The 57671-nt window shown below is 70.4% G+C and carries 53 protein-coding genes, 2 tRNA genes and 1 other RNA gene (2 of these 56 only partly in view); 2 read left to right on the top strand and 54 right to left on the bottom strand.

The window, feature by feature from the left end:
- From QN163_03395 to QN163_03280, 24 genes are all read right to left on the bottom strand, one after another.
- Positions 1-2183, bottom strand: partial view of an adenosylcobalamin-dependent ribonucleoside-diphosphate reductase gene (locus QN163_03395; GenBank protein ID MDR5683056.1) — the 5' portion only. Its footprint begins 211 nt before the window's first position; the window shows 2183 of its 2394 coding nt (coding positions 1-2183); the start codon lies at positions 2181-2183; its stop codon lies beyond the left edge, outside the window.
- 25 nt (positions 2184-2208) lie between these two features.
- Positions 2209-2742 carry a transcriptional regulator NrdR gene (gene nrdR / locus QN163_03390; GenBank protein MDR5683055.1) on the bottom strand — a complete coding sequence of 178 codons (534 nt, stop codon included), beginning with the start codon at positions 2740-2742 and terminating at the stop codon, positions 2209-2211.
- A 208-nt stretch (positions 2743-2950) separates the two neighbouring features.
- The gene (locus QN163_03385; GenBank protein ID MDR5683054.1) at positions 2951-4159 is read right to left on the bottom strand and encodes an ABC transporter permease subunit; all 1209 of its coding nucleotides are present in this window, start codon (positions 4157-4159) and stop codon (positions 2951-2953) included.
- On the bottom strand, positions 4146-4880 hold the full coding sequence (locus QN163_03380; GenBank protein ID MDR5683053.1) for an ABC transporter ATP-binding protein: 735 nt from the start codon (positions 4878-4880) through the stop codon (positions 4146-4148). The genes QN163_03385 and QN163_03380 overlap by 14 nt, the downstream gene beginning before the upstream one ends.
- A 32-nt stretch (positions 4881-4912) precedes the next feature.
- A complete protein-coding gene (locus tag QN163_03375) occupies positions 4913-6064 on the bottom strand; it encodes a site-2 protease family protein (protein MDR5683052.1) in 1152 nt (383 codons plus the stop codon).
- Between the two features lie 58 nt (positions 6065-6122).
- Positions 6123-7214: a cell division protein FtsZ gene (gene ftsZ, locus QN163_03370; GenBank protein ID MDR5683051.1), complete on the bottom strand. Its 1092-nt coding sequence runs from the start codon at positions 7212-7214 to the stop codon at positions 6123-6125.
- A 14-nt stretch (positions 7215-7228) separates the two neighbouring features.
- Positions 7229-8473 carry a cell division protein FtsA gene (gene ftsA, locus QN163_03365; protein ID MDR5683050.1) on the bottom strand — a complete coding sequence of 415 codons (1245 nt, stop codon included), beginning with the start codon at positions 8471-8473 and terminating at the stop codon, positions 7229-7231.
- Between the two features lie 227 nt (positions 8474-8700).
- Positions 8701-9480, bottom strand: a complete 780-nt coding sequence (locus QN163_03360) for an FtsQ-type POTRA domain-containing protein (protein ID MDR5683049.1) — start codon at positions 9478-9480, stop codon at positions 8701-8703.
- Between the two features lies 1 nt (position 9481).
- Positions 9482-10390 carry a UDP-N-acetylmuramate dehydrogenase gene (gene murB / locus QN163_03355; GenBank protein MDR5683048.1) on the bottom strand — a complete coding sequence of 303 codons (909 nt, stop codon included), beginning with the start codon at positions 10388-10390 and terminating at the stop codon, positions 9482-9484.
- A 14-nt stretch (positions 10391-10404) separates the two neighbouring features.
- Positions 10405-11805 (bottom strand): UDP-N-acetylmuramate--L-alanine ligase, encoded by a 1401-nt coding sequence (murC, locus tag QN163_03350; GenBank protein MDR5683047.1) that lies wholly within the window; start codon positions 11803-11805, stop codon positions 10405-10407.
- Position 11806: 1 nt separating this feature from the next.
- Positions 11807-12973 carry an undecaprenyldiphospho-muramoylpentapeptide beta-N-acetylglucosaminyltransferase gene (gene murG / locus QN163_03345; protein ID MDR5683046.1) on the bottom strand — a complete coding sequence of 389 codons (1167 nt, stop codon included), beginning with the start codon at positions 12971-12973 and terminating at the stop codon, positions 11807-11809.
- Entirely contained in the window at positions 12970-14163 is a 1194-nt protein-coding gene (ftsW, locus tag QN163_03340) for a putative lipid II flippase FtsW (GenBank protein MDR5683045.1), read from the bottom strand. Before ftsW ends, murG begins: the two co-directional genes overlap by 4 nt.
- A complete protein-coding gene (gene murD / locus QN163_03335) occupies positions 14160-15635 on the bottom strand; it encodes a UDP-N-acetylmuramoyl-L-alanine--D-glutamate ligase (protein ID MDR5683044.1) in 1476 nt (491 codons plus the stop codon). The genes ftsW and murD overlap by 4 nt, the downstream gene beginning before the upstream one ends.
- Before the next feature lie 13 nt (positions 15636-15648).
- Positions 15649-16605, bottom strand: coding sequence for a phospho-N-acetylmuramoyl-pentapeptide-transferase (gene mraY, locus QN163_03330; protein MDR5683043.1), 957 nt, complete (start codon positions 16603-16605; stop codon positions 15649-15651).
- Positions 16602-18011: a UDP-N-acetylmuramoyl-tripeptide--D-alanyl-D-alanine ligase gene (murF, locus tag QN163_03325; protein MDR5683042.1), complete on the bottom strand. Its 1410-nt coding sequence runs from the start codon at positions 18009-18011 to the stop codon at positions 16602-16604. The genes mraY and murF overlap by 4 nt, the downstream gene beginning before the upstream one ends.
- Positions 18004-19491 carry a UDP-N-acetylmuramoyl-L-alanyl-D-glutamate--2,6-diaminopimelate ligase gene (locus QN163_03320; protein ID MDR5683041.1) on the bottom strand — a complete coding sequence of 496 codons (1488 nt, stop codon included), beginning with the start codon at positions 19489-19491 and terminating at the stop codon, positions 18004-18006. Before QN163_03320 ends, murF begins: the two co-directional genes overlap by 8 nt.
- Before the next feature lie 49 nt (positions 19492-19540).
- Complete coding sequence (locus QN163_03315; GenBank protein MDR5683040.1) at positions 19541-21325, bottom strand: penicillin-binding transpeptidase domain-containing protein; 1785 nt, start codon at positions 21323-21325, stop codon at positions 19541-19543.
- A 64-nt stretch (positions 21326-21389) separates the two neighbouring features.
- The gene (locus QN163_03310; GenBank protein MDR5683039.1) at positions 21390-21761 is read right to left on the bottom strand and encodes a septum formation initiator family protein; all 372 of its coding nucleotides are present in this window, start codon (positions 21759-21761) and stop codon (positions 21390-21392) included.
- A 95-nt stretch (positions 21762-21856) separates the two neighbouring features.
- Entirely contained in the window at positions 21857-22771 is a 915-nt protein-coding gene (gene rsmH, locus QN163_03305) for a 16S rRNA (cytosine(1402)-N(4))-methyltransferase RsmH (protein ID MDR5683038.1), read from the bottom strand.
- A gap of 198 nt (positions 22772-22969) precedes the next feature.
- A complete protein-coding gene (gene mraZ / locus QN163_03300; protein ID MDR5683037.1) occupies positions 22970-23392 on the bottom strand; it encodes a division/cell wall cluster transcriptional repressor MraZ in 423 nt (140 codons plus the stop codon).
- Positions 23393-23684: 292 nt separating this feature from the next.
- Positions 23685-23912, bottom strand: coding sequence for a hypothetical protein (locus QN163_03295; GenBank protein MDR5683036.1), 228 nt, complete (start codon positions 23910-23912; stop codon positions 23685-23687).
- Positions 23913-23986: 74 nt separating this feature from the next.
- An RNA gene (rnpB, locus tag QN163_03290) (RNase P RNA component class A) lies at positions 23987-24349 on the bottom strand.
- 67 nt (positions 24350-24416) lie between these two features.
- Entirely contained in the window at positions 24417-24968 is a 552-nt protein-coding gene (locus QN163_03285) for a ribonuclease HI family protein (GenBank protein MDR5683035.1), read from the bottom strand.
- Positions 24965-25672 carry a hypothetical protein gene (locus tag QN163_03280; GenBank protein MDR5683034.1) on the bottom strand — a complete coding sequence of 236 codons (708 nt, stop codon included), beginning with the start codon at positions 25670-25672 and terminating at the stop codon, positions 24965-24967. Before QN163_03280 ends, QN163_03285 begins: the two co-directional genes overlap by 4 nt.
- Positions 25673-25778: 106 nt before the next feature.
- On the opposite strand from QN163_03280, the gene QN163_03275 reads away from it, so the two are divergent.
- Positions 25779-26486, top strand: a complete 708-nt coding sequence (locus QN163_03275) for a hypothetical protein (protein ID MDR5683033.1) — start codon at positions 25779-25781, stop codon at positions 26484-26486.
- A gap of 159 nt (positions 26487-26645) precedes the next feature.
- On the opposite strand, the gene QN163_03270 is transcribed toward QN163_03275, so the two are convergent.
- The 21 genes from QN163_03270 to QN163_03170 form a co-directional block, all read right to left on the bottom strand.
- Positions 26646-26749, bottom strand: a tRNA-Val gene (locus tag QN163_03270).
- Between the two features lie 73 nt (positions 26750-26822).
- Positions 26823-26900: transfer RNA gene (locus QN163_03265), tRNA-Pro, on the bottom strand.
- A gap of 94 nt (positions 26901-26994) precedes the next feature.
- Positions 26995-28299 carry a S1 RNA-binding domain-containing protein gene (locus QN163_03260; GenBank protein ID MDR5683032.1) on the bottom strand — a complete coding sequence of 435 codons (1305 nt, stop codon included), beginning with the start codon at positions 28297-28299 and terminating at the stop codon, positions 26995-26997.
- 123 nt (positions 28300-28422) lie between these two features.
- Positions 28423-29454, bottom strand: a complete 1032-nt coding sequence (locus tag QN163_03255; GenBank protein MDR5683031.1) for a histone deacetylase — start codon at positions 29452-29454, stop codon at positions 28423-28425.
- Between the two features lie 19 nt (positions 29455-29473).
- Positions 29474-30163, bottom strand: coding sequence for a ribulose-phosphate 3-epimerase (gene rpe, locus QN163_03250; GenBank protein MDR5683030.1), 690 nt, complete (start codon positions 30161-30163; stop codon positions 29474-29476).
- Positions 30160-32112: a protein kinase gene (locus tag QN163_03245; protein ID MDR5683029.1), complete on the bottom strand. Its 1953-nt coding sequence runs from the start codon at positions 32110-32112 to the stop codon at positions 30160-30162. Before QN163_03245 ends, rpe begins: the two co-directional genes overlap by 4 nt.
- A 15-nt stretch (positions 32113-32127) precedes the next feature.
- The gene (locus tag QN163_03240) at positions 32128-33528 is read right to left on the bottom strand and encodes a penicillin-binding transpeptidase domain-containing protein (protein ID MDR5683028.1); all 1401 of its coding nucleotides are present in this window, start codon (positions 33526-33528) and stop codon (positions 32128-32130) included.
- The gene (locus QN163_03235; GenBank protein ID MDR5683027.1) at positions 33509-34795 is read right to left on the bottom strand and encodes an FtsW/RodA/SpoVE family cell cycle protein; all 1287 of its coding nucleotides are present in this window, start codon (positions 34793-34795) and stop codon (positions 33509-33511) included. The genes QN163_03240 and QN163_03235 overlap by 20 nt, the downstream gene beginning before the upstream one ends.
- Before the next feature lie 5 nt (positions 34796-34800).
- Complete coding sequence (locus tag QN163_03230; protein MDR5683026.1) at positions 34801-35811, bottom strand: protein phosphatase 2C domain-containing protein; 1011 nt, start codon at positions 35809-35811, stop codon at positions 34801-34803.
- Positions 35812-35883: 72 nt separating this feature from the next.
- Complete coding sequence (locus tag QN163_03225; GenBank protein MDR5683025.1) at positions 35884-36315, bottom strand: FHA domain-containing protein; 432 nt, start codon at positions 36313-36315, stop codon at positions 35884-35886.
- Complete coding sequence (locus QN163_03220) at positions 36312-37043, bottom strand: DUF3662 and FHA domain-containing protein (GenBank protein MDR5683024.1); 732 nt, start codon at positions 37041-37043, stop codon at positions 36312-36314. The genes QN163_03225 and QN163_03220 overlap by 4 nt, the downstream gene beginning before the upstream one ends.
- Positions 37040-38173 carry a 23S rRNA (adenine(2503)-C(2))-methyltransferase RlmN gene (gene rlmN, locus QN163_03215; GenBank protein MDR5683023.1) on the bottom strand — a complete coding sequence of 378 codons (1134 nt, stop codon included), beginning with the start codon at positions 38171-38173 and terminating at the stop codon, positions 37040-37042. The genes QN163_03220 and rlmN overlap by 4 nt, the downstream gene beginning before the upstream one ends.
- Positions 38170-39522 (bottom strand): 16S rRNA (cytosine(967)-C(5))-methyltransferase RsmB, encoded by a 1353-nt coding sequence (rsmB, locus tag QN163_03210; protein ID MDR5683022.1) that lies wholly within the window; start codon positions 39520-39522, stop codon positions 38170-38172. The genes rlmN and rsmB overlap by 4 nt, the downstream gene beginning before the upstream one ends.
- A gap of 6 nt (positions 39523-39528) precedes the next feature.
- On the bottom strand, positions 39529-40221 hold the full coding sequence (locus QN163_03205; GenBank protein ID MDR5683021.1) for a zinc metallopeptidase: 693 nt from the start codon (positions 40219-40221) through the stop codon (positions 39529-39531).
- A gap of 39 nt (positions 40222-40260) precedes the next feature.
- Positions 40261-41175 carry a methionyl-tRNA formyltransferase gene (fmt, locus tag QN163_03200; protein MDR5683020.1) on the bottom strand — a complete coding sequence of 305 codons (915 nt, stop codon included), beginning with the start codon at positions 41173-41175 and terminating at the stop codon, positions 40261-40263.
- 13 nt (positions 41176-41188) lie between these two features.
- Positions 41189-41692, bottom strand: coding sequence for a peptide deformylase (gene def, locus QN163_03195; protein MDR5683019.1), 504 nt, complete (start codon positions 41690-41692; stop codon positions 41189-41191).
- Between the two features lie 68 nt (positions 41693-41760).
- On the bottom strand, positions 41761-44151 hold the full coding sequence (gene priA, locus QN163_03190) for a primosomal protein N' (protein ID MDR5683018.1): 2391 nt from the start codon (positions 44149-44151) through the stop codon (positions 41761-41763).
- Between the two features lie 62 nt (positions 44152-44213).
- Positions 44214-44801 (bottom strand): flavoprotein, encoded by a 588-nt coding sequence (locus QN163_03185; protein MDR5683017.1) that lies wholly within the window; start codon positions 44799-44801, stop codon positions 44214-44216.
- A 9-nt stretch (positions 44802-44810) separates the two neighbouring features.
- A complete protein-coding gene (locus QN163_03180; protein MDR5683016.1) occupies positions 44811-45341 on the bottom strand; it encodes an AAA family ATPase in 531 nt (176 codons plus the stop codon).
- Positions 45342-45389: 48 nt separating this feature from the next.
- Positions 45390-45662, bottom strand: a complete 273-nt coding sequence (locus tag QN163_03175) for a DUF370 domain-containing protein (protein MDR5683015.1) — start codon at positions 45660-45662, stop codon at positions 45390-45392.
- A 48-nt stretch (positions 45663-45710) separates the two neighbouring features.
- Complete coding sequence (locus QN163_03170; protein ID MDR5683014.1) at positions 45711-46598, bottom strand: YicC/YloC family endoribonuclease; 888 nt, start codon at positions 46596-46598, stop codon at positions 45711-45713.
- Between the two features lie 51 nt (positions 46599-46649).
- Here QN163_03170 and QN163_03165 point away from each other — a divergent pair, with 51 nt between their 5' ends.
- The gene (locus QN163_03165; protein MDR5683013.1) at positions 46650-48341 is read left to right on the top strand and encodes an NFACT family protein; all 1692 of its coding nucleotides are present in this window, start codon (positions 46650-46652) and stop codon (positions 48339-48341) included.
- A gap of 34 nt (positions 48342-48375) precedes the next feature.
- On the opposite strand, the gene pyrR is transcribed toward QN163_03165, so the two are convergent.
- The 9 genes from pyrR to QN163_03120 form a co-directional block, all read right to left on the bottom strand.
- Positions 48376-48912 carry a bifunctional pyr operon transcriptional regulator/uracil phosphoribosyltransferase PyrR gene (pyrR, locus tag QN163_03160; GenBank protein ID MDR5683012.1) on the bottom strand — a complete coding sequence of 179 codons (537 nt, stop codon included), beginning with the start codon at positions 48910-48912 and terminating at the stop codon, positions 48376-48378.
- 37 nt (positions 48913-48949) lie between these two features.
- The gene (locus QN163_03155) at positions 48950-49942 is read right to left on the bottom strand and encodes an RluA family pseudouridine synthase (protein ID MDR5683011.1); all 993 of its coding nucleotides are present in this window, start codon (positions 49940-49942) and stop codon (positions 48950-48952) included.
- Entirely contained in the window at positions 49911-50708 is a 798-nt protein-coding gene (locus QN163_03150) for a prolipoprotein diacylglyceryl transferase (GenBank protein MDR5683010.1), read from the bottom strand. The genes QN163_03155 and QN163_03150 overlap by 32 nt, the downstream gene beginning before the upstream one ends.
- Positions 50709-50753: 45 nt before the next feature.
- Positions 50754-51254 carry a signal peptidase II gene (gene lspA / locus QN163_03145; protein ID MDR5683009.1) on the bottom strand — a complete coding sequence of 167 codons (501 nt, stop codon included), beginning with the start codon at positions 51252-51254 and terminating at the stop codon, positions 50754-50756.
- 24 nt (positions 51255-51278) lie between these two features.
- Positions 51279-52010 (bottom strand): TraR/DksA C4-type zinc finger protein, encoded by a 732-nt coding sequence (locus QN163_03140; protein ID MDR5683008.1) that lies wholly within the window; start codon positions 52008-52010, stop codon positions 51279-51281.
- A 53-nt stretch (positions 52011-52063) separates the two neighbouring features.
- Entirely contained in the window at positions 52064-52780 is a 717-nt protein-coding gene (locus QN163_03135) for an amino acid racemase (GenBank protein ID MDR5683007.1), read from the bottom strand.
- 115 nt (positions 52781-52895) lie between these two features.
- Positions 52896-56183, bottom strand: a complete 3288-nt coding sequence (locus QN163_03130) for a class I tRNA ligase family protein (GenBank protein MDR5683006.1) — start codon at positions 56181-56183, stop codon at positions 52896-52898.
- A 368-nt stretch (positions 56184-56551) separates the two neighbouring features.
- The gene (locus QN163_03125) at positions 56552-57421 is read right to left on the bottom strand and encodes an ABC transporter permease (protein ID MDR5683005.1); all 870 of its coding nucleotides are present in this window, start codon (positions 57419-57421) and stop codon (positions 56552-56554) included.
- Positions 57418-57671, bottom strand: partial view of an ABC transporter permease gene (locus QN163_03120; GenBank protein MDR5683004.1) — the final stretch only. The gene runs 718 nt beyond the window's last position; the window shows 254 of its 972 coding nt (coding positions 719-972); its start codon lies beyond the right edge, outside the window — the gene reads right to left on this strand; the stop codon is at positions 57418-57420. Before QN163_03120 ends, QN163_03125 begins: the two co-directional genes overlap by 4 nt.

The raw sequence follows: 57671 nt of genomic DNA, 5'->3' as shown, positions 1-57671 counted from the left end.
GGGAACTCCTTGTCCGGCCGGAAGGCGTCCCCATACAGGGCTCGACCCAGAGCCAGCGCCACGGCCTGGGCGATGGTGCTCACGCGCACAACCGTACCGTCGGCGGTGCGGTCCAGCGCCACCTCGCGCGATGACACCCGCCACAGCTGCTCGATGACCTCGCGGGGGTCTACGCCGCTGCGCAGGCACACCGAGGTCAGACGCCCGATGGCCTCCGCCTCGACGTCGAGCGACTCTACGAACACCTCGCACGGGCCGTACTCGTCCTCGTTGACCGTGACGTAGGCACGGCCGCGGGGGGTCTCGATCCGCTCCGTCCGACCCTGCGTGACCTTGGGGCGTGGGCGCGTGGTCAGCCCACCACGCGCCGGCTCGGCGGCGGGCACAGAGATCGCACCCTGCGACTGCTGCTGCGTCTTCGCTTCGGTGATCAAGACCCCCTCGCGACTCCCCTCGCGGTACACGGTGATTCCCTTCAACCCCAGCTTCCACGCCAAAAAGTAGATCTGCTCGACGTCCTCCAGCGTCGCGTGCTCCGGCAGGTTCACGGTGCTGCTGATGCTGTGGTCGATGTGCTTTTGGATCGCCGCCTGCATGCGGACGCGCATCTCCGGACGGATGCGGTGGGCGGTGACGAACGTCTCGGGCAGTTCGGTGTCGTCTTGGAGCCCGAACCGCTCCATGTACTCCCGCACCAGCGGATGCCACACCCGGAACTCCCCCTGCGACAGCGACTCCGACCGACGCGTGTAGCTGAGGTCGAAGATGGGCTCGATGCCGCTCGTCGTCCCCGCCAGGGCCGCTCCGCTGCCCACCGGCGGGACGGTGAGCAGCGCCACGTTGCGCAATCCGCACTCCCGGATCCGGGCCAGCACTTTGGGGTGCAGCGTCTGCAGGAACGCACCCTCCAGGTGCCGGTCGCGGTCGAAGGCCGGAAACGTGCCCTTCTCCACCGCCAGGTTGACCGATTCGTCGTACACGATGTTCTTGATGCGCTCGAACATCGTGTCGGCGAACTCGATCGCCGCCGTCGTGTCGTAGCGCAGCCCGAGTTTGACGAGCATATCGCCCAATCCGGTGAAGCCGACACCGATGCGCCGGCTCCGCAGGCTGGCCTCACGCTGCTCGGGAAGCGGGTGCTTGTCGGCGTTGTAGTCGAGGACGTTGTCCAGAAAGCGCACCGTGTAGCGCAGCGCACGCTCCAGGTCCTGCCAGTCCACGCGTGCACGGTCGGTGAACGCGTCCAGCACGAACCGCGCCAGGTTGACGTTGGACAGGTTGCAGTTCCCGTACGGCTCCAGCGGGATTTCCGAGCACGGATTCGTCGTGATGACGCCCATGCCGTTGTACTCGGAGGTTGACCAGCGCTTGATCGTGTCCCAGAAGATCACGCCCGGTTCGGCATGGTCGCGGGCCCCGGCGATCAGCTCCTTCCAGAGGTCGCGGGCCCGGATGGTCCGGCGCAGGCGGACCTTGTCGGTCTCGTACCGCAGCTCGTAGTCGCCGTCGCGCTCGACCGCCCGCATGAACTCGTCGAAGACCCGCACGCTGATGTTCGCGTACCGCACCTTGTCCAGGTTGCGCTTGACGCGGGTGAACTCCAGCACGTCGGGGTGGTCGTTGGCGATCGTAATCATCAGCGCACCGCGACGGCCCGCCTGTCCGATCGTGCCCGTGGTCGTACTCATCAGCTCCATGAACGAAACCGCGCCGGTGCTGGTGATCGCCGCGTTGTTGACGGGCGTACCCCGGGGTCGCAGCACACTGATGTCCCCGCCGACGCCGCCGCCGAAGGAGTACGTGCGGGCGGCCTGCTTGCACCACTCGAAGATGTCCTCCAGCGAGTCGCCGTGGATGGGGATGACGTAGCAGTTCGCCGCGGTCACGCGCCGTGGGTTGCCCGCCGCGAACAGGATGCGCCCGCCGGGGATCATCCGGAAGTCGCTGAGCAGCCAGTAGAAACGCTCCTCCCACTCCGCGCGCGCGGCGTCGGTGGGCTCGACCGAAGCGATCTCTCGGGCGACGCGGGCCCACATCTCTGGGGGAGTGCGTTCGACCACGTTCCCGTCAAGATCGCGCAACGCGTACTTGTCACAAAACACACGCGCGCGCAGCTCGTCGCCATCGAAGTAGCGGAGGGTCTGCTCGAACAGCGTCGGTTTGTCCTGCGTGGTCGGCTGCATCCTAAGACCTCCGTGGCGAGAATCGCTAGTGGCGCCCGTTGATCTTGGCCTTCGCCTCAGCCAGCGGCAGCAGCGGCACCTGGCGCCGCAGCCGCTCCTCGCGTTCCCTGCGCGCACGCAACCGCTCGACCTCCTCGACGATGCTGTCGGCGTCTGCGAAGCGCCGGTACTCCGAGGCGAACCGCACGAAGGCGACGTCGTCGACCAGCCGCAGTCTGTCCATCACCAGCTCGCCGATCAGCGCCGACGACACTTCGGCCTCCCCCCGGTGGCGGATCGTGCGCTCCACCTCGGCCGCCAGTTCCTCCAGCGTCTCGGTGGCGATGGGGCGTTTGCCCCGTGCCCGCATCAGGCCGGCCAGGATCTTGTTGCGGTCGAAGGGTTCGCGACGACCGTCCCGCTTGAGAACCGCGAGGGGCGCCACGTCCACGCGCTCGTAGGTCGTAAACCGCCTGGCGCACGACACACACTCACGGCGGCGGCGGATCGAGCTGCCGCCTTCGACCGGCCGGGAGTCCAGGACCCGGCTGTCCTCACTTCCGCAGTACGGGCAGCGCATCCGCTGGATTCCTTTCGGGCTCTCCGACGGCCGTTGGCGCTGGCCTTCTCTCTTTCTAGATCTGGTTGCAGACTCCTGCCGACAGCACAACATATTGTGGGCGGGTCTCAGCGGCGGGTCAATCCGCCCCGGCCGTGCTGAGCCCCGGTGGAGAGGCGGGCGGGCCAGCGGAGGCGGCGGCGCTCGTGTTTTCGGCCCCGTTCGCGGCTCAGCTGCGCAGGACCACCGACTCGCGCGAAACCAGCCAGGCGGCCACGGCGACCCCGAGCGCGGCGCAGGCGGCCAGGCTGGCCGAGGTCAGCGCCAGCGCGCCCAGGTCGTAGCGGCCCGCCAGAGCCGCCCGCAGGACCAGCACCGCGTTCACCACGGGCACGGCGTAAGCGGCTGCGGTGGTGCGCGCCCAGTCCTCCAGGGCGGGGGTGGCGAAGGCGGAGAGCATCACGAGCAGCATCAGGGGCATCGCGTACTGGTTGGCCTCCCGCATGGAGCGGGCAAACAGGCTGACGCACAGCAGCACCGCCGCGAAGGCCACCGCGAGCAACCCACCCACGCCCGCCAGCACGGCCAACAGCGGCGCGGTCAAGGAGGGACGGCCGAACAGGTCGGCGACGGACGCCGGGCCGAAGGCCAAGACTAGGTACTGCGACGTCGCCGCGACGGCGACGCTCACCCACGCCATCGCGGTCGCTGCGGCCACCTTGCCCGCTGCCAGCGCCCAACGGTCCACGGGTGCGACGAGCAACCCTTCGAGCGTGCCCCTTTCCTTCTCCCCGGCGCCGAGATCCGCAGCGACATGCAGGCCACCTCCGAACGCCCACAGCGCGACGATCAGGGGCAGGAGGATGGCCACAAACAGGTTGCCCCGTTGCTGCGCCGCAACCAACTCCTCGCGGACCTCGATCGGGGTGAGCAGGCGGCGGTCCAGGCCCCGCTCGCGCAGCCGCTGATCGATGATGTCCACCGAGTGTCTGGCGACCGCTTGCAGGACCTTGGCCCGTGCCTCTTCGCCGGCCTGCTCGGCGGCGTTGTAGCGCAGCACGACGTACGCCTGCCCGGCCCGAAGCCGCCGTGCGAAGTCGGTGGGGATTTCCAGGATGGCGGCGACCTGCCCCTGTTGCAGCGCCAGGTCGGGATCGGCGACGGGGACGACGCGGACGAGACCGGCCGAGCGGGCGGTCTCGATCAGCTCAGGGGCACGCTCGGCTCCGACGACGGCTACGGCCGCAGGCTCGGCAGCACGCCGCGCGGTCAGTATCGGCAGGACCAGGGAGATCGCCGGCACCACCAGGGCCGGCAGCACGACTCCCAGGATCAGTGCGCGCCGGTCCCTGACGACGTCGGTGACCTCCTTGGCCGCAACGGTCCGTGCCGCGTGCAATCCACGCTGGCGAGGACGCGCCGCACTAGGGGTCCGCATGCCGATGTCCCTCCGGGGACCGCTGCGTGAGCCGCAAGAAGACGTCCTCCAGACCCGTGTCCGCAGCCGACTGCAGATCGTCGAGGGTGCCCACGGCGCGGATACGGCCCTCTTGGACGATCGCGACGCGATCGCACAGCCTCTCGGCCTCGACCATCAGGTGCGTGCTCACGACCACGCAGCGGCCCTCGGCGGCCAGGCGGCGGATCGCATCCCGAACCGCGCGGGCGGCCGTGACGTCCAGGCCGGCGGTGGGCTCGTCCAGGATCAGCACGTCCGGGTCGTGGACCAGCGCGCGCGCCAGGCACACCCTCTGTCTCATCCCCTTGGAGAACGACTCCGTGCGGCGGTCGATGAACCCTGCGAGATCGAGCAGTTCGACCAGGCGGTCCACACGGTCACGCAGCGTCCGATCCGGCAGGCCGTACAGCGCGCCGTGGTAGCGGAGGACCTCGCGCGCCGTCAGACGGCCGTACAGCCCGGCATTCTCCGGCAGCAGTCCGATCGCGCTGCGCACCCTGTGCGGGTCGCGCACCACGTCGTAGCCGCACACCTCCGCCCGCCCGGCCGTAGGCCGCAGCAAGGTCGCGAGGATGCGCATGGTGGTCGTCTTGCCCGCGCCGTTGGGCCCCAGCAGCCCGAGGACCTCTCCGGGCAGCGCCTCGAACGACAGCCCCCGTAGGGCCGCGAGGGTACCGAAGCGCTTGTGCAGATCGCGCACGCGCACCGCGGCCGGGTGAGGTGGGTCCGGCGTCAAGGCCAAAGCAGCCCCAGCAGCAACCGGGGGAGCAAGAAGAGGTTGTCCAGCGGCAGCGCGGCCACGAAGACGACCAAGAGCAGCAGACCGATCAGCGCCCGCGACCGCGACGGCGGGGAGACGTCGTTGGCTGGCCCGGGATGCGGGCGCGACAGCAAAACGAGCAGCAGTAGGGCCATCGGCAGCAACCCCATCAGCGCCAGCAGTACGACCGCGGCGTACGACGTGGCGCGGTGCCAGCGCGGGCTGAGCAGCGCTCGGACGACGTGCCCGCCGTCGAGCATGCTGGCCGGCAGCAGGTTGATCCCGGTCACGAACAATCCGATCATCGCCGCGTCGGTCAGCGGATCCGTGTAGAAGACCACGTCGGGCGCATCACCGAACCGCAACGCGAGCAGCCGGCTCACCGACCACGGGAAGAAGAACGTCGGCAGCCCGGCCAGATACGGCCGCAGCGCCTCCAGGTCCAGCACGACCGTCCGGCCCACCCCGATGAGCAGCAACGGGATCGCGACGACCAGCCCCGCCAGGGGCCCGGACGCACCCAGGTCGAACAGCCCGTCGCGGTCGGGTGCCGGCTCTTTCGTGAGGATCACCGCGCCCATCGTGCCGATGGACAGCGCCCCCAACACCACCGGGGGGAATGGGATGAAGTACGGCCAGCTGGCGTCGATCCCGTGGGCGCGTGCGGCGGCCTTGTGGCCCAGCTCGTGAACGAGGAGGATGCCGAGCAGCCCCAAGCTGAAGGCGATCCCATCGACGAGGGGGTTGGGCCAGTAGCCGGCGCGGATCACCGCATCGGGGACCTGCTGGAGGACCGACAGGAAGCGCTGCGACCCGATGTAGCCGGTCAGGAACGTGGTGACGACCGTAGCGGCGAACAGCGCGACGTTCACCCACCCGTTGCCGCGGATCCGCCCGGCGCGCGGAACCACCGACAGCAGCAGTCGATCGCCCGAACGGCGCAGCAACGGCAGCGCGCCCAGGGGCAACAGATCCTGTCGCAGCGCCGCAAAGCGCACGTCGAGGTCGAGTTCTGCGGCTACGGCGAACACCGGCACGCCGTCTTCTACCCAGGCCTGCTGGACGCCGAAGTGTCGGCGGACGAGCGCTTCGAGGTGGTGGAAGGCGGCGGGTCCCGGTTCCATGGGCAAGCATCGGGCCCCCGGTCCTCCCGGAGGCCCTGCACCATTGTAGCCGCCTGCGCTACCGCTTGCGCAAGAACGCGGGGATGTCCAAGTCGTCGATCAACATGCGCGGCTGGTCATCGGCCGGTCCCGGAGCGGGGGGGACGCGCGTCGGCGCGACGGCGGCCGCCTCTCCATCGACCACCTTCCCGGCCCGGGCGGCTTCGAAGCCGGTCGCGATGACGGTGATGCGCACGTCGTCGGACATGCCGTCGTCGATCACCGCACCGAAGATGATGTTCGCGTCGGGGTCGGCGGCTTCGGCGATGATCCTGGCCGCGTCGTTGACTTCCATGAGACCCAGGTCCACGCCCCCGGTGACGTTGAGGAGCACGCCGCGTGCACCCTCCATGGACGTCTCCAGCAGCGGGCTGCTGATCGCGGTGCGCGCGGCCCGAACCGCGCGGTCCTCGCCGGAGGCCACCCCGATGCCGATCAGCGCCGAGCCTGCCTCCGCCATCACCGCGCGCACGTCGGCGAAGTCCAAGTTGATCAGCCCCGGGACCGTGATGAGGTCGGCGATGCCCTGCACACCCTGGCGCAGGACGTCGTCGGCGACGCGAAACGCCTCGATCATGCTCACCTTCGCGTCGATGATGTTCAGCAGCCGATCGTTGGGGATGGTGATCAGCGTGTTGACCTGCTCCTTGAGTTCGCGGATGCCGTCCTCGGCGGTCGCGGCCCGGCGCCGCCCCTCGAACGCAAACGGCTTGGTGACCACGCCGATCACCAGCGCGCCGAGTTCTCGGGCGATCCGCGCCACGACCGGCGCTCCGCCCGTACCGGTCCCGCCCCCCATGCCCGCAGTGACGAAGACCATGTCGGCGCCCTCGAGCGTGTCGGCCAGCTCGTCGCGGGTCTCCTCGGCAGCCTGGCGTCCGATCTGGGGATCACCGCCGGCGCCCAGCCCGCGCGTAAGCTTAGCGCCGATGTGGATCTTCCGTTCGGCCTGCGACAGGGCGAGCGCCTGGATGTCGGTGTTGATGGCGATGAACTCCACCCCGCGCAGCCCCGCGCTGATCATCCGGTTGACGGCGTTGCTGCCGCCCCCACCGACCCCGACGACCTTGATGGAGGCGAACCGGCGCAGGTCGCGGTCGAGATTGGCCATGGCAGACCTCCTCATCACTCTCCTTGGAGCGCGCTGCGGACCCACGATCGCAGCCGCGCCCAGACTCCGTCCATCGAACCGTTGCGCTCGCGCACCCTCCGGCTGTGGCCCGACCCGCTGGCCGCGTGGACGACCAGCCCGACCGCGGTCGCAAACGCGGGGCTGTTGACCGTGTCGGTCAATCCCGCGATGTTCACCGGGTAGCCGACGCGCGCCGGCAGCCCCAGCCGTTCGCCCGCGACCTCCGCGATGCCGCGCAGCAACGCCGTCCCGCCGGTCAGCACCACCCCCGCGGGGATGCGGCGTGCGAACTCCGGCCGGCCGACGTGGAGTTGGACCATCGCCAAAATCTCCTCCACGCGGGGTTGGACGATCTCGCATAGGTGACGCCGGGGCAGCACCTTCGGCTCCTGCCCGCCCACCATCAGAACTTCGATCAGTTCGCCCTCGGCCGCCATGTACGAGGCAGCCGCACCGTAGCGCACCTTGAGCTTTTCCGCCTCGCCGACCGCGGTCCGCAACCCGAAGGCGATGTCGTGGGTGATGTGGTTGCCCCCCAGCGGCAGCACAACGGTATGTACCAGGCCGCCGCCGGAGAAGACGCCGATGCTCGTCGTTCCGCCGCCGATGTCGCACAGCACGACGCCCAGGTCCCGCTCGGCAGCCGACAGCACGGCTTCGGCCGAGGCCAGGGGCTCCAGGACCATCTCTTCGACTTCAAGCCCGGCGCGGTGCACGCACTTCACCAGGTTGGCCAGCAGCGTGCTGGCGCCGGTGACGATGTGCGCCTCCACCTCCAGGCGCGTCCCGTACATGCCCACTGGGTTGCGCACACCACCCTGCCCGTCGACGACGAAGTCGCGCGGCAGCATGTGGATGATCTCGCGGTCGGACGCGGGGATCGCGGCGATGCGCGCAGCCTCGATGACTCGTTCGACGTCGGCTGGGGCGATCTCGCGGTCCGAGCGGGACACCGCGACGACACCGCGGCTGTTCTGGGAGGCGATGTGCTCACCGGAGACGGCGACGTACGCCGACCGCGCCTGGTAGCCCGACATGCGCTCGGCGCGCTCGACCGCCTCTTCGATCGCACGCGTCGTCGCGTCCAGGTCGGTGACCACACCGCGGCGTAGACCCAAAGAGGGAACCGTGCCCACCCCGGCGATGTGCACCTCGCCGTCGGAGTCGGCCTCAGCGACGATCGCACAGACCTTCGTGGTGCCGATGTCCAACCCCACCAGGGCGTTCCGTTTGGTCAAAGCGCGTCCTCCCGGCTACACCCGCGCCCTGCACGGGACGACCCCCCGGTCCCGGCGGTGCCGGTCACCGAGCCGGTCGGCTCACACCTGCAGGAGACCGCCTCCCGGATCGAGAGGTTCGTGCAACGAAATGGGCATTTGCTTCCACGAACTATTCCACGGCACCGCGGCGACTCCTGCTTGAGTACGTCTGGGGGCACGGGCAGCTGAGCCGTGCCCTCTGGCCGTTACGGTTCCGGTCGGACCACCACCTTCTCGCCGAACCGCAGGTCCAGTTCGCGGGCCACGATCCCGCGGTCGGCCAGCGCGCGAAGGATCTCCTCGGCCAACCGCATCCTGCCGCCCAGCTCGGCGGGTTCGCCCACCCGCAAGGTGACCCCCGATGCCGTCTGAACGACCAGGTCGCCGTGCACGTCGATCTGCATCGACGAGATCCGCGAACGCTGTGCGGCATCGAGGGAAGCGAACGCGGCGGCCACCTCCCGGACGCCGCGATGAGGCACGGGCTCACCGAGCCGGACCCACGGAAGCGGCAGGCCAACCGTCAACGGCACCAGTCCGTCCGGGTGGGCCTGCCGTCGGAACGGCACGCCGCCTTCGTCCAGCACCAGCACGCCCCCCGACCCGCTCAGGGCAAGCAGGGGTGACCTCTCCGTGACCGTGACGACCGCGCGGTGCGGCCAGGCGATGTGGACCGCGGCACTGCGGACCTGCGGGATCGACCGCACCGCCGCGGCCGCCCGCTCTGCGTCCGCAGCCCGCAGAGGCCGGCCGGGCCGCAGCCCGCTGCGCCGGATCACCTCGGCCTCGGACAGCGTCCGGTTGCCGGCCACCGTGACCTCCCGCAGCGTGAAGGCACCGGAGGCCGGCAACGAAAACACCGCCGCTACAAAACACATCGCGACGGCAAACCGCAGCGTGCGGAACGTCCGCGGGGCACGCAGCGCGGACAGTCGGGCGTCGCGGCGGGCGTCGGACGGATCGAAAGCGCTTGCGCTGCGTCGCATGCTAGTCTCCGAAGTCGCCCACCAACTTGACCTCCAGCTCCAGTTCGACGCCGAACTGCGATCTCACCCTCTCCCGGACCCGGCCCACCAGGCGCAGGACGTCCTCCGCACGCCCCCCGCCCGCATTGACCATGTAGTTGGCGTGCACCTCAGACACGCGCACGCCACCCGAGGCCATGCCCTTGGCGCCGGCCAGATCGATCAGGCGGCCGGCGGCGTCGCCGGGCGGGTTGCGGAAGATGCAACCGGAAGACGGCGGGCCGATCGGCTGCGTCGCGGCGCGCTGCCGCAACCACGCCTCCATGCGCGACCGGACCGAGGCAGCATCGTCCGGCCGGAGTTCCAGTTCGACCTCGAGCGCAACCGCACGGTCACGCTGCAGCCGGCTGGTCCGATAGGCGAACTCCATCTCGGCGGACGTCCAGGTGCGTTCTCCGTTCGGTCCGAAGACGCGGACCGAACGGATCACCTCTTCCATGCTGTGCCCGTGGGCGCCGGCGTTCATCGCTGCAGCCCCACCGACGGACGCGGGGATGCCGGCGGCGAACTCCAATCCGGCGAGCCCGCGGTCGGCCGCACGGAGCGCCAGGCGCGGCAGGCCGGTGCCGGCTTCGGCAACCACGCGCACCCCGTCCCAGCGCACGCGGTCCACTCCGTGTCCGACCTTCACCACGACGCCGCGCACACCGCGGTCGGAGACCAGCACGTTGGATCCCCGGCCGAGGACCACGAAGGGCTCCTGCGTCGCGTACAGCACGCGTAGGACGGTGCGGAGTTCGTCCAGGGACCGGGGCACGACGAGCACGTCGGCCGGACCCCCGATCCGGAAGGAGACGTGCCGTGCCAGCACCTCCCCGAGCCGCACGTCGCGGCAGGCCTCGCGCAGCGCTCGGACGGACGCCTCCGCCACCGACCCCCCCGTGGCTAACCCCGTGAGCGGAGCCCGCTCGCGATCCACTCGGCCACCTTCCAGATGTCGCCCGCACCCATGGTTGCCACGACGTCGCCCGGACGCAGCGTGGGGAGGATCGCCGCCGGGACGTCTTCGATTTCGGGGATCCACCGTACGGGGCGGTGCGGCGCCACGGCGTCGACGATCAGGCGGCCGCTCACGCCCGGCAACGGAGCCTCGTCGGCCGGGTAGATCTCGGTGACGATGAGCTCGTCGGCGTCATCGAAGGCCCGCGCGTACTGCGCGTGGGTCGTCCGGGTACGGGAATAGCGGTGCGGCTGGAACACGGCGACGATGCGGGCCTCCGGCCAGCCCTCGCGCAGGCCCCGCAAAAACGACCGCACCTTGACGGGGTTGTGCGCGTAGTCGTCGACCACCAGGGGTGCTTCGCAGTGGACATCGAACCGGCGGCGCACGCCCCGAAAGCACCCGAGGGCTTGGGCCATCGGAGCGAAGCCCGCGCCGATGTGCAGCCCGGCGGCCAGGGCCGCCACCGCATTGGTGATGTTGTGCCGTCCGGGCAGGCGCAGGCGCACCTCTCCCAGCTCGCGGCCTCCGGCCAGGAAGGCGAACCGCGACCGGACGCCCGTCCGTTCGATCACGCGCGCGCTGAACTCCCCCCGGTCCAGCCCGTACGTCATCGCCCGGCACGGCACGGCCTCGCGCAGCCGCAGCACGTTGGGATGGTCTGCGCACAACAGAGCGAAGCCGCCGGGGTCCAGGCCAGCGAGGAATCGGCGGAACGTGGACAGCAGCGCTCCCACGTCTCCATAGTGGTCGGCGTGGTCGGTCAGATCGAGGCTCGTCAGGATGGTCGAGTGGACGCGCACGAAGACCAGCGATCCGTCGCTCTCGTCGACCTCCGCCACCGCCGGACCGGAGCCCACGCGCGCGTGGCTGCCGAACTCGCGGACCTCGGCACCCACCAGCGCGGTCGGGTCGTGACCCGCGCCGGTGAGCGCGGCGGACAGCAAGGCGGCGGTGGTCGTCTTGCCGTGCGTGCCGACGACGCCTACCGACAGACGTTCCCCCGCGAGGATCTCAGCGAGCATCTGGGCGCGGTGCCAGACCGGCAGCCCCGCCTCGCGCGCGGCGGCGATCTCCGCGGTGTCCGGGGAGACGGCGCGGGAGGCAATGACCCCCGCGCAGCCTTCCAGGTGGTCGCGGTCGTGGCCCACCCACACGCGCGCACCCAGATCCCGCAGCCGTTGCAGCACACCCGAGTCGCGGACGTCGCACCCGCTGACGGCCCTACCCCGGCGCAGCAGCACCTCGGCAAGGGCGCACATGCCCGCGCCGCCCATCCCGACGAAGTGCAGGTGGCCGGCGGCCGCTGTGGGGGTCTTGGCACTCCGCGTCAGGTCAGCTTCCACTTCAGCCTCCGGAGTTGCCGCGCTGGGCCACCGCCCGGATTGCGTCCCAAATCCGGAATGCGGCATCCGGCCGGCCCGACGCACGGCTCGCCTCCCGCATGCGCGCCAGCCTGCCGTCGTCGGCCAGCAGCTCCGAGATCACACCGGCCAGTCGCTCGCCCGTCAGTTGGGGGTCTGGGAGCACGACCGCCGCACCGGCGTCTTCCAATGCCCGCGCGTTGTGGACCTGGTGCCCGGCGGAGTGGGGCAGGGGGACCAGCACCGCCGCCAGCCCGAGGGCGGTGAGCTCCGCGCAGGTCACGGCGCCCGCGCGCGCGACGACCAGATCGGCCAGGGCGTACGCGTCAGCGATCGGGTCCAGGTATTCGACCTGGCGGTACAGCAGGCCACGGTCGCTGGACGCCGGCCGGCGTTCGGACACCTGCAGCGGCGCTGCGCTCTGCTCCGCGAGACCGGCCCGCGCGGTGCCCGTCTGGTGGAGGATCTGCAGATCGCCCCGCTCCCAAAGGATCTCAACCGCCCGACGCGTCGCGCGGTTGACCGAAGCGGCACCCTGGCTGCCGCCGATGACCAGCACCGTACGGCGGCCCGCCTCCAGGCCGTAGAACTGCCTGGCGCGCTGCGCGTCACCCGACCTCAGCGACGCGCGCACCGGGGCGCCTGTCCACAGCGCGTTGTCGGGAAACGCCGATGCGGTGTGCGCGAAGGCCACGCACACGCGCTGCGCACGGCGTCCCAACGCTCGGTTCGCCAGCCCCGGGACGGCATTGGGCTCGATCAGGACCAGCGGCACACCCGCATAGCCCGCAGCGCGCGCGGTCGGATACCCCGCGTAGCCCCCCGTCGAGACCACGACCTGCGCGCCGAAGCGCCGCAACAGCCCGATCGCCTTCCACACGCCGACGGCCGTGCGCAGCAAGGATGCGGCCGCGCGGTCCGGACGCCTGCCCACCACTGCACCCACCGGGACCGCTTCGAACCGGATGCCCGTAGGGGGCACCAGATGTGCCTCCATCGCCCCTCCGCCGACGAACAAGAACTCCGCCGCACCTGTCGCAGCCTCTGCCACGGCGACCAACGGATAGATGTGGCCGCCGGTTCCCCCGCCGGCCAGCACCACCCGCAACGGCCCGGCCCGCGCCCTGGGCCGTGCCTGCGGCCGGATCACCCCGCCCCCACCGGCCGCGCGCGGCCGGGCCGGTGTACACCGCCAGCCGCAGCGGCCTGCCCACTCGCCGACGGTCTGGCATACTGCGACAGGTTCAGGCAGATCCCCACGGCGGCCATCAGGACGATTAGCGAGGATCCCCCGAAGCTTACGAACGGCAAGGGCACGCCGGTCACCGGGAGGGCGCCGGATACGACGCCGATGTTGATCGCCGCCTGCCCGACCACCCACGAAGCGATCCCAGCGCCCAGCAGCGCGCCGTAGCGGTCGGGTGCCCGCACGGCCGTGCGAAAGGCGCGCAGCGCGAACAGCGCGAACAGCCCGATCAGCACCGCCGCTCCCACCAGGCCCAGTTCCTCCGCCAATATCGCGAAGACGAAGTCGGTGTGCCGCTCGGGCAGGTAGAAGAACTTCTGCCGGCTCTGGCCCAGCCCGACGCCGAACAGGCCGCCCGAACCGATGGCCAGCAGTGACTGGATGATCTGGAAGCCGGTTCCCTGCGCATCCTGCCAGGGATTCAGAAACGCAAGCAACCGCTCCCGCCGGTACTCCTCGCGCAGCGCCATCAGCGCCGCCAACGGAGCGACAAGCAGCGCCACCCCCGCGAGGTGGGGGATCCGCGCTCCGGCGGCGAACAGCACGACGAACGTGACCAGCACCAAGATCACCGCGCTGCCCATGTCGGGCTGGCGCATCACCAGGGCGGCCATCAACCCGCAGAAGAACAGGGGCGGCAGGATTCCTCTTCCGAAACGGCGCACGCCGTCCTGCCGGTTCGCCAGGAAGTTGGCCAAGTACAGCACCAGCGCCAGCTTGGCCGCCTCCACCGGCTGGAAGCTCAACGGTCCGAGCGCGATCCACCGCCGCGCGCCCCCCGCCGCCGTACCGATGCTCGAAAACAGTACCGCGCCCAGGGCCCCCAGCGCCAGCAGCAACGCCGGACCCGTCAGCCGCCGCCACGTCGTGTAGTGGATGTGAAAGGTGAACCACATCGCCGCCAGCCCCAGGACCATCCACAGCAGCTGGCGCTTGAGGAAGTATGCGCTGTCGCCGAAACGCTCGAACGCGAACACCGAGCTCGCGCTGTACACCATCACCAGTCCCAGTGTGCACAGGGCCACCACGCTGCCGAACAGCAGCACGTCGGGCGCGTGCCGGCGGATCTCGTGCGAGGGGTGGGTGTGGGTCATCGTGCGGTTTGGGATCGCTCGGGTTCCGGATGACGTTGGGCTGTCGCCGCACGCACGAGGCCGTCGAAGACGTCCCCCCGCTCCCGATAGTCGGCGAACTGGTCGAACGACTCGCAGCCCGGAGACAGCAAGACGACCTCCCCCGGCCGCGCCAGGTTCGTGGCCCGGCGGAACGCCTGCGGCAGGGTGCCGACGTCCACGACCTCCGCCCCCAGACCGCCGAAGGCCTCGGCCATCGCCCGCGCACAACGACCGATCAGGTAGACGGCCCGCACCGGGCTGGCGCGCAGCGCGTGCGCCATCGGCGCGAAGTCCTCGGCGGTCGCGTTGTGCCGCACGCCGCCGGCGATCAAAACGAACGGGGACCGCATCGCGCGGATCGCCGCAGCCGCCGCGCTGGGGTTCGTCGCCAGCGAGTCGTTGACGTAGCGCACGCCACGGTGTTCGGCCACCACCTGCATGCGGTAGGGAAGCCCTTCGAACCGCCGTAGGACGTCGGCCATCGTCTGGGGGGGCACGTCCATCATCGAGCAGGCGGCGCACGCGGCGAGGGCGTTTTCGAGCACGTGGTCGCCGGTCGACAGCAGCGCATCCACGGCGACGACCGGCGTGCCGCGCTCTGTCAGGATCCATCCCTCGGCGAGCCACGCGCCCGCCCCGAGACCCGGGCCCCCCGCGCGGCGGAACGGGACGAGGCGCGCGCGGATCTGCGGGATCAGCGAGGCCGACGCCGGGTCATCGAGGTTGACGACCGCGAAGTCCTCCGCCCGCTGGTGACGGAAGATCCCGGCCTTGCAGCGCACGTACGCTTCGAAGGTGCCGTGGTCGTCGAGGTGGTGCGGCTGGATGTTCGTGAGCACTGCGACCTGCGGGCTGCTGCGCAGCCCGAGCAGCTGCCGGTTGCTGATCTCCAGCACCAACCGGTCCGTGGGGAGCACCTCGGCCATCCGGTACAGGATCGGCACGTGCGTGCGATCGTTGCCGCTGATGTGCGCGCGCAGCCCGGCGGCGGTCAGCATGCGGTGGATCAACGTGGCGACCGTGAACTTCCCGTTGGTGCCGGTGACGCCCACGATGGGGCAGGGGCAGAGGTCGAAGACCAACTGCGTCATGCTATGTGCCCTGACCCCGGCCTGGAGGCGCTCCCGTACGGGCGCGTTCTCCGGATGGCGGAACCATGCCTGCGGCAGGAAGATCACCTCTGCGCGCTCGATCCCTTCCAGGTAGCGATCCCTCCAGCGCACCGGCACCGGTTCGGACAGCCACCAGCGGATGATGCGTTCGCGCTCGTCGCGCGCCATCCAGGCGTGCGTCCGCGCGAAGACTTCGGGGAAGGTCTGCAGTGCGGTCAGGTCGTGGCAGGTCGACTCGATCCCTTGCGCGAGCAAGAACCGCGCGACCGCACAACCCTCCGTACCGCTGATCCCCAGCACGTGGATGCGCTTTCCGCGCAGGCCTTCCAGAGCTTCCATCCCCCAGTTCCCTTCACAGGACGACCGTCAGCCCAGCGAGCGCCCCCAGCGAGCCCACCAACCAGAACCGGGTCACGATCTGGGTCTCTGCCCAGCCGGCGAGCTCGAAGTGGTGGTGCAACGGCGAGCTGCGGAAGATCCGTCGGCCCCCGGTGGCCCTGAAGTAGGCGACCTGCAGCACCACTGACGCCGCCTCCAGCACGAACACGATCCCGATCACCAGCAAGGTGAGCTCGGTCTTGGTGACGATCGCCATCGCGGCCAGCGCGCCGCCCAGCGCCTGCGATCCGACGTCCCCCATGATCACCTGGGCGGGATGCGCATTGTACCAGAGAAAACCCAGGCACGCCCCCGCCAGGGCCGCCGCGAACGCCGCGACGTCTGCACGTCCCACGTGCAGCGCGACGCCCGTATAGGCCACCGCCGCGATGGCCACGGTACCGGCGCCCAGCCCGTCGAGTCCGTCCGTCAGGTTGACGCCGTTGGTGAAACCCACCATGAACAGCACCGCGAACGGGAGGTACAGCCAGCCGAGCCGGACCTCCCCGATCCACGGCAGCACGAGCGCCGAACCCAGCCCCGTGAACTCCATCGCGTAGTATCCGATCGCCAGGCCGATCGGAATCTGGAAGGCGAGCTTCTCGCGCGCGCGCAGCCCCAGGTTGCGCCCGCGGCGCGCCTTGAGCAAATCGTCAACCAGGCCGGCGGCCCCGCATCCCAAGAAAGCAACGAACACGATGCCCAGCGTCCGGCTCCCAATCCACAGGGCCAGCAGCGTGACCACCACCGCGGCGATCATCAGCACGCCGCCCATCGTCGGGACGTCCGCCTTCTCCCGGTGGCGCGGGGGGGCGTCCTCACTGATCGGCTGGCGCGCGAACGCCCGCAGCCAGGGGATGGCAAGGGGGCCGACCGCCAGCACCACCACCGCGCTCAGGGTGGCAGCCAGCGCGATCCGCTCGATCGTCATCGCCCCTCGGTCGGGACCGCCGCCGACGACCTGGCCGACGCGAGTCCGGCGACCACCCGCTCCAGCCCGACCGCACGCGACCCCTTGACCAACACCAGGTCGCCGTCGCGCACCAGCTCCGCGGCAAGACGCGCGGCGTCGGCGGCGTCGGCTGAGGCGTGGATCGCCCCGGAACGCATGCCGGCCGCGCGGGCCCCCTGGGCGATCCGGCTGCCCAGTTCGCCGACGACGACCAGGGCGTCGACGCCCTCGGCCGCGCACAGCGCTCCGGCCTCCTGGTGCGCCGCATCCGCACGCGGCCCCAGCTCGCGCATCTCGCCGAGCACTGCCACCAGGCGGCGCCCGCCCCGCAGGGCGCGCGCGGTCTCCAGCGCGGCGCGCAGCGACGCCGGGCTGGCGTTGTAGGTGTCGTCACAGACCACGACGTCGCCGCCCAGCCGGCGCAGCTGCAGCCGCCCCGGCGGCGGGCGGAACCCGGACAACGCATCGGCGATGGCCCCTACGGACACCCCCTCGACCACGCCGACCGCAGCGGCCGCCAGTGCATTGCTGACGAAGTGCTGTCCAGGCACCGGCAGGTGCACCGCAGCGGTATCGGCCCCGGCCGCAAGACGGAAGCGACAGCCCTCAGCGTCGATCCGGACGTCGGTGGCGTGCACGTCCGCGGCGGTGGCCAGTCCGTAGCGGACCACCCGGCCCCGGCAACGTACGTCCATCGCCGCAACACGGGGGTCGTCGGCGTTCAGCACCGCCGCGCCGTCTGGCGGCAGGGCGTCGACCAGTTCGGCCTTTGCGCGGGCGATGGCCTCGATCGACCCGAGCAACGCCAGATGCGACTCGCCGACGTTCGTCACGACGCCCACGGCGGGGCGCACCGCCCGACACAGTTGGGCGATCTGGCCTGCCCCGCGCATCGCCATCTCCACGACGAGATACCGATGGTCGCGCCGCAGCCCGAAGACCGTGAGGGGGACGCCGACTTCCGCGTTCCAGTTCGGCTGCGAGGCGTGCGTCGGCGCCGCGCGCTGCAGCACGGATTCGATCATGCGCACCGTGGTCGTCTTGCCGGTGCTGCCGGTGACGCCCACCGCCCTCACGTCGAACCGCGCGATCCACGCGGCGGCCAGGGGCAGCAGGCACGCCAGCACGTCGTCCACCACCACCTGCGCGACGTCTACCTCGACGGGGCGTGAGACCACTGCGGCGACCGCGCCGCGCCGCGCCGCGTCGGCGACGAAGGCATGGCCGTCGTGGTGGGGGCCGGCGAGGGCAGCGAACAGCGCCCCCGGCCGAACCTGCCGGCTGTCGGTGACCACTGACGCAACGGCTGCGTGGGGGTCTGCGCGCACGAGGCGGCCACCGGTGGCCGCGGCCACCTCCGCCACGGTGAGCACAACGTCAGGCACGGCTTTGCACCGACGCGAGCGCCTGCCTCGCCTCCTCGCGGTCGTCGAAGGGGATCGTGCGATCCCGCAGGATTTGGTAGTCCTCGTGTCCCTTGCCGCAGATCACCACGATGTCGCCGGGGCGGGCCATCGCGATCGCCCGCCGGATTGCCGCCCGCCGGTCGGGCTCGACTTCGTAGGTGCCGAGGGCCGGCCGCCCCAAGAGGTCTTCGACCTCCCCACGGATGCCCGCCACGATGTCTTCGATGATCGCCATCGGGTTTTCGCTACGTGGATTGTCCGAGGTCACGACCACGTGGTCGGCGAGGCGAACCGCGATGCGACCCATCTCCGGCCGCTTCGCTGGGTCGCGGTCACCGCCGCACCCGAAGACCGCGATCAGGCGGCCGTGGGCGATCTGCCGGGCGGTCCGCAGCACGTTGTCCAGGCCGTCGGGGGTGTGGGCGTAGTCGACGACGACCGCAAACGGCTGTCCGGCATCCACCAGCTCGAACCGCCCCGGGATGCCGGGAAACGCACGCAACGCGTCGGCCATCGCGTCCAGCGGCACGCCGCAGTGAAGACCCAGCGCCACGGCGCACAGCGCGTTGTAGACGTTGAACATCCCGGCGATCGGGATCGAAAACCACGCGCGGCCGACCGGGGTCAGCACTTCGAACGCACACCCACGCGCGGACATCTCCAGGCCCTGCGCACGGACATCGGCGTCGTCGCCCAGCCCATAGGTCACCACCGGCGCGCGGCTGCGGGACGCCATGAAGACACCGTGCGGATCGTCGCGGTTGATGACCGAGACGCCGTCGGCTTCCACTCGCTCAAACAGCCGCGCCTTGGCGGCCCGGTATGCCTCCATGGTGCCGTGGAAGTCCAGGTGGTCCTGCGTCAGGTTCGTGAACCCCGCGGCGACAAACCGCACACCGCCCACGCGCTCCATCGCCAGCGCGTGCGAGGCCACCTCCATAGCGACGGCCGCCAGGCTCGCATCGCGCATCGACGCCAGCAGCTGCTGCAGCTCGGGCGCCTCCGGCGTGGTGCGCCGCAGCGAAACCCGTCTTCCCCCGACCACCGCGCCGATCGTCCCGATGATCCCGCAGGTGATCCCCCCGGCTTCCAGCACCGCACGCGTTAGGTAGGTGACCGCGCCCTTGCCGTTGGTGCCCGTGACGCCGATGACGCGCAGCGCCCGCGAAGGATGGCCCCAGTACGCCGAGGCGACGGGCCCGATCGCCTCCCGCACCGAGGGCACCACCGCCTGGGGCAGCGCCACCTCCACGCGCCGCTGGACGAGCAGCGCAGCGGCACCCCGCTGAGCTGCCTCCGCCGTGAAGTCGTGACCGTCGTAGCGGACACCCGGGATGGCGCAGAACAGAAACCCCGGGCCGACTTCGCGAGAGTCGTGCGTGACGCCGGCGATAGCGACGTAGGGGTCCCCGTGGACCGTGCAGGACGGGAGTTCCGTGAGCAGATCTGCCAACCGCACGCTGATGCCTCGGCCGGTGCGCATCCCATTATACGGAGGTCGCCCCCGGTCAGTCGCGGGCACCTGTCTGTCTGCCCCGGTCCATCCGATCGCCGAACGTGCTCGGGGCCGGCGGTACGCGCAGGTACCACAGCGTCTGCGAGGCCACGCGCTGGAAGATCGGGGCCGCGACGACGCCGCCGTAGTAGGGGCCCTGCGGCTCGTCCAGCATCGCGAGGATCGCCAGACGCGGGCGATCGGCCGGAACGATGCCGACGAACGACGACACGAAGCGGCCCGCCAGGTATCCGCCGGCCGGGTTGGGCTTCTGTGCGGTGCCGGTCTTGCCCGCGACCGCATAGCCTTCGATCGCCGCCGCCGTACCTGTACCGTCGGTGACCGTGCGCACCATCATCTCCATCATCGCCCTGGCGACGGAGGGCTTGAGCACCTGGGGGCCCGGCGTCGGCTCGATCACACGGCGCACGCGACCGTCGGCGTCGCGGATCAGCGAGACGACGTGGGGCCGCACGCGCCTGCCACCGTTGGCCATGGTGGCCACCGCCGTCACCAGCTGCAGCGGCGTCGTCGCGATCCCCTGGCCGAAGGAGATCGTGTAGACGTCCGACCCGGACCACTCCCGGACCGGCCGCAGGATTCCCGGCGACTCGCCGGGCAGATCGATGCCGGTCGGCGACCCAAACCCCATTTGGCGGGCGTACCGGTGCAAGTTCGCGGGCCCCAACCGGGCGCCGGTGAGCGCGGCCCCCACGTTGCAAGACAGCCGGACGATGTCCGCGGGCAGGACACGGCCGTGGGCAACCCCGTGGGCCTCACGGATGCGGTGGTTGCCGGGTACGACCAGGTAGCCCGGGCAGGACAGCGTCGTATCCTCCCCGATCCGTCCCGCGTCGAGTGCGGCGGCCACGACGACGATCTTGAACGTTGAACCCGGCTCGTACGCGTCGGCGATCGCCCGGTTGCGCCACGTCTGCGGGTCGGCCGTCTCGTAGCGGTTGGGGTTGTAGCGCGGATAGTTCGCCAGTGCCAGCACACCCCCCGTACGCACGTCCATCACGATCACGCTGCCGCCCCTGGCCCGGGCCTGCTTGGCCGCCGACGCCAGCTCACGCTCGGCGATGTGCTGGACCACCTCGTCGATAGTGAGGACGAGGTCCGCGCCATCGGTCGCCGGACGGAGCAGGCGCCGACCTTCGGGGATCTCACGCCCCATCGCGTCGCGCAGCAGTACGGCCTCCCCGGGCGACCCGCGCAGCGCACGGTCGTACTGCAGTTCGACGCCGCTTAGACCCTGGTTGTCCACGCCCGCAAAGCCCAGCACGTGGGCGGCCAGCACGCCGTTGGGGTAGGCTCGCCGCTGCTCGGCCAGAAATCCCAGCTGGCCATCCAGCCGCAGCGCCCTCAGGCGGCCCGCGACGTCCGCCGGGAGGTGGCGCGCCAGCCACACGAAGTATCCTCCGCGTTCCAGGCGCCTGAGGATCTCGCCGGGGGGCACGCCCAGAACCGGACCGACCTTGTTGGCGAAGTCATGCGGCCGCAGCACCGCGTTGGGGATCGCGTAGGCCGAGTCGGCCAGTACGTTCGTGGCCAGCACGCGGCCGTTGCGGTCGTAGATGCGGCCTCGGGAGGCGGGCACCGGCACGACGTCCACCTGCTGGCGCTGCGCGATGCGCCGCAGGTCGTCTGCGCGCGCCGTCTGGAGGTAGCCGACCCGCCCCAGCAGAGCGAGCAGACATACAAGCCACGCCACGAGGACGAACCGGATCCGGCCCCGAGGGAAGGTGGCGATTCCCGCCCGCGCGCCTCCGTGCGGCCCCGAGCGGGAGCGGCTCATGCCCGCACCGAAGGGCGCACCGACCCCGCGAGGCCGCAGCGGGCGCCGGACGGTCCAGCCGGGGTCATCGCCCGCGTTCCTGCGCGGAGGCCGGTTGCTGCTGGAAGACGGCTGCCAGGCGCTGCCAGAGCGACCGCTCCGCAGCCACAACCGGTGCCGACGGCCAAAGGGCCTGGGGCGACACAGCGACGGCCGCCAGCTCTCTGCCATTGGGCGCCCGCATCCCCAGCCGACCGGTCGCGAGGCGCTCGATCCGATCGGGGGAGCGCAACGCGGCGGCTTGACTGTCCAGGTGTGCGTTCTGCTTGGTGAGCGCCGCAATCTCTGAGCGCAGCTGACGGATGCGGTAACCATTCTGAGCGGCGGTGGCCTCGAGCCACACGTGACCCAACAGCGGCAGCAGGAAGATTGCGGCGACGGCGACGGGGCGGCCCATGGGGTGAGGCCGGCCCGCCCGCGGACGCGAACGCGTCCGGACCGGTTCCTCGGGAAGGAGGACGGGATAGGTACGGGTGCGGCGCTGAGGGGAGATCATGGTCGGGAGATGGCGTCCTGTCCTCCGCTTTCGGTCTCCCGGCGCTGGGCGACCCGCAGGCGGGCGCTGCGCGACCGAGGATTTCGCGCCACCTCCTGCGGGCTCGGCCGCACGGGCGTGCGCGTGAGGACCACCAGCCGCCCGTCGCCGGCCAGCGCGCGCTTGACAATGCGATCCTCCAGCGAGTGGAACGCGATCACCGCGATCCGTCCTCCGGGCCGAAGCCGTCCCACCGCTTGCGGTATCGCCCGTTCCAGGCTTTCGAGTTCGCGGTTGACCGCGATCCGCAACGCCTGGAAGGTCCGCGTGGCCACATCCACGTTGCGGGGCCACGCGCGCCGGGGCACGGCGGCCCGAACTGCGTCCCGCAGGTGTTCGGTGGTGCGCAGAGGCCGCCGGCGGACGATCTCGCGCGCGATGCGCCGCGCGAACCTCTCTTCCCCGTACCGATACAGGATGTCGGCGAGGTCACGCTCGGGCAGGCGATTGAGCAGATCCGCTGCCGTCTGGCCCCCGGTCGGATCCATGCGCATGTCCAGCGGCCCCACGTCGCGGAAGCTGAAGCCCCGCGACGAAGCGTCCAACTGCAGCGAGGAGACACCTAGGTCGAACAGCACCCCGTCTACCTGTTCGATCCCCAGCTCCGCGAGGACTGCGTCCAGGCTGTCGAAGTTCGCGCGTACCACTCGCACGCGGTCGCCGAAACCCGCAAGACGCCGACGGGCCACCCCGACGGCCTCGGGGTCGCGGTCGATCCCGATCAGCCTGCCCTCCCGTCCGATGTGCTCTGCGATCGCCGCCGCGTGCCCGCCTGCCCCGACCGTGGCATCCACGTAGACGCCGCCCGGACGTGGCCGCAGCCACTTGAGGACTTCCGCGAGCAGGACCGGCGTGTGCGCGCCGTTTGGCAACGTCGGGACCTCGTGCGAACGACGATGCGCAGGGAACGGAGCCCGGTGGCGCTGCGATGCGGCTGCGTGCTCTTCGCATCGGGCAGAGGGGGATAGCGAGTAGCGGCGCGTCGTTGCTGCGAAGGCGCTGCGTCGAAGGCTGCTCCGGGCCCCGTTCTCTGCGCATCCTCTGTGTCCTTGCTCTGCCTTGCGCCTTAACTACAGGTTCAACTCCTTCATCCCCTCGATCAGCCTGCTCTCGTCCTGCACCGTCTGCTTCAGGTACTGTTGCCACCGCTCCCGGCTCCAGATCTCGAGCTTGTTAATCAGCCCGACGACCACTACGTCACGTTGGATGCCCGCGTGCTCGCGCAGGGGCGGGGGCAACACGAACCTCCCCTGCCTGTCGGTTTCCACCTCGACCGCCGATCCCAGCAGGTAGCGAACGAACTGCCGGTTCGCCAGAGGCTCGCCGCGCAACTTGTCCTCGACACCTGCCCACTCCGACTCCGGATACAGGACCACGCACCCGTCGAAGCCCCGCGTCACGACGAACCGGTCGCCGATCTGACGACGGAAGCGAGGAGGTATGACCACCCGCCCCTTGTCGTCCAGGGTGTACTCGAACTCGCCCTTGAGCATCGATCTCCAGCCACGGCAGCCGTCGCCTCAGAACCTCCCCCACCCGTTGCAGTGGTCCCCACACTTCCCCACTTTTCCCCACTGTTCTCCTCACACTACACGATTCCTGCCTGTTGACAAGGAAAATTTCCACCGCTGACGCATCCACAACCGCATATCGAGCAGCCCGGGGGCAACGGACCACAACCCATTGGGCCGAAAGGACCGCCGGTGCCCAGGTGTTGTGATGCCCGACCGTGTGGCGAAGTGTGCAGTCCGCCAGGCGGGTGCGCCGCACGGAAACCGTGTGTTTCTAGAAGATAACTTCGTGGGTGCCGTTGCGGTGGCGGACGACGATGACGTCGCCGCTTTCCTGTAGGCTGCGGATCGCGGGGGTCAGTTCTTCCAGCACGACGGTGCGGATCGCCATCTCTTCGGGAACCTGGCCTTCGAACGACTTCCCACAGGCGGTGCAGTAGTTGCCCCGCCGCGGCAGGAACACGCCTCGCACCTGACTCCAGCGGATCGTGATGTTCGGCACTACGTTCTCGCTACCGCAGTGGGGGCATTCCATGGTCGGTGGTCGTCGATCGGTCCTTCCATTCGCACGGTTCTGTGGAGAGCAGGCCTGTAAGCCGGGTTCTGTACCCCTCGCCGAGCTCGGGGCGGCGGCCATCCCTCTGGGACCTCCGTCGCCGGAGGCCTCTAGCGGCCTACCCGGGGATCGGCGGGCCACCTCATCTCCCCCTACGCGGCCTTGCTCCGGGTGGGGTTTGCCTGGCCGGCGTGTCGCCACGCCGCCGGTGCGCTCTTACCGCACCTTTTCACCCTTGCCGGCCCGAGGGGACCGGCGGTATGTTTCTGTGGCACTTTCCCTCGGGTCACCCCGGGTGGGCGTTACCCACCACCCTGCCCTGCGGAGCCCGGACTTTCCTCGCCGCCCGGGAAGTCGGGCAGCGCGGCCGCCCGGCCTGCTCTCCGTTCCAGATTATACCCGATCCCGCCGGGGACCACGGGCGCACAGCCAGCGGTCGGCCGGCCGAGACTACGCCCCACGGCGGGCCAGCTCTTCTGCCAACCGGAGCGCGAGCCGGCGCAGCGCAGGAGCATCCAGCCGCCCGATCTTCCCGCGCACGGCTTCGGCTCCCGACGCCCGCACCTCCTGCACGATCCGCTCGATGAGCAAGTCCGCCGCCCCGCTTGCGCGGTCCAGCGCCCGATTGGCGAGCCGGTCGGCCCGCGCGTTCTCCTCCCGGGGCACAGGACGCACCTCCGTATGCCGGAAACGAGCCAGAATCCGGCGCGCCGCCTCGTGCAGGCCGGCCAGGACGGGGCTGCGGACCCGGTAGGTGCCGCGCAGCTGGTTTGCCACCAGTTGGCTGTCGGTCCGGATCTCCACCTCCGTCGCCCCCAGGGCCGCCGCCTCCTCGAGGCCCCGCAGCAGCGCACGGTACTCCGCCACGTTGTTCGTGGCCGGACCGATCGCCTCCGAGATCTCGCGCAAGACGGCTCCCTGCCCGTCTTCGATGACCACGCCGATGGCCGCGGGCCCTGGGTTGCCCCGCGAGGCGCCGTCCGGGCGCACGATCACCTTCACGTCACCACCAGGATCCTGCCGCAGCCCGGGCACAAAATCAGGGCGTCGGGGGCCACCTCCTCCAGTCTTTCCAAAAGCCCCGCCGGCAGCCGAACGTGGCACCGACCGCACGACCCGGCCTCCACCCTCGCAACGGGATGAGGCAGTTTGGCTCGAACCGACTGGTAGCGGTGGAGGAAGGCCGCATCGATGGAACGGGCCGCTGCGTCCCGGCGCGCGCGCAGATCCTCCAACTCGCTCTCGAGCACCCTGCGCCGCCGCAGCGACGTCTGGAGCTGCTCGCGATGCTCAGCCGTACGCCGTGCCAGGGTGCCTTCGAGTTCGGCCACCGCACGTGCGAGCTGCTCGGCCTCCTCCATGGTCAGCAGCACCCGGTCTTCCAGGTGCGCCCGCTGTCGGTCCAGCATGGCGATCTCCCGCTGCATGCTCGCCAGCTCCTTGGGATTCGTGATCCTGCCGCTGTACAGGTCGCGCTCGAACCGCGCGCGCTTGTCCGCCAGCGATCGCAACTCCAGCTCGCCAGACCTCTGCGCAACCACCGCGGCATGCCACCGTTCCCGCAATGCTTCCAGCTGAGCACGATCCGTCTCGATCTGCCCGAGCAGCACGTCACCCGGGTCGAGCGCGGCGAGGTCGTGCTCTCGCAGCGCGATCGCCTCGTCGAGTTGGTACAGGTCCCACAGGGCGCGGGCGACGCTCTCCATGATTTGCGCATTGCCCGACAATTCGGGGATTGCCCCGCCGCGAACCCACGATAGCACCATCGGCGTATCCGCAGATAGATGGGAATCCCAAAGGGAGGTGAGTCCCGTGACGGCCACGACAGCCTCACGCCTGGCACCCGTGGTGATCGGGTTGTGCGTGCTGCTGGCGGGTGCCGCTCAGGCCCACAATGTGACGGTGCCCGCGGCGCTCACGCCGCCCGGTGGCAGTACGATCACCGCGGCCAGCACGCAGCTGACCGCCACCTTCGTCAGCGATTGCGGAATCCCCGCTACGGTGTCGGCGACTGCGACGAGCGGCACCGTCACCGCTGCGCAGCTGAGTTGCTTTGGCGCCCTGTGGACCTGGAACGGTACGTGGAGCGGCTACGCATCCGGGCAGCAGACGGTGGCGGTGACGTTCCTGCAGCAGCACGGCAACCCGGCCAACCCCGACCAGCACGTCGGCGTCGCATCCGCCACCTACATCGTCATCCTGCCGCAACCCGCGCCGTCTCCTAGAGCCGAGCGCATTTGCCGGCCGGGCTGGCAGCCGCCTGTGCGCACCAGCGCACCCGGGCACGTCACACGAGCGGGTGCGACACTTCCCATCAAGTTCTGCAGCACGGGGTCTGCCGCCAGCTACAGGATCACGATCCAGGGACCCGGTGGCACGATGACGGTCGAGGCACATCGGCTGGGCAACGGCAACCTGTACCAGTACCTGCTCCGGACGCGTGGCATGAGACCGGGCGACTACACGGTGACGACCGACGCTCCGGGGGTCTATGGTCCCGGCTACTTCGCACTCCACTGAGGGCCACCCCGCCTCGACGCCCGGGCCGCGCGCTTGGCGCAGCAGGGGCGTGAGGCGGTCACAATGCCGACCGGCTGGGGACCCCGGCCCGAGGTCGGCGGTTGTACCCCACAAAGCCATCCACGGTGGATCCCCCGACGCCTGCCTCTTCCGGATCTGTGGTCGGGGCGGGCGGATTTGAACCGCCGATGCCACCCCAGCCGGTCGTCAGCAGACCACCCCTGCCCGTCACAATGCCCAATGCCGACCGGCTGGGGACCCCGGCCCGAGGTCGGCGGTTGTACCCCACAAAGCCAGCCACGGTGGATTCCCCGACGCCTGCCTCTTCCGGATCTGTGGTCGGGGCGGGCGGATTTGAACCGCCGACCTCAGCGTCCCGAACGCTGCGCGCTAACCAAGCTGCGCCACGCCCCGAGCGGTGCCCGCCGGTGTATGATTCGTCGGACCGCGAGCACACCGCGACAACAGCATTCTAACCAAACCCACGCCGGAGTCGTCCACCGTACGGTCAGGCCCCCGACCCGCCTTCGGCTTCCTCGCTCTCTCCCGTCGATCGGGGCTCGGGGCCCGACTCCCCGCCTCGCTCGGGCCTGGGGCGCTCAATGGCCTGCCGCAACAGCTCTCCGGCGACATCCCCGATCGTGAAGCCCGTCGCCTCCCGCTGCGACTGTTGGAGCTCGGCCAGCTGCTGGCGCTCGAGGTCGCGTTGCAGTCGCTTGAGACTGACGATCATGCGCCGGTCCTCCGGGCGGATCTCGGTGATGACGGCCTCCACGGACGCGCCCGGCTGCACGACGTCTTCCACCTTCTGGACGCGGCGATCCGCCAGCTCCCCGATCGGCAGCCACGCATCGACGTCGCGCAGGCGCACGAACGCCCCCGACGGCGCCACCCGCACCACCTTGCCGCGGACGACCTCCCCGACCCGGTGACGCCGCTCGATGTCGGTCCAGGGGTCCGGCTGCACCTGCTTGAGGCTCAGGCTGATCTTGCCAGCCTTCGGATCGACCTTGATCACGCGCACGCGAACCGTCTGGCCGCGGCGCACGACCTCTGACGGGTGCTTGATGTACGTCCACGACATCTCGCTGATCGGCAGCAGGGCGTCCACACCGCCCAGGTCCACGAAGGCGCCGAAGTCCGCCAGCCGCCGCACTACGCCCTCGCGCTCGTCTCCCTCGCGCAGCGTGGCGAACAGTTCCGCGCGCAACCGGGCGCGCTCCTGCTCCATCGCCTGCTTGTGCGACAGGATCACCCGGTTCTTGTCTCTGTCGATCTCGATGACCCGCAGCGGAATGCTCTCTCCGACCAGGTTCTCGAACCGCCGCCCCTTCACGCGCGACAGGTCAACGTGGGATCCGGGCACGAAACCCCGAAGCCCGATGTCCACCACGAGGCCACCTTTCACCTTGTCGACGACCATCGCGTGCAGCACCTGGCCCTCTCGGTACGCGGCCTCGATGCGCTCCCAGGCGCGCTGGACGTCCGCGCGCTTCTTGCTCAGCAGGATGTTGCCCTCCTCCTGCTCCACCCGCATCACGTACACGTCGATCTGCTCACCGACGCGCAGATCCGACGGAGCCTCTCCCGGGCGCAGTTCGCGTACAGGAATGAGACCCTCGCTCTTGGCCCCCACGTCCACGAGGACGCCTTCGCTGTCCACGCGCACGACCGTACCCCTGACGATCTTGCGCTCCTCGAGCTCAGGGAGCGCGCTCTCCATCGTCATCTCGTCAGAACGATCACGCGATTCCTCGAACATGAACTCTCCGACCCACCTTCCGCCGACCACCGGCGGCGCGTTGATGCGCACGTGCCCAGCGACCGCCTTTTGACCTCGCCCGATGGAGTGTCGGGCGGATGCCCAGCCATTATACCAGAGGGATGACGGGATGGCCGGCTGGCATCGGGGCCACACGACCTGCGATCCGCCGTCTCAGATCGCCCAGTAGTGCGCCAGAACCCTACGGACCTGGCGCACGCGTTCGCGGATGACCGAGTAGGGGAGTTCTCCATCTGCGGCCTCTTCTGTCACGCCTTCGGCCGCCTCCCCCGACAGCACCTCCAGCGTGCGCACGACCGAAGCACCCAGTCCGTCGAGGTCGTAGCCGCCCTCCAGCACGCATGCGAGCTTCCCCTGACACCACCGCGCGGCGCCCTCGCGCAGCAACCTCGCCAGATCCCCGAATCCCGACGACGTCAGCCGCATGCTTCCCAGCGGATCCCGGTGGTGGGCATCGTAGCCGGCGGAGACCAGCACCAGATCCGGTCGCCACGCCTCGCCCAGGGGAATGACGACCTCTTCGAAGACGGTGCGATAGCCTCGATCGCCGGCCCCCGCCGGCAGGGGCACGTTGACGTTTCGGCCCTCGCCGTCGCGCGCGCCGACCTCGTACAGCGCACCGGTCCCCGGGTACGCATCCTCTTGGTGCAACGACACGAACAGCACGCCCCCGTCGTGGTAGAAGATCTCCTGCGTGCCGTTGCCGTGGTGGACGTCCCAGTCGACGATCATCACGCGCCGGAGATCGTAGCGGTCGGCGACCCGGCGTGCGGCCACGGCGACGTTGTTGAACAGGCAGAATCCCATGGCCCGGGCTGGTTGGGCGTGATGCCCCGGCGGGCGGACAGCCGCGAACGCGGTCGAAACCTGCCCGGATGCGACGGCCTCCGCCGCGCGCACCGCCGCACCCGCTGCAGCGAGTGCCGCCTTCCACGATCCGGCGGACACGTAGGTGTCCGGATCCAGCAGTGCACCGCCGCGCTCGGCCGCCCGGCGCACCGCGTCGACGTGGGCGCGGGTGTGGACCGCCGTGAGCAGGTCGGGATCGACCGGTTCGCCCTCCTCCCGCGCCAGGCGTTCCCACAACCCGCAGCGCTGCAGGGCGCGCTCGATCGCGCTCAGCCGGACCGGCCGTTCGGGATGCGGCCCGGGCGGCACGTGGTCCAGGCAGTCGCGATGGAACAACAGTAGGCAGCCCAAGGGATCACAGGCCCGACGACTGAGACCTTGCGATCTCCGACGCGGCGGCCCGCCGGATGGCGGAAATGCCCGCTGCGACACCGTCGGGGTGACGGTAGACAGACTGCCCCGCAACGAGGACGGTAGCGCCCCCGCCGACCGCCAACCGAGCGGTCGCGGTCTCGATCCCCCCGTCCACCTCGATCTCGAATCCCAGCCCGAGGCGCGCGCGCAGCCGCGCGAACCGCCGGATCTTGTCTGTCATCGCCGGCAAGAACGCCTGCCCCCCGAACCCCGGATTGACCGTCATCACCAGCACCGTACCCACGTCGCCCAGCACCCACTTCACGGCTTCCGGCGGCGTGTGGGGATTGAGTGCTACGCCAGGCACGGCCCCCAGTTCTCGAATGCGTGCCAGCGACCGCTGCAGGTGAACGCAAGCTTCCACGTGGACCGAGATCCGGTCTGCACCCACCTCGCAGAACGCCGGCACCAGCCCGTCGGGCTCCTCGACCATCAGGTGCACGTCCAGCGGCAGCCGCGTCGCCGCCCGCACCGCCTCGACAACCGCCGGACCGATCGTCAGGTTCGGCACGAAGCGGCCGTCCATCACGTCGACGTGGATCCAGTCGGCGCCTCCCGCCTCCGCTTCTGCCACCTGCTCGCGCAGACGCCCGAAGTCGGCGGACAGGATCGAGGGAGCGATGCGGATCACGGCCGGATTTCCTCCACGAAGCGGCCGCCCACGTAGACCTGCACGATCGCGTAACCCCGCACCTCGACCACCCGGGTCACCTGCTGTCCGGGCAGGTGCACACGGCTGTAGGCCACGCGCACCCCGCGCACGTCGATGACGACGATGCGCAGCTCCTGAGCCGCACCGGGGGGCATCTGGATCTCGATCCGCACACGGCGGACGTCTTCTTCCACCGGTTCGGCGGTCGCCTGCACCACAACCGCCGACGGCGCGTCCGGCGCCCACGACTGTGGCGTCTGCTCCGGAGCGGGCGTGGGCGCAGGTGTCGGAGCCTCCGTCGGAACCGGCCTCGTCGCAACAACCACGGCCATGCGCTCGGTGCTCCGCATCTGCCCGCCGGCCGCTGGACTCTGCTCTGCAATCCGACCCGGCTCGACGTCGTCGCGCGGCGCATACCCAACGCGCCCCAACGCGATGCCGATCCGGTGCAGGATCGCACGCGCCTCCTCGAGCGTCCTGCCGACCAGGTCCGGTACGGCCACCAGCTCCGGGCCCTTGCTCACGATCAGGTTGACGGGGCTGCGCCGCGCCACCCGGGCCAACGGCTGCGGATCCTGCGACACGACGAAGCCGCGGGGGAACTGGTCGTCGTAGTCTTCCCGCACCTCGCCCAGCCGCAGCCGGGCCTGGTCCAGCAGAAAGCGCGCCTCCGTGAGGCTGCGGCGGGTGACGTCGGGCACCTCGACCATCTGGGGCCCCTGACTGACAATCACCGAGACGATCCTGTTCTCGCGCACGCGCTGCCCCGGCGGGGGATCCTGGTCGATGACCGCGTTCATGGGGTGGCGGTCGCTGAAATCCCGCCGCGCCACCACCAGCTGCAGGCGGTGGCTGACCGCCAAGGCCTGGGCTTCCTCGAACGGCCGACCGCGCAGGTCCGGAACCGTGACCTCGCCGACGTTCACGTACGCGTTCAGCGCCTGCCATCCGGCGATCATCGCCACCGCCACGAGTGCAAGCAGCGCGGAGGCGACGGCGAGGGGCGAGGGTCGCCAGCGGCCCGCCCGTCTGCGCTGCGCGCCCGGACGCAGCAGAGCCGTCGCCTCCCCTGCGCGCGCCACCGCAGTCGGCATCTCGCGCCAGCTCTCGGTGCGACCTTCGAGGTCGTCGCGCATCTGCTCCGCCGATGCGTACCGCTGTGCGGGCGACTTCGCAAGGGCGCGGCGACAGATCCCCTCCAGACGCGCGGGAATCCGCGGGTTGTACGCGCGTGGCGGGGGCGGTTCTTCGTAGATGTGCTTCAGCGCAATCGCGATCGGCGACTCGCCGTCGAACGGCAGCGTGCCCGTAAGCATCTCGTACAGCACGCAGCCCAATGCGTACAGGTCGGAGGCGGCGGTGACGGCTTCCCCGCGGGCCTGCTCGGGCGACAGGTACTGCACCGATCCGAGGACCGTGCCGGTTTCGGTGATCGTGGACGAGGAGATCGCGCGCGCGATCCCGAAGTCGGTGACCTTCACCTGGCCATTACGTGTGATGAGGATGTTCTGCGGCTTGATGTCCCGGTGGACGATGCCACGGCCGTGCGCGTACTCCAGCGCCCGGCACACCTCGGCCGCGATGCGCACGGCGCGCTCCGGATCGAGGGCGCCGGCACGGCGCAGGATCGCTTTGAGATCTTCGCCCTCCACGAACTCCATGACGATGTAGTGCACCCCGCCGTCATGGCCGCTGTCGAGCACGGGGACGACGTTGGGGTGAACCAGCTGGGCCACCGCCCGCGCCTCGCGCTGAAAGCGCTCGACGAACTCCCGATCGTGGGCGTACTGGTCGCGCAGCACCTTCAGGGCAACGACCGCATCGTCGGCGAGGCGGCGGGCGCGGAACACGGTCGCCATCCCCCCCTGGCCGACGGTGTCGAGGATCTCGTAGGCTTTCGCGACGATCTGTCCGCGCAGAATCGGCATCGGCGTCACCGTCGTCTATTTCACCACGTCCAGGGCCACCTGGAGCACCCGGCGGGCCACCGGCGCCGCATCCCGCCCGCCCAGGCCGCCGTGCTCGAGTACCACCGCCAGCGCCACGCGCGGCGCGTCGGCCGGCGCGAACGCGATGAACCATGCATGGGAGGGTCGACCCTCCACCGTGGCGGTCCCGGTCTTGCCGGCGACCGCCACGCCCGGCAGCCCGGCCCCGCGACCGGTCCCCCGGCGCACGACGTCGACCATCGCCGCCCGCACGGCTCGGGCGACAGGCGGCGCGAGCACGCGCACGACGCCGGGTGGCGATCGACGGTCGACCGTCCGGCCTCCGTACGTGCGCACCTCGCGCACCATGTAGGGCTGTGGCCGCTGCCCCTCCAGCGCGATCGTGGCCGCGACCACCGCCATCTGGAGCGGCGAGACGAGCAGGCTTCCCTGCCCGAACGCCATCTGAGCAACGCCGTCGTCGGCTACCTCCTGCGGTGGCGGCAGGTGCCCGGCGGCGGAGGGCATCTCCAGCGCGGGCGCCGTCCCCAGCCCGAACGCTGAGGAGACCTCGCGCAATGTGTCTGCGCGCGTGCGCAGCCCCAGCTCGATGAACGCCACGTTGCAGGACTGCACGAGCGCGTCGTGCAGTGTCAGTTGCCCGTGCCCGCGCCCGCCGAAATCCGTGATCCGGCGTCCACGCACGACGATAAAACCGGGGCAGGTGAACTCCGTCTGGGGCGTTGCCGCGCCGCGGCTCAGTGCCGCGGCCATCGTGACGATCTTGAACGTGGACCCCGGCGGGTACAGACCGTGCAGCACGCGGTTGAGCAGCGGAGCACCCTCCGCGCGGCGCAGCTTCTCCCACTGCGATTCGACCTCGTTGGGGTCGAACGACGGACGGCTGGCCATCGCCAACACCGCTCCGTCTCGTGCGTCGAGCACGACCACCGCACCCGGCCGTCTGCCCAGCGCGGCGAAAGCGGCACTCTGGATGTCCAGATCCAGCGTTGTCACCACGTCCAGCCCCCGCCGAGGCCGCGCCGTCAGGCGGTCCCTCACGTCGTCCCACAGCGCCCGGTCCTCCAGGCCCAGCAGTTCGGCGTCCAGAGCGGCCTCCAGGCCGGTCTTGCCCAGCCGCAGGTTGCGGTATCCGACGACGTGCGCCCCCGCAGCACCCGCCGGGTAACGGCGCACGACCCGCGCCCCCTCGTAGGTCGTCTCGGCCAGCACCCGCAACCGCCGGTCGAGGATCGCCCCGCGGTGGATGCGCTCCTCGGCCAGCAGCAGGCGCGGGTTGCGGGCATCGGTCGCCAGCTCGCCGCCCCGCCAGACCTGCCAGTAACCGGCCCACAGGGCTTGGAGGGCGAATAGAGACAAAAACGCCGTCGCGATCCTACGGATGCGGCCTGCCATCCTGACGCTCCGACCGCCGTATCGGTGAGGCCGCCTCGTGGGAGACCGCGTGCAGCAGGCCCAGCAGCACGAAGTTGCTCACGATCGACGACCCGCCGTAGCTCATGAACGGCAGCGTGATCCCCGTCAACGGGAGCAGTCGGGTCGCACCGCCCAAGATCAGCAGCGTCTGCACCGCCAGTACGCACGCCGCTCCGGTCGCCAGCAGCCGGGAAACGTTCGGCTGTGCGCGCAGGGCGATCCCGAACGCACGCGCCAGGAGCAGGGCGTACAGGAGGATCACACCCACCGCGCCGGCAAACCCCAGCTCCTCGGCGACCGCGGCGAAGATCAGGTCCGTGTGGACGGCCGGGATCAGGTCGGGGTGCCCGAGCCCGAGTCCCGTGCCCACCAGGCCGCCGCTCCCCAGCGCGAACAGCGCCTGCGCGATCTGGTAGCCGGCACCCGGCAGGTCGCGCCACGGATCGACCCACGCGTCGATCCGCACGCGCACGTGCGCAAACGCCAAGTAGCACACCGCCGCACCGACGACGAACGCCGCCGCCCCGACCAAAACGTAGTCGCCGCGACCGGTCGCCGCGTACACCATGAGCAGCACGATCGCAAAGTATAGCAACGCGCCGCCCAGGTCCCGTTGGACGACGAGCAGCAGCAGGCTCAAGGCGAGCATCACCACCACCGGCCCTAGCGCGCGCAGCTCCAACGGACGGGACCTTCCCTCGGTGATCCACTTGCCGTGCTCGGAGAGGTAGGCGGCCAAAAACACGACGAGCAGAACCTTCACCGCCTCCGAAGGCTGGAAGCTGACGAAACCGAGGTCGATCCACTGCCGCGCCCCACCGCGCTCGACACCGAAAACGAGCGCCGCGCCCAGCAACGACAGCGCCGCCGCGGCGCTGAGGTAGCGGTAGCGTGCCAGCCGCGAAGGATCCCTCGCCAACTGCAGCGTCCCCAGCAGCAGCGCGAACCCCAAGCAGACCCACGTGGCCTGCCGCAGCATCAGGCTGGGCTGCAGGCGGTAGATCTGCGCCAGCCCCAGCCCGACGATCGCCGCCGTCACCGGCAGCAAGAGTGCGTCGCCCCGGTAGCCGCCGCGGTGCAGGACCCAGCCCACGACCGGGAACCCCACGAGCGCCGCCGCACCGTACAGCAACGGGATGGGGGGTGAGCCCCAGTAACGGGCAAAGTGGACGAGCGACAGCGCCAGCAACCCGACGCCCACGGCCAGTGCGTGCAACCGGGCGGTCTGCGACGTCAGCGCCGACATCGCCCTCACCGCGGCTCCTGCCGCAACTCCTCCACGATCCTCACGGCCTCTTCGGCATCCCACACCCACAGCCCGCGTTGCAGTCGCTGCCGGTAGGCGGGAGCCACCTCCTCCAGCGGCGTCGCGAAAGTTCGCTCCGCCCGATATGCCCGCAACCCCCCGACCTCCAGGGGCAGCCCTCGAAACAGCGTCACCTGTCCCCCCTCGACGCCCAGGAAGTAGGAGCGCTGCGACAACGCGCCGGCGGCGGCCAACGCCATGGCCAGCGCGGCCGCCGCCAGGTGCCGGGAGCAGCGGCGCGGGGCCCCAACGCACACCTCGACGGTCAGTGCGGTGGCGTTGTCCTCCCCTTCACGCGCGACCACCTCCTCTACGATCCGCCGCGCGGCACCCTCTGAGGCGAGCAGGTGGGCGAGTCGATCGTCCGGCACCGCCTTATACACCCCGTCGGTACACAGCAGCACGACGTCGCCCGGCCGCAGGCCGACCGGGTTCACCTGTGGGCGCACCGAACCCGCGCCCACCGCCTGGGTGAGGACGTTCCGGTGGGCGTGGCGCGCGGCCTCCGTCAGCCCGAGCGCGTGGGCGCGCACGAGTTCAGCGGTCACCGAGTGGTCCTCGGTGAGCGGCGACAGGGTGCCGTCACGCAACCGGTAGGCGCGGCTGTCGCCGACGTGGACGATCGCCGCCTCGCTGCCCAAGACGCACAACGCCGTCAGCGTGGTCCCGGGGGGCGCGCGGTCGGCATCGGGGACGGCCCGGGCCACGGCCTCACCGGCGTCGACCACAGCGGCGGAGCACGCATCGGCCAGTGGTTCCCCGCCGCGCAGGCGCCGTGCCAACGATCGCGCGAACGCCCGCACGGCGGCTCGGCTGGCGAGGTGGCCTCCATACCCTCCGCCCACCCCGTCGGCCACGGCGTAGACGCCCAGGCCGCGCCGCACCCACGACAGCGCGGCGTCCTCGTTGCGGGCCCGCTGGCCCGGGTGCGTGGCAACGACCGCTCGCAGCCTCAAGCCCACCTCCCGTGTCGATGTCCCGACGCGGATCGTCTGCGGCGTGTGGGCCGGCCGCCGCGCGGTGATGAGTCAGTTCGACGTCGAGCGGAACCGAAACACCGTCTGTCCGATCTTCAGCGTGTCGCCGTCCTGGATCGGCACCGGTGCCGTCACCCGTCGCTCGTTGAGGTAGGTGCCGTTCTTCGAGCCCAGGTCCTCGACCCAAAAGGCAGAGCCGTGCAGCACCAGCCGAGCGTGCTGCGCGCTGGCGAACTCGTCGGGCAGCAGGATCTGGGCAGCCGGCGAGCGTCCCAGCACCGCCCCGGACGCGACGACGAACGTCTGACCGCGGCTCAGGCCGTCCCCGCCACGCTCCACCACCAGCGTGGCGGTTTGCGGCGTTTGCTCGGCCGCCGCTGCGGCCCGCAGCTCCGATTCCATCACGCGCACCGCCCGGTACAGGAACCAGAACAGCCCGGCGAGCACGACGTAGCGCAGGGGCTGCAGGATCAGGTCGTTCATTCTTCTTCGCGGTACTCCAGCACCGTGGTCCCGATCCGAATGCGATCACCCGGCCGGAGCAGGCGGCGGTGCACGCGCTGGCCGTTGACGAACGTGCCGTTGGTGGAGTCCAGATCCACGACGAGCGCACCCTCCGGCGTGCGTTCGACGCGGAGGTGTTCGCGCGAGACGTTGGGATCGGGGACCACGACGTCGCAACCCTGCCGGCGTCCGATGAGGATCGGACGGGCCGCCACCGGGACGACGGCTCCGCGCGGCTCTCCTTCCGCCACCGTGAGCACGGCCCGCCGACCCGCCCCGCCGATCCGGTACACCCGGGTGTCGGCGACCTCCGCCGGTCCTTCCGTCTGCGCCGACGGACCGGCGACGGTGCGCGACTGCACCTGCACCCTGCCGGATTCGACCGCCTCGCTGGAGTGGATGTGGACCTGCAGGGGGCCGACCAGTGTGAAACCCCGCGATTCGGCATGCTCGCGCAGGTAGGCCACGAGTTCGGACACCAGCGCGTCCTGGAATCCCGCCAGCCCGGCGTGGTCGCGCGGGCTCAGCACCACCGTAAAGGCGTTGGGCGCATACGTCCGCGACACGCTGGGCGTCTGGCCCTCTTCCATCGCGCGGGCGAGCTGCCTGGCAATCTCGACCGGGTGCAGAGGGCCCTTGAACGTGCGGGCGAACAGTCCCTCCACGAGGGATTCCAGTCGTTTCTCCCAACGCGCAAACAGGCTCATGGCACCGACGCGGGGGTGGGCACCCAACGGCTGGCCGGCCGCTGGATGGGAGGCGATCCGGGATCCGCGATCCGCCTGGGCATCCGGCCGGGCGTAAAGGCGTTTCGCAGCTGGCCGCAGGCCGCCATGATGTCGGTGCCCCGCTCGATCCGCACCGTGGCCGGTACGCCACAGCGGCGCAGCGCCCGGGCGAACCCACGCACATCCTGCGGGCAGGGACGCTCATACGGCATGCCCGGCACCGGATTCCACGGGATGAGGTTGACGTGGGCCAGAGCGCCCCGCAGCAGGGCACCGAGCCGGCGTGCCATCTCGGGCGTGTCGTTGACGCCGCGCATCAGCACGTACTCGAAGGTGACGCGACGCCGTGTCGTCCCAGCATAATCCCAGCACGCTTCCAGCAGCTCCGCGATCGGATACTGGGCGTTGATCGGCACCAGTGCCGATCGCAGCCGGTCGTCCGGGGCGTGCAGGGAGACCGCCAGCGTGACGGGCAGGCGCTCGGTCGCCAGCCGTCGGATCTGCGGGACGAGCCCCACCGTCGATATGGTAATGTGGCGCATCCCGATCCCCGCACCGTACGGCGCACCCAGCAGGCGCACCGCCCGAACCGTGGCGTCGTAGTTCGCCAGCGGCTCGCCCATCCCCATGAACACGACGCGGTTGATCGTCTCGTTGGCATCCTGCTGCATCCGGTGCACCTGGTCGACGATCTCGCCCGCGGTGAGGTTGCGCGCAAGGCCCACCTGGCCGGTGGCGCAGAAGGTGCAGGCCATCGCGCATCCCACCTGGGTCGAGACGCACGCGGTGCGCCGGCCGTCCGCGTAGCGCATCAAGACGCTCTCGATCGTGCTGCCGTCCGCGGCGACCAGAAGGTACTTCGTCGTGCTGCCTTCGGTCGAGGTCAGCCGCCGACCGATCCGCAATGCGGTGATCCGCGCCACCGCGGGCAGCGCGGCGCGCAGCCGCGCGGGGAGGTCGGTCATCTCCTCGAAGGTCTGCGCACCGTGCCGGTGCACCCACCGGGCGAGCTGTCGCCCGCGGTAGGCCGGCTCGCCCAGGGTCAGAGCGAACGCCTCCAGTTCGTCGACGGTCATGGAGCGGAGGTCGGGCGCCTGGCTCGGTCTCACGTTCGCCTCATCCTGGCCACGAAGAAACTGTCCGTCCCGTGCAGATGCGGCAGGAGGAGCAACGTCCCGTCCGAGGCCGCCAGCGCGTCGCTCCTCCACGGGATCGAGAACGGCTCGAGGCTGAACTCCCCCTGCGCCACCCACCATTGTACGACGTCGGGCCCTTCCTCCGGCTCGGTCGAGCAGACGGCGTACACCAGCACACCTCCCCGCCGCACCGCACCCGCCGCGCCAGCCAGGATCTCCCGCTGCCGAGCGGAGGCCCGTCGCAGATGCTGCTCGCGGATGCGCCATCGGATCTCCGGCCGCCGGCGCACCACGCCCAGCCCGGTACACGGCGCGTCCACCAACACGCGGTCGGCATCGCGGACTGGCAGGTCGCGCGCGTCCGCGCGCGTCGGTTCCACGCAGCCGGCACCCGCCCGGTCGACGGCCTGGCGGATCGCGCGCACCTTGGCATCGGTGACGTCGCAGGCGATCACGCGGCCCCGGTTGGCCACAACGGCTGCGATGTGCGTGCTCTTCCCGCCCGGCGCGGCGCAGGCGTCGACGACCGTCTCTCCGGGTTCGGGGGCCAGTGCCCGCACGACCGCCATCGACCCTTCGTCCTGCGCGACAACCACACCCCCGGCCACCAAGGGCATCCGGTCCGGCAGCGAACCGGCCGTCACCCGAAGCGACTCGGGCAAAGACCCGGGCTCGACGGTCACCCCGGCCGCCGCCAGGGCTTGCACCGCCTGCTGGGGGGAGGCCCGCAGGGTGTTCACGCGGAGGAACGTGGGCGGCGTCCCGTTGTTGGCCGCGCACACGGCGGACGCCTGCTCGATCCCCCATCGGGCGATCCAACGCCGCACCAACCACAGCGGATGGCTGCCGCGTATCGCCAGCGCCTCGTCGGGGGCAGCCGGCGGTGGGGGCTCGCCGGATGCGGCGAGCGCCCTCAGCACGGCGTTGACCAGTGCCGCGCTTCGGCGGTGGCCCCGGCGCTTGGCCATCTCCACCGACTCGTTGACGGCCGCGTGCGCGGGGATGCGGTCCAAGAACAGGATCTGATAGGCGCCCAGCCGCAGGATCTGGCGAATCGCAGGTGGCAGGCGGCCGAAGGGCTCTCGCAGGAAGCCGGCCAGGGCATAGTCCACCCGCCCACGCCACCGCAGGACACCCAGGGCCAGCTCGGTCGCCAGGGCGGCCTCCGGAGCCGGCAGGCTGGCGCGTTCAAGCGTCCGCAGCAGGGCCACGTTGCTGAACGCCCCGGTCTCGACGGCATCGAGGACTTCCAGGGCGGCCTCGCGGCCGGTGCGCGGTGCGGCCGACCGGGCAACCGCCGGGGGCCGCGTCCCGCGTACCACGGGCGGCTAGTGTCGGGACATGTTGCGCAGCGCGATCAGGCGGAGCAGTTGGATGATCGCCATCGCGGCCGCGGCCACGTAGGTCATGGCGGCGGCGTTGAGCACCGCGCGCACGCCCTGCGACTCCCGCGGGGTGATCAGGCCGTTGCCCGCCAGGACCGCGACCGCGCGGCGGCTGGCGTCGAACTCAACGGGCAGCGTGACCAACGTGAAGGCCACCACACCGACGAACAGCAAAATGCCGATGTCCATCAGCCACCCGCCACCCTGCCCGAGGATCATGCCGATGAAGAACAGCCAGATCCCCAGCTGGGAGCCGATGCCGGCGACCGGGACGATCGCGTTGCGCAGCGCCAGCGGCGCGTAGTTCTCCTTGTGCTGCAACGCGTGCCCGGCCTCGTGCGCGGCGACGCCGAGGGCCGCGACGGAGTTGCTGGCGTACACCTCCGGAGACAGGCGCAACGTCTTGGAGCGTGGGTCGTAGTGGTCGGTCAACATCCCCTGGACCGGCTCGATGCGGACGTCGTGCAGTCCGTAGGTGGCGAGGATGCGCTCCGCCGCCTCCGCCCCGGTCAGACCCGTCGCCGTCGGCACGCGGCTGTAGCGGCCAAACGTCGACCGAACCTGGAACTGGGCCCAGAGTGCGAACAGAAAACCGAAGATCGCCAGCCAGAACAGCGGTCCTCCGAAGAACATCATCTCTTCAGCACCTCCGGGCCCTATTCTAGCAGGAGGGGCTCACCCGAGCACCTCTCCGACCGTGAGCCGGTGGCCGCGGGCGTAGTCCGCCGCAGACATCCTCCGTCCCGAGGCCGGCTGCACCTCGACGACTTCGAGCGCGCCCTCGCCCGTGCCGACGACGAATCCCTCTTCGGTCAAACGCAGCACACATCCGGGCGCGCCTTCGTCACTCACCACGCGACCCCTCCGGATTGCCACCCGTTCGCCGCCGCGGAAGGTGAACGCTTTGGGCCACGGCTCCATCGCCCGGATGTGCCGCTCGATCTGCGCGGCCGGGTGCGTCCAGTCGATCCGCCCATCCTCCTTGGTCAGCTTGCCGAAGTAACTGGCCGCCGCGGGGTCCTGGGGCGCGGGGCGGGCCTCGCCCCGCCCGATCGCGTCGACGACCTCCACCAGCAGCCGTGCGCCGACTTGCGCGAGTCGAGCCTCCAACGTGCCGGCGGTGTCGTCGGGCAGGATGGGGACCTCACGCTGCGCGAGGATGTCGCCCGCATCCAGCTCGGCGGTCTGCCGGATCACCGTCACACCCGTTACCGCGTCTCCGTGCAGGATCGCCCGTTGGATCGGTGACGCCCCGCGGTATTTTGGGAGCAATGAGGGATGCAGGTTGATGCAGCCGTGCGCAGGCAGATCCAGCAACCAGCGGGGGATGATCTTGCCGTACGCAACGGTGACGCCGAGGTCGGGCGCTAGGGCCTCGACCTGCGCGCGCACATCGCGCAGCCTGTCGGGTTGCAGCACGGGGATACCGAGCTCTCTCGCACGCACCGCGACGGGGGGCGGAGTGAGCCTCCGCCCGCGCCCCGCCGGTCGGTCGGGCTGCGTGATGACCGCCACGACACCGTGACGCGAGGCCAGGGCTTCCAAGGAGGGCAGTGCGAACGACGGCGTACCCAAGAACAGTACCCTCACGGTCGGCAGCCGCTCACCCCACCACCTCCTCCGCCCGTTCTTCGGGCGCCAGCTCGTCGACCCGATGGATGTGTTCCGGTCCGTCGACGCGGTCGGTGATCAGGATGCCGTCGAGGTGGTCGATCTCGTGCTGCAGGATGCGCGCGAGCCAGCCGGTCGCGCGGATCTCCACCCGACGGTTGCGCCGGTTCTTCGCGCGCACCACGACGTCCACCGCCCGCCGCACATCGCACACGATGCCGGGGATGGACAGACAGCCCTCGCGGCCCATCTCCTCACCCTGCATCCGCACGATCTCCGGGTCAGCGAGCTGGTAGGTGATCCCATCGTACTCCGCGACGAGGATGCGTCGGCCGATGCCGACCTGGGGCGCCGCCAGGCCGACGCCGGGGGCCGCCCGCATCAACGCCAGCATCTGGTCCATCAGCCGCGCGACCTGCGGCGTCACCTGCCCCACCGGCTTCGCCTTGCGTCGCAGCACCGCGCCCCGTGGACTGCCCACCGTGATGATCTTCATGACCGCCGCAGTCCGTTGTGTGTGATCCGCAGATCAGTGTACCAGCGGCCGCAGGGCCCCGGAGCCGGCTACAGCATCTCCACCGGGTCGACGTCGATTGCGATGCGCACGCCGGGCGGACGCCGCCACGCCGCCAGCCCCTGGCGCACGGCGTCTCGCAGCGCCTGCGCATCTTGGCCGCGCGCGACGATCTGCCAGCGGTACCAGCCGCGCAACCGGCTCAAGGGTGCGGGGCTGGGACCCAGGATCTCGGCTGCGGCCAGCGAGTCCGCCAGGGACCGCGCCGCCGTCCGCGCGTCGGCCAGTGCCCTCGCGGAGACGATCAGCTGGATCAGCGAACTGAAAGGAGGATAGCGCAGCGCCCTTCGCGCGGCGATCTCCTCCTCGAAGAATGCCATGTCGTCGCCGCATGCCGCCAGGACCGCGGGGTGTTTCGGTTGATAGGTCTGGATGATCACCTCGCCGGGGGACTCACCGCGGCCGGCGCGACCGGCCACCTGGACGAGCTGCTGCAGCGCGCGCTCCCCGGCGCGGAAGTCCGGTAGACTCAGAGCCACGTCAGCCGCCACGACGCCCACCAGCCCGACCCCCGGGAGGTCGAGGCCCTTCGCGATCATCTGGGTGCCGACGAGCACCTGCACCCGCCGCTGGCGCAGGTCGTCCATCAGCCGCTGGTGGGCACCGCGCCGCGACATCGTGTCGCGGTCGGCGCGCGCCACATCCACGCCTGGAAACAGTCGGCGCACCTCCTCCTCGACGCGCTGCGTCCCCGGGCCGAACGGACGCAGGTGTATGCCACGGCAGGACGGACACGCAGAGGGGGCTGGCAGCACGCGGCCGCAGTAGTGGCAACGCAGCGCCCGGGTCGCGAGGTGGTAGGTGAGCGCGACGCCGCAGCCGTGACACCGGGGGACGTGCCCGCACTCGCGGCAGACGAGAGCGGACGCGTAGCCGCGGCGGTTCAGATACAGCAGGACCTGATCGCCGGAGGCGATGCGGGCCCGCATCGCCTCGATGAGGGCTCGTCCGAACACCGACCGTCCATCTTCCCTGCGCATGTCGGTGATGCGGATCGCCGGCAGCGGTCTTGCGGCGACCCGAGACCGAAGCCGCAGCCAGCGCCAACTGCCCTGCTGCGCCCGCCACAGTGACTCCACCGAAGGGGTCGCGCTGCCCAACAGGACCGGGACGCCCCGGCGGCGCGAGCGCTCCAACGCCACGTCGCGTGCGTGGTAGCGGGGCGCGTTCGTCTGCTTGTAGGCGCCCTCGTGCTCCTCGTCCACGACCACCAGGCCGATGTCAGCCAGCGGCGCGAACACCGCGGAGCGGGGACCCACGACCACATCGTAGTCTCCCCGGCGGATCCGCCACCAGGTGTCGTACCGCTCGCCGGCGCTCAGGCGGCTGTGCAGGACCGCGACGCGCTCACCGAAGCGACCGGCAAAGCGCGCCACCGTCTGCGGCGTCAGGGCGATCTCCGGCACCAGCACCAGCGCCCGCCGCCCGCGCTGGATCGCCGAGCCGACCGCACGAAGGTACACCTCGGTCTTGCCGCTGCCGGTTACGCCGTGCAACAGGAAGACCTCGTGGCGACTGTTGTCCAGCGCATCCAAGACCGCATCGAGCGCCTCCCGTTGCTCGGCGGTCAGTTCGGCCGGAACGGAGGTATCTCGGTACGTACCGCGCAGGGGATCTCGGACCGCCTCGACGCGCACCTCCTCGACCAGCCCCTCGCGCAGCAGCGCCCGCAGCGCCCCTCCCCCTCCACGCAACACCGCCGCGCGGGGTGCTTCCCCCGCCTCTGCGAGCATCCGGAGGATGCGCGCGCGCTGTGGGGCGTGCAGGCGGTAGCGGTCCACTGCCTCCCACGCCGCCTCCGGCGGCACCGCAAGGCGCAGCAGGACCTCTCGACGGGGTGAGATCGCCGGAGGGCGCACCTGCGTGCGGACGTGGACCCATCCCGCCGCCTGCATGCGCGCCAGCGCGCGGCGCACCGCACCCCGCCCGATCGCCGCCACCAGATCCTCTTCGTCGGCGCCCTGAGGGCCCAGTGCGCCGAGGAGCGCGCGCTCGGTGGCGGAGAGCATCGACGCATCGAGCGGTTCCGCCCCGCGGACCACCCACCGCCGCAGATGGGCGAGCGCATCGGAGGGGATCGCACAGCGCAGCGCCTCCTGCGGGGTCGCCAGATAATGTTCTGCCACCCACTGCGCGAGTTCCCAGATTTCTTCGTCGAACAAGGAGTCCGGACTCACGACGTCGGTGATCGGCAGGACATCGGGTGTGGGTGCGTGGTCGTCGAAGCCCACGATGAATCCCGGTACCGACCTGCGCGACAACGGCACGACCACCCGGACACCGAACCGCACCCGCCCCTCCATCTCCTCCGGCACCCGATAGTGGAAGGGAGCGCGCAGGGACCCGACCGGCAGATCGATCAGGACGAGGGCATAGCGCATGGTCGGCCGAAGACCCTGGGGACTCGACGAGTGCAGCAGATAGCCGGTTCGGGGCTTGCCCGCTACCGGATGGCCTCCTTCAGCAGAACCCTGGCGGCCGCGAGGATCTCCTCCGGCTCGGCCATCCGGCCCCAGCCTTCCTGGCCGGATGCGAGCCGGCCCCGTACCGGGCCGACGAACCGGTAGCCCCACTCCTGCAGCCTCGCGACGTTGCGGCGCGTGGCTGGATGCTGCCACATCTCCTCGCTCATCGCCGGCGCCAGCAGCACCGGAGCGCGCGTCGCGAGCGCAGTGGCGGTGACCACGTCGTCGGCAAACCCATGCGCCAGACAAGCGATGGTCTGCGCGGTCGCCGGCGCGATGACGTACAGGTCCGCCTGGGATCCCAGCGCGACGTGCGGCTCGTCGTACGGGCCGTGAGGGTCCCACATGTCGGTGGTGACCGGGTTCTGCGACAACGCCCGGAACGTGACGGGGCCGACGAAGCGTTGCGCCGAGGCGGTCATCAGCACGTGCACCCGGTTGCCCTCGCGCCGCAGCGCGCTCACGAGGGAAGCGATCTTGTACGCGGAGATCCCGCCGCACACGCCCACCAGAACCATCGGGTCGGCGGAGGGCAGCCTCGGTTGCCGTGTCAGGTCGGGTTCCATCGCATCCCCTCAACACCCGGCCGCGACCAGAGCCCGCGCGAGCGTCTCGAGTGCGTCGGCCACCTGTTCTTTCTGCCATCGCTCGGTGTCGAGCACGACGTGATACGGCGACAGGTCGTTCAGGTCGATGCCGTACAGCGCCCGATAGCGCCTGTGCTCGCTCGCCTCACGCGTCTGGAGTTCCTCGAGGGCGACGCGGGGATCCATCCCTTCCCTCCGGGCGACGCGCTGTGCGCGCACCTCCAGCGGTGCCCGCAGCCACACCTTCATCTCCGCCGGGACGAACCAGCCGGCCAGCCGTGAATCCACGACGGCATTGCCGTCCTTGGCCATCTCCACCTGGAGCCGGTCGATCTCACGATCGATCGAGGGGTCGCGCTCGGCCATCTCCGAGAACTTCAACAGGGTGACGCCGCGCTGTTCGGCCCATCGGCGCATGACTTCGCCCGCCGACAGGTACCGCAATCCGAGGCGTGCGGCCAGGGCCCGCGCGGCCGTCGTCTTGCCGCTGGCGATGAGGCCGCTGACCGTGATGATCATGGCGCGCCCGCGGTGGGCGCGACGGCTACCGGCATGATCCCGCGGCAGCTAGCGCTCCGCACCTGCCTCCTCACCCGGCTCGCGAGACGCCAGGCGGTGGGCGACGGTCTCGGGCTGCACAGCCGACAGGAGCACGTGGCCGCTGTCCGTGATCACCACCGCGCGCGTCCTCCTCCCGTAGGTGGCGTCGATCAGCGAACCGTTCTCGCGCGCCTCCTGGATGATCCGCTTGATCGGCGCAGAGTCCGGGCTGACGATCGCCACGATCCGGTTGGCGGCCACGATGTTGCCGAATCCGATGTTGACCAGCTTCGGTTCCATGAACCCCCTCACGGTTCGGGCGCAGCGGTCGGGATCCGCTGTCCGCCGTCACTCCACGTTCGCCACCTGCTCGCGCAGACTCTCCAGCTGTGACTTCATCTCCAGCACGGCTTGCGTGATCGCCAGATCCGTGGCCTTCGATCCGATCGTGTTCACCTCCCGGCCAATCTCCTGCAGGAGGAATTCCAGCTTGCGCCCCACGGGGCCGCGGCCGTCGAGCAGAAATCGCATGTGGGCGAAGTGACTGCGCAGGCGCGTGATCTCCTCGCTGATGTCCGCGCGCTCGGCGAACAGCGCGACTTCAACTGCGAGCCGCGCGTCGTCGACTTCAGCGCCGCCGGCCGCCCGCAACAGCTCGCCGATCCTCCGCCGCAACCGCCGCGCGTAGTCCTCCACGACCCGATCGGCGCGGGAGGCCACTTGATCGGCCAGCGTCTCCAGGCGGTCCAGCCGCCTCAGAAGGTCTCGGGCGAGCCGCTGCCCCTCGGCGCGGCGCATCGCCACGAGATTCTCGACCGCCGCATCGACCGCCGGCGCGATCGCCGTCCACGCCGCTTCAGGGTCCTCGCGCTCGGTTTCGACCCGGACGACATCGGGCAGCGAAAGCAGCACCGACAGCGGCACCGCATCGGGCGCTTCGAGGACCCGTTGCAGTTCCCGAACCGCCTCCGCGTACCGCCGCGCCAGCTCCACATCGATCCGCACAGACCGCGCACGAGGCGACGGATCGTCTTTGAGCACGGCGACCTCGATGCGCCCGCGCGACACGCGCCCGCCGACCACGGCGCGCACGCGGTCTTCGAGTGCGCCCAGCTCGCGCGGGAGTCGGACAGAGACCTCCAGGAACCGGTGGTTCACCGACCGCGCCTCCACCACCCATCGCCCGGCGTCCGTGCGCGCCTCCGCGGCGCCGTATCCCGTCATGCTGTGGACCACACCACGCTCCCGACGCGGCCGACCGCCCGCTTCCCTTATGATAAGCCCCGGATGCCCGATCTCCCTGCCCCGTCGTTCGACGCCGTCACCCTCGCCGCTGTCGCGGCCGAGTTGGGACCGCTGCTGCCCGCGCGCATCCGCCGCGTGGCGCAGCCGGACCCGCACGAGGTCGTGTTGGAACTGCGCGGCGTGGGGATCCTGCTGCTGTCGGCGGACCCGCGCTGGGCCCGCGCGCACCTGCTGGAGGCATGGCCGGACGGCGACGGGAGCGGGCCGTTCGGCCAACTCCTCCGCGCCCGCCTCAACGACGCCCTGGTCACCGGTTTGGTGCACCCCGCGTTCGAGCGCGTGTTGGAACTTCACGTGGACGCTCTCGACGGCCCGTACCGTCTAGTCGCCGAACCCATGGGAAAGCACGCGAACCTCATCCTCGTCCGGGACGGCCTGGTGGTGGGCGCCGCCAAGGTGATCGGCCCCCACCGATCCCGGCTGCGTCCCGTCGTGCCCGGGTCCCCGTATGCGCCCCCACCGCCGGACACCCGCCCTCGGCCGGGCAAAGTGTTGGACCTGGGCCACGTGCTCGCGCAGGGCACCGGGCCCGCTTGGCGGCGCCTGCTGGCCGCGGTGGCCGGCATCGGGCCCCTGCTGGCGTACGAGCTGTGCACCCGCGCCGGCCACATCGATGCGTCCGTCTTCGACGCGGCCGCCGCTTCGCGCCTGGCGGCGGAACTGGACGACCTCGCGCGGCGGGTGCACCAGGCGGACTTCGATCCGCGGCTGTACCGTCAGGGCGAGCAGGCGACCTACAGCCCGTTCCCGTTCGTCTGCCTGCGGGGCTGGCACGAAGTCGCCACCACGATGAGTCGCGCGATCGAGCAAACACTCGGTGCGCGCATCGTCGACGACCGGCGGCAACAGCGGTGCCGCGCTCTGCGCGGGCAGATCGAGTCGGCGCTGCGACGCAGGCGCAACGCCCTCGCACAGGCGGAGCGCAGCCTGACGGAAGCCACAGACGCAGATCGGCTGCGGATGTTCGGGGAGTTGCTGCTCGCCTACGCGGCCCAGGTCCCGCGCGGCGTCGACGTCGTCGCGCTTGCCGACTACGAAGGCCGCCCCACCGAGATCCCGCTCGACCCCGCGCGCAGCGCGATCGAAAATGCCCAGCACTACTTCCGGCGATACCGGAAGGTGCGCGCGGGTGCCGAATCCCTCCCGGTACGGATCGCCGCGCTGCGCGACGAGATCACCTATCTGGAGGCGGCGCGCTTTTACGTCGAGAACGCGCACACGGACGAAGACCTGGTGGAGATCGAGCAGGAACTCGCCGACGCGGGCTACCTGCGCCACCCCCGCGAGCGGCGCCGCGTACCCACGGTCTCCCAACCGCGGACCTATCAGGTGGACGGGTTCACCGTGTGGGTCGGACGATCCGGCCGCGACAACGACCGCGTGACGTTCCGCCTGGCGGCACCCTCCGACCTCTGGTTCCACGCGCGGGGTCAGCCCGGCGCTCACGTCATCCTCCAGGTAGCGGGTCGACGGCCCGAGGAACGTACGATCGAACGCGTGGCCGCCCTCGCCGCCTACCACAGCGCCGGCCGCGACGCCGGCGCCGTCGATGTCGACGTCACCGAGCGGCGCAACGTCTGGAAGCCGAAGGGCGCACCGCCTGGTGTTGCCCATTATCGGGGCGAGCGAACGCTGCGGGTCCGGCCCTGGTCGGGGTCGGCCCCCCCGGTCTGAGCGATCGCCGCCCGGAGAGCATCCGCCCAAGCCGTCAAGGCTCCTCGATCACGACTTCGTCCATCCCGTCGGTCTCGGCGAAGCGCACCGCCACGCGCTCGCGCGAAGAGGTGGGCAGGTTCTTGCCGACGTAGTCCGGACGGATCGGCAGCTCGCGGTGCCCGCGGTCCACGAGCACGGCGAGCTGGATCGCCGCCGGTCGCCCCAGGTCCATCAGCGCGTCGAGGGCCGCCCGCACGGTCCGACCCGTGTAGAGGACATCGTCGGCGAGCACCACGGTCTTGCCGGCGATCCCGAACGGGATGTCCGTCTTCTGAACGGTGGGCGTGTCGGCACGGGTCGCCAGATCGTCGCGGTACAGGGTGATGTCGAGGCTGCCCACCGGTACCGGGCCTCCCTCGATCCGCTCGATGGCCGCCGCCAGGCGTCGGGCCAGCACGTCGCCGCGCGTGCGGATCCCAACCAGCGCCAACTCCTCGGTGCCCCGGTTGCGCTCGAGGATCTCGTGCGCGATGCGCACGATCGCCCGCGCGATCGCCTGCGCGTCCATCACCTTCGCCTTCTGGCGCATGACGACAAATGCCCTCGGTCGGTCTGCGTTCCCGCGGCTACCGGCTGGTCCTGTGTCGACTTCGCCGCAACGCCTCCAGCGCCTCCTGCAAATCGGCGGGAAGCGGGGAGTTGAACGTCAGCCGCTCCCCCGTGCGGGGATGATCGAACGACAGCCGCGAAGCGTGGAGGAACTGCCGGGCCAATCCGAGTTCACCGCGCCGTCCGTACACGGGGTCGCCGGCGACCGGATGCCCGATGTGGGCGGCGTGCACGCGGATCTGGTGCGTGCGGCCGCTTGCCAGCCAGCAGCGCACCAGCGTGAAGTCGCCCAGCCGCTCGGTCACCCAAAAGTGCGTCGTCGCCTCGCGGCCACCCTCCCGGACGGCCATCCGGCGCCGGTGTACCGGGTGCCGGCCGATCGGTGCGGCCACGGTCCGCTCCTGCCACGGCACCGCCCCCCGCAGCAGGGCGGTGTACTCCCGAACCGCCGCACGGCTGCGGATCTGCCCGGCCAGCGCGTGGTGGGCGGCGTCGGTCTTCGCCACCACCAACAGGCCGGATGTGTCCTTGTCCAGGCGGTGCACGATGCCCGGCCGCATCCGGTCCAGGCCCGACAGGCGGGGTAACGCGGCGAGCAGGGCGTTCACGAGCGTTCCCCCCACCCGCCCAGCACCCGGGTGGACCGCGATCCCGGCGGGCTTGTCCACGACGGCGACGTCGTCGTCCTCGTAGACGACCGCGATGGGGATCGGTTCGGCTTGTGGTTCGCCGTGCTGCACCGGGGACGGGATGCGGACCTCGATGCGCTCGCCGGGCCGGACGGCGTGGCTGGGCTTGGGTCGGACATCATCGACGGCGACGTTTCCGCTCTCGATCAGCGCCTTGGCCCGCGATCGCGAGACACCTGGTAGGTGTGCGGCGAGGTAGACGTCCAGGCGCCTGCCGGCCGCGGCAGGCTCCACCACGATCCTGCGAATGCGCAACCGCTGAGCGCCCTGTGGGTCCTCGCCGGTGAGGTCAGGGATCTTCGCGGGCGGGTTCGAGGCCATCGGACGGCGGACTCGGCTCGGGGGGCATTGCCTGGGCCGCGATCCCTCCCCGGGCCACCAGCAGGAGCAGGGCGAGGATCGCCACCGTGCCGTGCGCGAACTGCCCGAGCGTGAACGGCCCCCATACGGCCGGCGCGAGTTCACGGTCTAGGAAGAACTCGACGACGAATCGGGTGAGCCCGAGGAGGAAGACGAACGTCAAGAACACCTGACCCGGGCGCGGCCGCACCCGGCGCACCGCCCCGAGCACGCGGTAGATGCCGATCGCCGCGGCCAGCAGGTAGATCTGCGTAGGATGGCGCGCGACGCCGGCGATCTCTACGGCCCACGGCGCGTCGGTCTCGCCCCCGTTGAACATCCCCGCCAGCAGGGCGCCGACCATCGCCACCGCGTAGCCGATCGCGACGGCGGGCGCCGCCAAGTCGGCAAACCGCCCCAGCCCCCATCGCCGCGCCGTGAAGTGCGACACGATCAACCCGCCTGCCAGCGCGCCGTAAAAGACGAGTCCGCCGTCCTGCCAGATCTGCAGGATCCTGACCGGCTCTGCGGCATACTGACCGTAGTGGGCGGCGACGTAGACCGCGCGGGCGCCAAGGATGCCGCCGATAATGGCATACAGAGCGAGGTCCAGCGCTTCGTTCGCGTCCAGCCCCTCGCGTTGGGCACCGCGCATCAGGTTGTAGACGCCGGCGGCGAACGCCGCCAACAGGAACAGGCCGAACGAGGAGACGCGGAAGCCGGCGACTTCGAAGAGGGTGGGATGCATGGAAGGTGACCTCGGACCGAGCCCGCCGGGTTCAGAGGGCAAGGGTCACGAGCGTGAGCCCCCGTCCGCACGGCCGTGGGCTGCGAGCTCTGAACCGGACCCGCGCCTCAGCGCCGACCAAGCCAGCAGCGCGCCGCCGACCACGATGCATGCATCGGCGATGTTGAACACCGGCCAGTACGGCAGTTCCAGAAAGTCGACGACGTATCCCAGCCGCGCCCGGTCGACGAGGTTCCCGATCGCACCGCCCAACACCATGCCCAGGCCGATGCGCACGAGGCGGCTGGTCTGCCACCGGCCCCGATTGTAGAAAAGCAAAAACAGCGCGGTCAAGGCGGCGAGCGCCCCGACCGCGCCGCTCGCGCCGCTCAGCAACCCGAACGCGATCCCCGTGTTCTTCCACAGCGTCAGCCGCAGCACCGGCGGCCAAACCGAAATCGACTCTCCGAACGCCATCACGCGCACCACGGCGGCCTTGCTGGCCTGATCCAGCACCGCGACCAGCACGATCACCGCTACGAACTCGATCAGTGCTCGCCGCCGCATCTGGGGAGGACGAAGGGCAGGCCATCAGCGTCCGCTGTTGACCTGGTTCTTCTCGCGCTCCTCCTCGGTCTTGCACCGGATGCACAGACTCGCGAAGGGCAGCGCGCGCAGCCGCTCGACATCAATCGGGTTCCCACAGCGTTCACAGATTCCGTACTTGCCGACGTCGATCTTCCGGAGCGCGTCCTCGACCATCCGAAGCATCCCCTGAACCGACGACTCCAGCGCGAAACCCTTCTCCCGCTCAAATGTCTCGGTCGCCACGTCTCCGTAGTCGTCTTCCGAGGACGCCTCTACGACGCCGACCTCTTCGACCTGCTGGAGCCGTTCGCCCATCGTCTCCAGTTCCTGCACCAGCCGCTGACGCTCGCTCAACAGCAACCTGCGGAACGCCGGGTAGTCGCGCTTGGTGATGCCCCGCACCTTCTGGCGTTCGACCGCGCGCGCCACGCGCCTCGCACCCGCTGCGACCCTGGCCACGGTGGGCGAGGGCAGGTCCATGCGCGGCGTCTGGGCCAACAGCGGGATGTCGGCCGGCGGCCGCACGGCACGGGCCGGCATCGGTGAACGCCGGGCCGGCAAAGACACCGGGCTGGACTCCGGGGCCGTCTTGCGGGATACGCCGGGAGCCGGCTTCGCGGCGGGCTTTCGAACGCGCGTCGCGGGCTGCGTCTTGCCGGCGCTTCTCTTGCCAGCCTTCTGCCGGGCCGGGGTCTTCACGGCCCGGCGCTTGGTCTTCGTCGCCTTCTTGGTCATACCCCCTCCTGCACTCGTCCGCCGGCGCATGCGCAAACGCCGCGCCGACGTGTTCACACTCCCACGCTGGCGGGTTCCGGCTCCCATGCGGCTCGCACCGCAGCCCGCGCCAGCAGACCGGTCGAGTCGAACACCGGCACGCTCCATTCCTGCGGATCGACGACCAGCGGCAGCTCCGTGCACCCGAGCACGATCCCCTGAACCCCTCGATCGACGAGCTCGCGACCTGCTCGGCGCACCCACTTTCGGACCGTCGCGTCGGCCCGACCCGCCTTGACGGCCCAGATCGCTCGGTTGACGCGTTCCTGCAGGTCGTCGGGGGGCACGAGCACGCTGACGTTCCGACAGCCGAACGCCCGCTCGTACAGCCCGGTGGCCACGGTGGCACGCGTGGCGAGTACGCCGACGCTTCGCAGGTCCGCCACGCGCTCGGCTGCGGCCTGTGCGACGACTTCGGTGATGTCCAGGACGGGAATCCCCACGCTGCGGCGGATCGCCTCCAGGAAGTGGTGGGCGGTGTTGCACGGGATCACCAGGAGGTCAGCACCCGCCGCCTCCAGGTTCCGGGCCGTCGCGATCATCTCCGGTGTGGGGTCGGGGCCCCGGCCAAAGATGAACGCCGACCGGTCGGGGATCTGTGGATTGTTGTCGATGAGGACCCGAAGGTGGTCCTGGTCGCGCTCAGCCGGTGTGCACTCGATCAGCTTGCTGAAGAAGTCCGCGGTGGCACGGGGTCCCATCCCCCCCACGACGCCTACGGTCCGGGCCATCGCCTCCTCCGGGCAACAGTCAAACACACGGTCGCCACTTCGGGCGTCCGGCGCCTCATCTTACCACAAAACCATGCGTCGACAAGGGGTTCCCGGGTCCGCGAACGGATGGCAATCACACGTTCGCCGGCAGGATCCCGATCTCGACCGGAACGCCGTCGACCGACACCCGCTTGCGAAAACCGTCCCGCGCGGCGCCGACGACGACTCGTGTGGCCAGCACCTCGCCGGCGATCGCGTCCTGGTGGACGCGCACCGCGTCGACGACCTCCGCGGACGCGTCCACATACAGGACGATCCGCTGGTCGACCGTCAGCCCGGCTTCCTTGCGCGCCTGCTGCACGTGGTGCACCAGCTCGCGTGCCACGCCCTCCCGAACGAGCTCCGGCGTCAAGTGGGTGTCCAGGATCACCACGTCGCCGCCACCGGCAGCTGCCGCGAACCCTTCCCTCTCGCTCGCCCGGACGTCCAGCTCGTCGGGTCCCAGCGCCACGGACTCGGTGCCCACCTGCACCGTGACGCCCCCGCCCGCGGCCAGTTCCTCGACGCGCTCCGGTGGGAGATCACGCAGTGCCTGCGCGATCTCCTGCACTTTGGGTCCGTACTTCGGTCCCAGCACGTCGAACCGCGGCTTCACCGAATACACCACGTAGTCGGCCGCGCGGTCCACGAAGCGCACTTCCTTGACATTGAGTTCGTCGCGGATCTGCTCCAGCAGCTCCGGTTGATCCCGCAGCGCCGCCTGCCGGCTCGCCAGCAGCACCGCCGGCAGCGGCTGCCGGACGCGGATCCGGGCCCGCGCCCGGGCGGCACGGCCCAGGGTGACCAGCGAACGCACCGCGGCCATCCGGGACTCCATCTCTGTGTCCTGCTGCGCCGGATCGACGGCCGGGTAGTCGCACAGGTGCACACTGCGCGGCGCGTCGGCCTCCACCGGTCGCACCAGGCGCTGATACAGCCGCTCCGCGACGAAGGGGACGAAGGGTGCGACCAGCACCACCAGGGTCCGGAGGACCGAATACAGCGTGTGGTAGGCCGCACGCTTGTCGCCGTCGTCCTCACTTTTCCAGAAGCGCCGCCGGCACCGCCGCACGTACCAGTTGGACAGGTCGTCGGTGAACTCTTCGACCGCGCGCGTCGCCGCAGCGGGGTCGTAGTCGTCCAGCCGCTGGCGAACCCGCCCCACGACGGACTGCAGGCGGGAGAGGATCCAGCGGTCCAGCATGCTGAGCGGAGGCCGCAACCGCATCAGCTCGGAGAAATCGAACGGTTCCAGGTTCGCGTAGGTGACGAAGAACGCACAGCAGTTCCACAGAGGAATCAAAAACCGCCGCCGCACGTCGTCGAGCAGTTCGTAGCCGAAGTTGAGGTTTTGCGACGGGTTCTGCGCGCAGTACGCCCACCGCATCACGTCCACCCCTGCGTGGTCGGCAGCCTCGTTGAACTCGATCATGTTGCCCCAGGACTTGTGCATCTCGCGGCCCTGGGCGTCGCGCACCAGCGCGTAGCCCAGGCAGGTGCGGAAGGGCTCCCGGTGCTCGAGGACGGTCGACATCACCAGCAGCGAGTAGAACCAGTTGCGGTACTGGCCCGGAAAGCTCTCGGTGACGAAGTCGGCCGGGAACCACCTGCGCCACTCCTGGGGATCCTCCCGGTAGCCCATCGTGCTGAACGGCACGATGCCGGCGTCCAGCCATGGGTTGCCGACGTCGGGGATGCGCGACACGATCTGCCCGCACCCCGAGCACCGGATGCGGACCGCGTCCACCCACGGGCGGTGGGGGGTGTGGCCGTCGAAGACTTCCCACCCGGCGACCGCGCGCTCGCGCAGCTCCTCGCGCGACCCGACGACCTCGAAGCGCCCGCACGACGCACACTCGAAGATCGGCAGCGCCAGCCCCCAGTAGCGCTTCTTGCTGATCATCCAGTCGTGCATGTTGCGCAGCCAGTCCAGCTCGCGGTCCAGCCCGAACTCGGGAATCCATCGGATGCGGCGTGTGATGTCCATCAGCTCCTCGCGGATAGGGTCCATCGCGATGAACCACTCGTCGACGAGCCGGAAGATGAGTTCGCTGCCGCACCGCCAGCACACCGGGTAGCGGTGGGTGTAGGGTTCCACGTGGTACAGCCGGCCCGCTCTGCGCAGCTGTTCGATGATGACGTCTGCCACCTCGTTGGTGCGCATGCCCGCTAGCCAGCCGAACTCGGAGGTGAACACACCGAACTCGTCGACCGGCGCAATCACGGGCAAGCCGTGCTCCTTGCTCAGCGCGAAGTCCTCGGCCCCACATCCGGGGGCGATGTGGACGACGCCGGTCCCCTCCTCTCCGGACACCTCTTCCCAGGCGATCACACGGTGCTCGACACCGCGCTGCGGCGCCAGCTCGTCGAACGGTCCGCGGTAGCGCAGCCCGACCAGATGCCGGCCGGGGATGCGCTCGGTAACCTCGTACCGCCCCCGCAAGACGCGTAGGGTGGCTTCGGCCAGCACCAGCTCCTCGTCCTGCTGGCGGACGACGGCGTAGGTCAGTTCCGGGTGCACCGCCGCGGCCACGTTCGACGTTAGCGTCCACGGCGTGGTCGTCCAGACCAGCAGCGAACGGTTCGGGTGGTCCAGAAGCGGGAACCGCACGAACAGCCCGGGGTGTGTCAGCTCCTGGTAGCCCTCAGTCACGATCTCGTGCTCGCTGATGCCTGTCGAGCAGCGCGGGCACCAGGGCATCACGTCGTGCCCCTTGTAGATCATCCCGCGCTCCCAGCAGCGCTTGAGGAACGCCCAGATCTGGTAGTTGTTCTCGTCTGAGAACGTGAAGTACGACCCTCCCAGGTTGCGGTTGCCCAAGCGTGCCGCCAGTTCCTCGGCCGCACCCGTCACCGGGCCGAACCGGCCCCGGATCGCCACCTGCTGGCGCGGGTCGTCGGCAAACGCCTCCGCCAGGCGCCGCAGGTCGGCGGGTTCGTTCCAGTCCATCCACATACCGAGCCGGATCGACTGCTCGCTCTGGATTGCGGCGTAGCGCAGGACGCGCTGCTTGCAGAGGTTCACGAACCGAGCGATCCCGAATGTCTCGATGTCGCGCTTGCTGCGGAACCCCAGCTCCCGCTCGACTTCGACCTCGACCCACAGGCCCTGGCAGTCGAACCCGTTCTGGTATCGCTGGCGGAACCCGCACATCGTCTTGTAGCGCTGGAACAGGTCCTTGTAGGTGCGCCCCCAAGCATGGTGGACGCCCATCGGGTTGTTGGCGGTGATCGGGCCGTCGAGGAACGACCAGCGCTGCGCGGACCCCTCGTTGCGCTTCAGGTATTCCGGCAAAAGACCCTGATCTTCCCACCACCGTAGCGTCTCCCGTTCCATCGCGGGGAAGTCCGGTTTGGCCGGCATCGGTTCAAACGTCGCCATGACAGCTCACCCGTCAAGCAAAATGCCCGCCCCGAAGGGACGGGCACGAACCCGCGGTACCACCCTGGTTCCGCGTCCGGCGATCGGCGGTCAGTGCGGACGCGTGCAGCACCCGCCGACCACACCCCCGAACACGGCGCTCAACCGGAGCGGGACGGCGCGCGCCGTCCGACTCCGACCCCTCGTCACGGTGGGGATCCGTCCGGGGCTACTGGCCGCTATATGGGTTTTCGCCCGGAAGCTCCGGGGGGATCTTCACGGCGTCGCCCGACCGCCTCCCACCGTCCGCGGCTCGCTGCGCGGTTGTGGCGCCGCTACTCGTCCCCGTCTTCGCCTTTTTCGCGATTCTAGCATGCGGCCTCGCGCTGTCAAAGGCGGCGCAACCGGGCGGCGGGGTTGAGCCACAGCTCGAAGTCCTGCCCGATCGCCGACAGGGCCAGCGTGACGGCCGCGATCGCCAGCGCGGGCGGCAACGCCCACCACAGCCAGGCATTGCCCACGAACAGCAGCGGATAGGCGAACGCGCCGCTGAGGGTGGATCCCCAGCTCACGCGCGTGGGGTCGGACAGTCCCATCAGCGCCAGGACCGCTTCCATCAGGATCGCCCAGCGCGTCGTGAGCAGGAACTTGGTCCACAGCAGCGGCAAGACCTCCGGCAGCAGGCACGTCCGTACGATCCGCCCCGGCGTCGCCCCCGCGGCACGCGCTGCCAGGACGTAGTCGTACTGGACCGTCGCTGCCGTCTGAGCGCGCACGACACGCGCGTACGCCGGCCAGCTCACCAGAGCCAGCAACGGCACCAGGTGCCACGTCGCCGGTCCCATCAGGGTCACCGCCAGCACGAGCAGCGGGAGGTTGGGAGTCGCCAGCAACACGTCGGTCAGGCCCAGCAACACCGCTCGTGCGGGCCGGGACGTAACCGAGAGGATGCCGACCGCTCCCGACAGGGTCGTCGACAGCAGAGCCGCCGCGAATCCGACCCCCAGCGAGACCCGGGCACCGTGCAGCCACGTGCTCAGCAGGTCCTGGCCGAGGTCGTTGGTCCCCATGGGATGGCGCACAGACGGTGGGGCGATCAGTGGGCCCGACAGTGCCCGCGGATCGTGCGGCGCCAGCACGTCGGCGAGAGCAGCCAGCACGACCAACGCTCCCACGACGGCTCCTCCCAGTGCCGCGGAGGCAAACCGCAGCCGTCGGGCGGTCCGCGGCGGAGCCACAGCGGCCAGCGCGGCGTTCAAGTACGCTCCTCGCGGGCACGCGGGTCGAGCACACCCGCAGCCAGGTCGAGCATCACGCTGACGGCGACCACCGCTGCGCTGGCGACCAGGAAGATGCCCTGCAGGACCGGATAGTCGCGCCGCGCCACCGCCTCGAACAGCAGCATTCCCATGCCCGGGTAGGCGAAGACACGTTCCACGACAGCGGCACCGGTCACGACGAACGCGAGCCGGAGGCCGAACAGCGTGAGGACGGGCGGCAGCGCGTTGC

It is taken from the genome of Armatimonadota bacterium, assembly GCA_031432545.1.
Lineage (GTDB): Bacteria > Sysuimicrobiota > Sysuimicrobiia > Sysuimicrobiales > Sysuimicrobiaceae > Caldifonticola > Caldifonticola tengchongensis.
The sequence above is the reverse complement of the archived record's forward strand: the minus strand, read 5'-3'. Positions and strand labels throughout refer to the sequence as shown.

Bases quoted from the DNA above. Each gene is read 5' to 3' on its own strand.
- nrdR (MDR5683055.1), bottom strand. From the start codon at position 2,742: ATGCGCTGCCCGTACTGCGGAAGTGAGGACAGCCGGGTCCTGGACTCC.
- QN163_03385 (MDR5683054.1), bottom strand. From the start codon at position 4,159: ATGCGGACCCCTAGTGCGGCGCGTCCTCGCCAGCGTGGATTGCACGCG.
- QN163_03375 (MDR5683052.1), bottom strand. From the start codon at position 6,064: ATGGAACCGGGACCCGCCGCCTTCCACCACCTCGAAGCGCTCGTCCGC.
- ftsZ (MDR5683051.1), bottom strand. From the start codon at position 7,214: ATGGCCAATCTCGACCGCGACCTGCGCCGGTTCGCCTCCATCAAGGTC.
- QN163_03360 (MDR5683049.1), bottom strand. From the start codon at position 9,480: ATGCGACGCAGCGCAAGCGCTTTCGATCCGTCCGACGCCCGCCGCGAC.
- ftsW (MDR5683045.1), bottom strand. From the start codon at position 14,163: ATGACCCACACCCACCCCTCGCACGAGATCCGCCGGCACGCGCCCGAC.
- murD (MDR5683044.1), bottom strand. From the start codon at position 15,635: ATGGAAGCTCTGGAAGGCCTGCGCGGAAAGCGCATCCACGTGCTGGGG.
- mraY (MDR5683043.1), bottom strand. From the start codon at position 16,605: ATGACGATCGAGCGGATCGCGCTGGCTGCCACCCTGAGCGCGGTGGTG.
- QN163_03315 (MDR5683040.1), bottom strand. From the start codon at position 21,325: ATGAGCCGCTCCCGCTCGGGGCCGCACGGAGGCGCGCGGGCGGGAATC.
- QN163_03310 (MDR5683039.1), bottom strand. From the start codon at position 21,761: ATGGGCCGCCCCGTCGCCGTCGCCGCAATCTTCCTGCTGCCGCTGTTG.
- mraZ (MDR5683037.1), bottom strand. From the start codon at position 23,392: ATGCTCAAGGGCGAGTTCGAGTACACCCTGGACGACAAGGGGCGGGTG.
- QN163_03280 (MDR5683034.1), bottom strand. From the start codon at position 25,672: ATGGAGAGCGTCGCCCGCGCCCTGTGGGACCTGTACCAACTCGACGAG.
- QN163_03245 (MDR5683029.1), bottom strand. From the start codon at position 32,112: ATGCCGATTCTGCGCGGACAGATCGTCGCGAAAGCCTACGAGATCCTC.
- QN163_03240 (MDR5683028.1), bottom strand. From the start codon at position 33,528: ATGGCAGGCCGCATCCGTAGGATCGCGACGGCGTTTTTGTCTCTATTC.
- QN163_03235 (MDR5683027.1), bottom strand. From the start codon at position 34,795: ATGTCGGCGCTGACGTCGCAGACCGCCCGGTTGCACGCACTGGCCGTG.
- QN163_03225 (MDR5683025.1), bottom strand. From the start codon at position 36,315: ATGAACGACCTGATCCTGCAGCCCCTGCGCTACGTCGTGCTCGCCGGG.
- QN163_03220 (MDR5683024.1), bottom strand. From the start codon at position 37,043: ATGAGCCTGTTTGCGCGTTGGGAGAAACGACTGGAATCCCTCGTGGAG.
- QN163_03205 (MDR5683021.1), bottom strand. From the start codon at position 40,221: ATGATGTTCTTCGGAGGACCGCTGTTCTGGCTGGCGATCTTCGGTTTT.
- def (MDR5683019.1), bottom strand. From the start codon at position 41,692: ATGAAGATCATCACGGTGGGCAGTCCACGGGGCGCGGTGCTGCGACGC.
- priA (MDR5683018.1), bottom strand. From the start codon at position 44,151: ATGCGCTATGCCCTCGTCCTGATCGATCTGCCGGTCGGGTCCCTGCGC.
- QN163_03185 (MDR5683017.1), bottom strand. From the start codon at position 44,801: ATGGAACCCGACCTGACACGGCAACCGAGGCTGCCCTCCGCCGACCCG.
- QN163_03180 (MDR5683016.1), bottom strand. From the start codon at position 45,341: ATGATCATCACGGTCAGCGGCCTCATCGCCAGCGGCAAGACGACGGCC.
- QN163_03175 (MDR5683015.1), bottom strand. From the start codon at position 45,662: ATGGAACCGAAGCTGGTCAACATCGGATTCGGCAACATCGTGGCCGCC.
- QN163_03165 (MDR5683013.1), top strand. From the start codon at position 46,650: ATGCCCGATCTCCCTGCCCCGTCGTTCGACGCCGTCACCCTCGCCGCT.
- pyrR (MDR5683012.1), bottom strand. From the start codon at position 48,912: ATGCGCCAGAAGGCGAAGGTGATGGACGCGCAGGCGATCGCGCGGGCG.
- QN163_03155 (MDR5683011.1), bottom strand. From the start codon at position 49,942: ATGGCCTCGAACCCGCCCGCGAAGATCCCTGACCTCACCGGCGAGGAC.
- QN163_03150 (MDR5683010.1), bottom strand. From the start codon at position 50,708: ATGCATCCCACCCTCTTCGAAGTCGCCGGCTTCCGCGTCTCCTCGTTC.
- lspA (MDR5683009.1), bottom strand. From the start codon at position 51,254: ATGCGGCGGCGAGCACTGATCGAGTTCGTAGCGGTGATCGTGCTGGTC.
- QN163_03140 (MDR5683008.1), bottom strand. From the start codon at position 52,010: ATGACCAAGAAGGCGACGAAGACCAAGCGCCGGGCCGTGAAGACCCCG.
- QN163_03135 (MDR5683007.1), bottom strand. From the start codon at position 52,780: ATGGCCCGGACCGTAGGCGTCGTGGGGGGGATGGGACCCCGTGCCACC.
- QN163_03130 (MDR5683006.1), bottom strand. From the start codon at position 56,183: ATGGCGACGTTTGAACCGATGCCGGCCAAACCGGACTTCCCCGCGATG.